Below are 55,163 nucleotides of genomic sequence, written 5' to 3' on the forward strand. Positions count from 1 at the left end.
GAGCTTCTCTCCCGGCGACACGATCCGCGTGAACGTGCGCGTGACGGAAGGCAACCGGACCCGTACCCAGGCCTATGAGGGCGTGTGCATCGCCCGTTCCGGCGGCGGCATCAACGAGAGCTTCACCGTCCGCAAGATCTCCTACGGCGAAGGCGTGGAGCGCGTGTTCCCGATCTTCTCGCCGATGCTCGAGGGCGTCGAGGTCGTGCGCCGCGGTAAAGTCCGTCGCGCCAAGCTCTATTACCTGCGCGGCCGTCGCGGCAAGTCCGCCCGTATCGTCGAGGCGACCAACGTTCGCGCTCGCCGCCTGAACGACGAGATCAAGGCCGACGTCGCCGCCGCCAAGGCCGCGAAGGAAGCCGAGCAGCAGGCTGCCGCTGCCAGCCAGAGCGCCGAATAAGACATCGAATCTGGACAAGGGTCCGGCGCGGCACCGCATGCCCGCCGTTCCCCCCAAAAGAAAAGCCCCGGCCATCTGGCCGGGGCTTTTTCGTGTCCGGATACGGCTCTTGGCGAGAGCCTGCCCTACTCGATCCGCCGCAGATGCGCGCGCACCGCAAGACGCGAGGTTGCCGCCGTCAGCACCGTGACCAGGAAGATGATGGCCAGCACGCCGAGATAGCCGCCGACGCCCACCGACACCCCGCCGAACATGTCCATGGAGCGTGCAAGGCCCTGCAGGCCGGTGCGCTCGTCGGCCAGGAAGCCGAGGACGAGGAAGACGAGAATGGCGGCGACCCCGCCCGCGAGCCCGCCCTGCAGGCCCAGCAGCAGGAAGTGGCGCTGGAATTCGCGGGCGACGAAACTGTCCTCGGCGCCGACGAAATGCAGCACCTCGACCACGTCGCGATTGCCGGCCATCGCCGCCCGCGTCGCGAAGACGACGGACAGGACCATCGACCCCAGCACCAGCAGCAGCACGGCGATGCCACCCAGCACCACCGCATTGGCCATGGCTGCCAGCCGGCTGGTCCACAGGCTGTGATCGTCGACGCTGGCCCGGCTCACCTCGGCGCTGATGACCGCGCGCAAGCCGGGAAGATCGAACGCGGACGGATCCGACACCTGCACCTGGATCAGGCGCGGCACCGGCAGGCTCTCCAGCTCCAGCCCCGCGCCCAGCCAGGGCTGCAGCAGCTCCCGCGTTTCCTGGTCGGAGAGAGCCCGGACCGTTCCGACACCGGCCTGCGCCCTGGCCGCCGCCGTTGCCTTCTCGATCTCGCGCAGCATGTCGACCCCTTCCGCCGGGCGGATCTGGATCGTCACCTCGCGCAGCAGGTCGTTGGACCAGGCGCTTGCCGCCTCGTGGATGATGGTCACCCCGCCCACCGTCAGGCAGGCAAGGAAGCTCATGATCGCCACCACCAGCGTCAGCGCACGCCCGGCAACCGCCTGCGGCGGGACGATCGGCGCGGAGGGACGCAGCTCGTCCGGCGTGCCGCGCTTGCGGGTCTTCGCGCCGGCCTTGGGGCGGCGGGAGGCGGCCGGACGGCTGCCGGCCGGGCGGGGACGGCGCCCGTCTCCGGCGCCCGCGCCCTGGCCTGCCGTTGGTGTCCTGTCGTCGTCAGTCATGGATCTGCAACCGCCCCTCGCCCAGTTCCATGCGCCGCGCATCGACCTGCTCCATCAGCGCAAGATCGTGGGTGGCGATCACCACGGAGGTGCCGAGCCGGTTCAGCTCGATGAAAAGGCGCAGCAGGCGCCGCGCCAGCGGCGGGTCGACATTGCCCGTCGGCTCGTCCGCCAGAAGCAGTTCGGGCCGGGTGATCAGCGCCCTTGCAATGGCCGCGCGCTGCTTTTCGCCGCCGGAAAGGACCGGCGGCAGCACATGCATGCGCTCGCCCAGCCCCACCCATTTCAGCAGTTCCACCACGTCGGAGCGGTACTGGCTCTCCTCCTGGCCGATGACGCGCAGCGGCAGGGCGACATTCTCGTAAGTGGTCAGATGCTCCAGCAGGCGAAAGTCCTGGAACACGATGCCGATGCGCCGGCGCAGCGCCGGGATCTGGCTCTTCTTCAGCGCCGATGTGTCCTTGCCGAAGGCACGGATCAGGCCGCGCGTCGGCGTCAAGGACAGGAACAGCAGGCGCATCAGGCTGGTCTTGCCCGCACCGGACGGCCCGGTGAGGAACTGGAACGACTGCGGCCTGATCTCGAAGGTCAGGTCGCGCAGGACTTCCGGCCCCATGCCGTAGCGCAGACCGACATTTTCGAATCGGATCACGGAAACCTCTCGTTAACACGTTGGCCGGACACTATCGCTTTGGCATTAACGCTTCATTAACGATATCCGGGCGTCATGGGGTCGAAAACTCCGGCAAGCGTCCGGCGGGGCAAAACATCGTCCCGCTGTTTGCGGCGTGTTTACGGTCTCGGGCCGACACTGTCCGTCTCGCGAACCGGCTTCACCGGATGTCGACCATGCCTTTCCGGCCGGTATTTGTGGGCAAGACGAGGCCGCTTCCACAATGAAGATAACCTGTCCGGATTGCGCAACCGCCTATCGGGTCAGCCCTGCGGCTCTCGGGCCGGAAGGCCGCGACGTGAAATGCGCGCGCTGCGGCACCCGCTGGCATGCCCTTCCCACCCCGGACACCGCCTCCATCGAGACGGAACTGCCCGACCGTGCCGAGGCGGCGGAGGGCGAGACCGTCCGCGCCAAGGCCGCGGCGATGGCCGAAGCCGGCGAGGCAGGCAGCATCGATCCTGCCGACGAATGGGAAGCCGCCCTGTCCGCCGCCGATGAAAACGGCGACGACAGCAGCGACGGCGACGAACAGGGCGACGGCGAGGCCGGCACAGCGGAAGAGGACGAGGGCGAGGACGTCTTCTCCTCCATGCTCGATGCGGACGAGACGTCGACGGATGACGCCGACGGCCTTGCCGACGAGGACGCAGCCGCGGGCAGCGCGCCCTCCTCGCTGCCGGTAGCGGCCGATGCCATGGCTGCCGGCGAGGCCGAGGCCGCCGCTGCCAAGACGGTCGATATCGAGAGCCTTGCCCGCAAGCCGAAGATCCATGTGAAGCCGCGCTCCAGCGAACCGATCCTGCGGCGGGTCCTGTCCGCGGCCGGCCAGCAGGCGCGCCGCGTGCGCCCGCGCCGGGTGGTCGGCATGATGATGTTCTTCGGCGCCGTCGCCCTGTGCGCACTGGCCGTGACCTTCCGCACGCCCATCGTGGCGCGCATGCCCGATCTTGCGGGCCTGTTCCAGCTGGCGGGTCTTCATGTCAACCTGCGCGGCCTTGAGTTTCGCGACCTGCGTACCTTCCGGGAGATCGAGGACGGCTCGATCGTGCTGGTGATCGAGGGCACGATCGCCAATGTCGAGAAGCAGCCGATGCCCGTGCCCGCCATCCGCCTGGCCCTGCGCAGCGAGGATGCGCAGGAAATCTACGCCTGGACCATGGAACCGCGCTTGCGCCGGCTCGATGTCGGTGGCACGACGCGGTTTCGCACCCGCCTGTCGGCTCCGCCCGACCTGGCGGCGGACATCCAGGTGCGCTTCGTGGAGCGCGAACAACGGCAGGCCAGGCTGAAATGAACGACAGCGTCGACATCCGCACCCTTTACGACGAGGCGGCCATCGCGGTCCGTGTCGAGGAGATCGCCCGCGAGATCGCGGCCTCCCGGCCGCAGCGACTGCTGGTCGTCGCCGTGCTGAAGGGCAGCTTCATGTTCGCCGCCGACCTCGTGCGCGCCATGCACCGGGCAGGTCTTGCCCCGGAGATGGAGTTTATCCATCTGTCCAGTTATGGCGCGGGCACGGAGTCAAGGGAAATCCGCGTCCTGCGCGATGTGGAGAGCGATGTGGCCGGCCGGGATGTGATTCTCGTGGATGACATACTGGAAAGCGGGCGCACGCTGGCTTTTGCGCGAGACCGACTCATCGAGCGTGGCGCAGGCTCAGTGCGCATCGCCGCCTTGCTCGACAAGCCGATGCGCCGCAAAACCGCCATTTCTGCGGATTATGTCGGGTTCGAGTGTCCCGACAAGTTCGTGGTCGGTTACGGGATGGACATGGGCCACAAGTGGCGCCAGCTCCCGTTCATCGGTCACGTCGTCCAGGACGCCCCGGCCTAGCGCCGCTGCTTGAAGAACGGAGAGGGACATGGCCCGCATTCTGATCGCCGAAGACGACGACGCCGTTCGCAGCTTCGTCAAGCGCGCGCTGGAGCTCGACGGCCATGCCGTCATCGCCCAGGAAGACGGCGCGGCGGCGGCCGAAACGCTGGCGAAGGAAAAGGGCGCGTTCGACCTCATCCTGTCGGACATCAAGATGCCGGTGATGGACGGCATCGCCTTCGCCCTGATCGCCGCGCGCGACCACCCCGAAATCCCGATCCTCTTGATGACCGGTTTCGCCGACCAGCGCGAGCGCGCCAACGGGCTCGACGCGCTGATCCACGACGTGGTGACCAAGCCGTTCTCGCTCGCCGAGATCCGCCGTGCGGTCAGCGATGCCCTGCTCGGCATCTGCCGCGAGGAAACCCGCCGCTACGCCTGACCGCGTGGCGGCCTCGCCTCCCTCCTCCCGAGATCGACAGCCTGACATGCAACGGGCCCGCGCCTGTTCCGCGCGAGCCCGAAATCGCATGTGCGCGCCCGGCAGGCGCGGCAAGCATCAATACCGGCGCAGCAGCCGCTCCAGATAATCCAGCTCCAGCATCGGCCGGCTCGGGTCCGAGAAGCGTCGGCGCAGCTCTTCCAGGATGCGGCGCGCACGCTGCACGTCGATCTCGTCCGGCACGCGCACCCGGTCGCCGAAGTCCGGCCCTTCCGTGCGGCGCGGCCTCCCCAGCGGGTCCTCGTCCATCGGGCTGCCCTGGCGGCCGGCCATCCCCGGCCCCTCGCCCTGCCCCTGTCCCTGGCCGAACATCTGCTCCGCCATGCCCTGCGCACCGCGGCGCAGCGCGTCGAGCGCATTGCCCTGCTGGCCGACGGCATCGCCCGGCTGGCCCTGGCCGAGGCTGTCGCGGGCATTGCCCATCTCCTCGCCGGCCCGGCCCAGCTCCTCGTTCGACGGCACGCCGTTGCGGGCCATCTGGTCGAGCAGCTGCTGCAGCCGCTCGCCGAGCTGGCCCTGCCCTTCCTGCAGCTGCCGCAGGGCCTCGGCCAGCTCTTCCGGCGTCATCTGCCCCTGCTGGCCCTGTTGTCCCTGTTGGCCTTGCTGACCCTGTTGCTGCTGGCCCTGGTCGAATCGGTTGGTCTGGTCCATCAGCTCCTGCTGCCGCTGGATCATCTGGCCGAGCTCGTTCAGCGCCTGCATCATCTCCTGGGTCATGCCGTCGGGCATCTGCTGCGGGCGGCCCGCCTGCAGGTTCTCCAGCATCCGCTGCATCTGGGCGAGCAGTTCCCGCGCCGCATCGCGCGAGCCGTTGCGCGCCAGTTCCTCGATCCGCGACAGCATCTCATCGAGGTCCTGCGGCCGCAGGTTCTGCGCGTTCGGGTCCATCGGCTGCATGGCCTGCGGGTTCTGCCGCATCTGCTCGGCCAGGGCCTGCATGTATTCGTTGAGCGCCTGGCGCAGCTCCTCGGTCAGCCGGGCGATCTCCTCGTCGGAGGCCCCATCCTCCAGCGCGCGGCGCAAGGCCTCCTGCGCATCGCGAAGCGCCCGCTCGGCCGCCGACAGGTCGCCGTCCTCGATGTTCAGCGCCAGCTCCCACAACAGGTCGACCACCTCGCGCAGCTCGTCGTCCGACTGCGCGGCGACAAGCTGTCCGCGGGCGAAGCGCATGCCGAGATAGGTCCGCACCTTCTCGCCGAACACCTCCGGCGCCAGCATCAGGCCGTCCATCGCATCCAGCACGCGCACCTGGGAATTGGCATCGAGCGCCAGCTCCCGGCGCTGCTCGACCACGGCCCGGGCCAGCGGCTTGGCGAAGCGGCGCTGCGGCAGGGTGAAGCGATGCGGCTGCGAATAGCCGGTCTGGCCGGCATGATCGGTGGCGCTCAGCACCAGCTCGACCTCGGATCCCGCCCAGGGGTGGCTCGTCAGGTCGCGGATCGTCTCGCCGGTCCCGGTGCGCCGCTCGCCGCTCGCCGGCGACAGGGGAAAGCTCGGTGCCTCGACCAGCGGGCGGATCTCAGCGCCGCTGTCCTGGTTGAGGCGCTGCGCCGGGCGGATGTCGGCGCGCGCGCCGACAATGCCGTAATCGTCCTGCATCAGATAGGTCAGCTTGAGCGCCCCGCTCAGCTGCTCTTCCGGGTCGTCGAGCAGGCGGATGGTCGGAGCCTCGTCCGGCTCCACCACCACCTGCCAGGCATGCAGCAGATTGTCTCCGCCGCGGATTTCCAGGGTCGCGGACGCCTCCAGCCGGCTGCGCAGTCCGTCGCCCGCGGTGTTTGCGGCCACGCGCGGCGCCGCAACTTCGCCCTCGCCGTCCGCCGCCGCAGGCGGGGCGGCCAGGTTCACGGCACCCTCGGGCGAGACCAGCAACACGGCAAGATCGTCGACGCCCTGTGCGCGGACGATCACCTCGCTGCCCTCCGGCACGCTGATCGCCTTGCCGGGCTCGCGCAGCTCCGCCGTCGCCCCGGTCAGGAACACCGGCGCGCGGCCCGTATAGACCGGCGGCGTGATCCAGGCATCGATGCGGGCGGGAATTGCGGCGACCTGCGGCCCCGCCCCCGCGACGGGCGACAGGCGCGACAAGTGGCTGCCCTCGGCGACGAAATAGCCGACCAGCAGCAGCATCACCGCCAGCACGCGCAAGGCGAAGGGATCGCGGCGGAAGGCCTGCGGGCTCGGCAGGTCCGTGCGCACGCTGGCAAGCGCCGCGCTGGCGCGCCGGCGATGCACGTCCCACATCGCCCGCGTCTCGGCGCTCTCGCTACCCTCGAACAGCCGGTCGTCCAGCGTCGCCAGCGGCCGGTGGCTGAGGCCGGACACCCGCTCGATGCGCGACAGCGCCTCCGCCCGGCCGGGCAGGCGCAGACGAAGGAGAGGCAGCGCCGCCCGCACGGCCAGGGCGAGGAAGCCGAGCGCTGCGATCACCGACAGCCATGTGGGCTGCAGCGACCACAGGCCGAGCCAGGACAGGCCGACATAAAGGGCAAGGATGATGAGGACGGATTGCAGGAGCGGCCAGGCCTGCTCCCAAAGAAGTGATAGGCGCGTCTGCAGGACCGCGCGCTCCAGGCGCGCCCGCGCGGCAGCCACGTCGCTGCCCGAGCGGGCAGCGTCTCCCCCGGCGCCTTGTCCGGAGCCGGCAGGTTTCCTCGCGTCTGTCACTGTCTGCCTCCGCGGCCCGACCCTTGGGTCACACGCCCCCCGCACTCAGGAAGGGTGGGGCGTTTTGCCCGCTTTGGCAAGGCCGGGCCGGGCAAAGGTGTCCGGCCGGCCGTTTCCTTCGCGCTGGCTATCGCCCCGGCTCAGTCCTCGTCGAGCCAGGACGGCAACCGGTCGAGCCCCAGCAGCTCCTCGTAGGTCGGACGCGGACGCACCACCGCGTGGCGCCCCTCCTTCACCAGCACCTCGGGAACCAGCAGGCGGCTGTTATAGGTGCAGGCCTGCACCGCGCCATAGGCGCCTGCCGAGTGCACGGCGAGCAGGTCGCCCGGCTCCACCGCCGGCATGTCGCGGTCCTGGCCGAGATAGTCGCCGGTTTCGCAGACCGGGCCGACCACATCCGCCTTGATCCGCGGATGGTCGGGCGCCGGGCGCACCACCGGCCGGATCTCGTGATACGCCTCGTAGAGCGTCGGGCGGATCAGGTCATTCATCGCCGCATCGACGACGACGAAGGTCTTCGCCGCGCCCTGCTTCACATAGATGACCCGGGTGACGAGGATGCCGGCATTGCCGGCGATCATCCGCCCCGGCTCGAAGATCACCTTGCAGTCGAGATGCTCGACATGCCGGCGCACGACCTGGGCATAGGCCTCCGGATGCGGCGGCGGCTCGTTGTTGTCATGATAGGGAATGCCGAGACCGCCGCCGAGATCGACATGATCGATGCTGTGGCCGTCGGAGCGCAGGTCCGCGATCAGCCCGCCGAGCCGCGAGAAGGCCGCGTCGAACGGCTCCAGCTCGGTGATCTGCGAGCCGATATGCATGTCGATGCCCGAGACCTGGATGCCCGGCAGGGCCGCCGCATGGGCATAGACCTCGCGCGCCCGGCCCCAGGGAATGCCGAACTTGTTTTCGGCCTTGCCCGTGGCAATCTTGGCGTGGGTGCGCGCGTCGACGTCCGGATTGATGCGGATCGAGACGCGGGCGGTCTTGCCCTTCTGCACGGCGATCTGCGACAGCTGCACCAGCTCCGGCTCGCTCTCCACGTTGAAGCACAAGATGTCCTCGTCGAGCGCGTAGGCCTGCTCCTGCGCGGTCTTGCCGACGCCGGAGAACATGATGCGCTCGCCGGGCACGCCCGCCGCCCGCGCGCGCCGCAGCTCGCCTTCCGAGACCACGTCCATGCCCGCGCCGAGCCGCGCCAGCGTCGACAGCACGGCCTGGTTGGAATTCGCCTTCATCGCGTAGCAGACGAGCGTCGGGATGCCGGCGAAGGCGTCCTTGAACACCTTGTAGTGCCGCTCCAGCGTCGCGGTGGAATAGCAGTAGAACGGGGTCCCGACCTCGGCGGCGATCGTCTCCAGCGAGACGTCCTCGGCGAAGAGCCGGTCATCGACATAGTGGAAGTGGTGCAAGGCCGTATCCTGACCGTGGGTGCGGGCGGGGGAACCGCCCCTTCAGCCGGCGGAAACCCGCAACGGCTCAGATGATGCTGTCGAGAAGGAAGGGCCGGTCCGGTTTGGCCGGCGCCGGTGCGGCGGCCGGAGCCGGCTCGCCCGGTGCTGCAAGCGCGGGATCGACGTCACCCGGGCGGTCGAGCGCGCCCCGACGGCCGCAGCCGGCGAGCGTCAGCGCCAGCACGGCCACGATCAGCACGCCGCCATTCAGGACCCGAGACATGCCAGCTTTCGCCATTTCTGAGCGCCGCTCCCGTAAAAAGCCCGTCCGAAGCGGGCCGGCATGGCCGGCCCCTGCCGTTTCCTCGCATGCGGCGGCGTCCGCCGCAAGCCCCTCGCCGGCCCTGCCGGCGGCAAGTCACCTGCCCCGCCCTGCCGGCGAGGACAACAAGCGTCAGCGCCGCGCCGCCTCGCGCTCCAGCACCTTCAGCCAGCGCTTGGCCTGCTTGCGGACATTGGCCGGTGCCGTGCCGCCATAGCTGGTGCGCGAGCGCACCGACTTGTCGACCGACAGCACGGTGAAGATGTCCTCGGTGATGCGCGGCTCGATCGCCTGCAGGTCTTCCAGCGGCAGCCGGTGCAGCTGCACCCCGCGCTCCACGGCAAGGCCCACGGCGCGCCCGGTGACGTGATGCGCCTCGCGGAACGGCATGCCGATCACCCGCACCAGCCAGTCGGCGAGATCCGTCGCGGTGGAATAGCCCGAGCCGGCGGCGGCCTTCATCGTCTTGGTGTTGGCGGTCAGGTCGCGCACCATGCCGGTCATCGCGGCCAGCGCCAGCGACAGGCTCGGCAACCCGTCGAAGGCCTGTTCCTTGTCTTCCTGCATGTCCTTCGAATAGGCCAGCGGCAGGCCCTTCATCATCACCAGCAGCGCCGTCAGCGAGCCGTAGATGCGGCCCGTCTTGGCGCGCACCAGCTCGGCCGCGTCGGGGTTCTTCTTCTGCGGCATGATCGAGGAGCCGGTCGAGAAGCGGTCGGACAGGGTGACGAAGGCGAACTGCGCCGAGCACCAGATCACGATCTCCTCGGCGAGCCGCGACAGGTGCATGGCGCAGATCGAGGCCGCACCCAGCGCCTCGATGATGAAGTCGCGGTCGGACACCGCGTCGAGCGAATTGGCCGTCGGCCGGTCGAAGCCGAGCGCTGCCGCCGTCATCTCCCGGTCGATGGGGAAGGACGTGCCGGCCAGCGCGGCCGAGCCGAGCGGGCACTCGTTCATCCGCTTGCGGGCATCGCGCATGCGCGAGCGGTCGCGGGCGAACATCTCCACATAGGCCATCAGGTGGTGGCCGAAGGTCACCGGCTGGGCCGACTGCAGGTGGGTGAAGCCCGGCATGACGTCGCCGGCATGGGCGAGCGCGCGCTCGCTGAGCGCCTGCAGCAGCTCGGTCAGCTGCTCATCGAGCGTATCCAGCGTGTCGCGCACCCAGATGCGGAAGTCGGTGGCGACCTGGTCGTTGCGCGAGCGCGCCGTGTGCAGGCGGCCGGCGGCCGGGCCGATCAGCTCGGCCAGCCGTGCCTCGATGTTCATGTGGATGTCTTCGAGCGCACGCGAGAAGGTGAAATCCCCCGCCTCGATCTCTGACTGGATCGTGTCTAGACCGTGAGCGATCTTGTCGGCATCGTCGGCGGCGACAATTTCGCGCGCCGCAAGCATGCGGACATGAGCCTTCGAACCCTCTATATCCTGCCGGTAGAGCTTGCGATCGTAGTCGATGGAGGCGTTGATCTCCTCCATGATGGCGTCCGGCCCATCCGAGAACCGGCCTCCCCACATGCGATTGCTCATGAACGTGCCTTTCTGGCGCTCCTAAGGAACGGGTAATGGATCGATGACCAACGGAACCAGGCCTCCCCGGCGCACGCTCCTCGTCGGGATCGCCGCCGTGGCCCTGATGGCAGGACTGGCGGGGATATACGTGATCGGCGGGGCCGATGGCAACCGGCAGCAGGCCGGCTCCTGCAGCGCCGCAGCCAGCCTTGCCGCTGAGATCGCCCCGCTCGCCCGCGGCGAGGTGGCGGCCTTCCTTCCGGCGAAGGCGCCCTCGCAGCTCTCCGACCTTGCCTTCAGCAACGATGCCGGCGCACCGCTCACCCTCGCCGACTTCCGCGACAGGGTCGTGCTGGTCAATCTCTGGGCCACCTGGTGCGCGCCCTGCCGCAAGGAAATGCCGGCGCTCGACCAGCTGCAGGCGGAGCTCGGCAGCGACGATTTCGAGGTGGTCGCCGTCAGCGTCGACCAGACCGGCGAGGAAAAGCCGCGCGCCTTCCTGAAGGAAATCGGCGTTTCCAATCTCACCTTCTATGCCGATCCCACCATGAAGATCTTTCAGGACGTGCGCGCGCGGGGCCGGGCGCCGGGCCTGCCGACCACCCTGCTGGTCGACGGCAAGGGCTGCGAGATCGGCGCGCTGATGGGGCCGGCGGAATGGGCCTCGGAAGACGCCAAGGCCCTGGTGCGCGCGGCGATCGAGGCCCAACGCAAGACCGCGTCAAGCGGTTCGGGCAGCTGAAGAGCCGGGCCGAGCGAAACAGAACGACAAAAGCGCCGGGCGGATGCGTCCGGCGCTTTGCGTTTCTCGGCAGGCTTTGAGCGAAAGATCAGGAGCGAAAGATCAGGCGGTGACGTCGAGCTTGCCGCCCACGCCCGCCGGCGTCGGGGCCTTGGCCGCGGAGGCGGCAAGGTCGGCATTCTGCTCGAGCATGGCCGCGAGAGCGGCCGTGGCATCGGCATTCTGCTTCATGAAGGTCGCGGCAAGCTGGTTCTGCGTTTGCGCCTGCGACATGCCCACCATGGTGGCGGCAACACTGGACATGGGAGCCTCCTGGTTCGAGCCTTCCCCATCCCTCGCACGATCAGCGTTAACGACAGGTTAACCCGCCCGTTTCAGGCGCCTGGCGCCGGGTGCCCGCCCGCCTTCAGCGGGTGGGAACCGGCACGTCGCCGCGATAGTCGTAGAAGCCGCGCTGGGTCTTGCGGCCGAGCCAGCCGGCCTCGACATACTTCACCAGCAGCGGGCACGGGCGATACTTGGTGTCGGCAAGGCCCTCGTAAAGCACCTGCATGATCGACAGGCAGGTGTCGAGACCGATGAAGTCGGCCAGCTGCAGCGGGCCCATCGGATGGTTGGCGCCGAGCTTCATCGCCGTGTCGATGGCTTCCACCGAGCCGACGCCCTCGTAGAGCGTGTAGATCGCCTCGTTGATCATCGGCAGCAGGATGCGGTTGACCATGAAGGCCGGGAAATCCTCGGCGACGGCGATGGTCTTGCCCAGCTTGCGGGTGAACACCCGCGCCGCCTCGAAGGTCTCGTCCTCCGTGGCGATGCCGCGCACCAGCTCCACCAGCTCCATCAGGGGAACCGGGTTCATGAAGTGGATGCCGATGAAGCGCTCCGGCCGGTCGGTGGTCGCCGCCAGGCGGGTGATCGAGATCGACGAGGTGTTGGTGGCGAGGATCGCCTCCGGCTTCACCAGCGGACACAGCTGGCTGAAGATCTTGCGCTTGATCTGCTCGTTCTCGACGGCGGACTCGATGATGAGGTCGACCTCGCCGAGCTCGTCCATGCTCTCGGCCGCAACGATGCGGGACAGGGCGGCGGTGCGCTCCTCCTCGCTCAGCTGGCCCTTGGAGACCTGACGGGCCATGTTGCCGTTGATCGAGGCCAGGCCCGACTGGATCCGGTCCCGGGAAATGTCGTTGAGCTGCACGTCAAAGCCGGCCACGGCGCAGACATGGGCAATGCCGCTGCCCATCTGGCCCGAGCCGATCACGCCGACTTTCTTGATCTCGACCACCATCGTCCGTTCCGATTTCGTTTCGGTGCTGCCGGTGTCGGCGCACGCCGGGAAAGTGAGGGGCTATTCATGGCAACTTCGCGAGCCCGCCGCAAGGACCCGCCTGCGCTTTTTCGCAAGGGCGCTGCGGCCTGCATCGGACCACCGCCCGCAACAGCCCTGCAACGGGCCAGAAACAGGCCAAAACGGGCCAAAACGGGGAAGGGCCCGCGCATGGCGGGCCCTTCGAAGCGTCCGGCGCGCGCCGCAGCGCGCGCGCAGTCTCAGCCCTTGGCGGCCTCGACGGCAGCCTTGAACTGCGGCAGCACCTCGAACAGGTCCGCGACGAGGCCGTAGTCGGCGACCTGGAAGATCGGCGCTTCCTCGTCCTTGTTGATCGCCACGATCACCTTGCTGTCCTTCATGCCGGCAAGATGCTGGATGGCGCCCGAGATGCCGCAGGCGATGTAGAGGTCCGGCGCCACGACCTTGCCGGTCTGGCCGACCTGCCAGTCGTTCGGCGCGTAGCCCGCATCGACCGCCGCGCGCGAGGCGCCGACAGCGGCACCCAGGGCATCGGCAACCGGCAGCATCACCTCCTCGAACTTCTCCTTGGAGCCGAGCGCGCGGCCGCCGGAGATGATCACCTTGGCCGAGGTCAGCTCCGGGCGGTCGGACTTCGACAACTCCTGGCCGACGAAGCTGGAGAGGTCGGACTGGGTCGCCGAGATTTCCTCGATCGAGGCCGAGCCGGTCTCTTCGGCGGCAGTGAAGCTCGCCGTCCGCACGGTCACGACCTTCTTGGGATCGGTCGACTTCACCGTCTGGATGGCGTTGCCGGCATAGATCGGGCGTTCGAAGGTCGCCCCGTCGATCACGGCGGTCACGTCGGACAGCTGCATCACGTCGAGCAGCGCGGCGACGCGCGGCAGGATGTTCTTGCCGTTGGCGGTGGCCGGCGCGACGATGGCGTCATAGCCGCCGGCCAGCGACACGATCAGCTCCGACATCGGCTCGGCCAGCTGCTGGGCAAGGCCGTCGCCGTCGGCGAGCAGCACCTTGGCGGCACCGGCGATCTTGGCGGCCTGCTCGGCGGCAGCGCGCGCGCCCTTGCCGGCGACCAGCACATGCACGTCGCCGCCCATGGCGGCAGCGGCGGTCATCGCCTTGTGGGTGGCATCGTTCACGGCATCGTTGCTGTGTTCGGCAACAAGAAGGATGGTCATCTTCAGTGTCTCCCTGTCGGTCCGATCAAAGCACGCCGGCTTCGTTCTTGAGCTTGGCGACAAGCTCGGCCACATCGGCCACCTTGACGCCGGCCTGGCGTGCCGGCGGCTCGACGGTCTTCAGCACTTCGAGGCGCGGAGCCACGTCGACGCCGTAGTCCTCGGGAGACTTCTCGTCGATCGGCTTCTTCTTCGCCTTCATGATGTTCGGCAGCGAGGCGTAGCGCGGCTCGTTGAGGCGCAGGTCCGTCGTGACGATGGCCGGCAGCTTCAGCTTTACCGTCTGCAGGCCGCCGTCGACCTCGCGGGTCACGTCGACCGTGCCTTCACCCAGGTCCACCTTCGAGGCGAAGGTGCCCTGGCTCCAGCCGAGCAGCGCGGCGAGCATCTGTCCGGTCTGGTTGCAGTCGTCATCGATGGCCTGCTTGCCGAGGATGACGAGGCCGGGCTGCTCCTCCTCGACCACCTTCTTCAGTATCTTGGCGACGGCGAGCGGTTCGGTGGTGGCGTCGGTCTTGACCAGGATGCCGCGGTCGGCGCCCATGGCCAGGCCCGTGCGCAGCGTCTCCTGCGCCTGCTGCGGACCGACCGAGACCACGATGATCTCCTCGGCCTTGCCGGCCTCGCGCAGACGGATCGCCTCCTCGACGGCGATCTCGTCAAACGGGTTCATCGACATCTTCACGTTGGCCAGGTCGACACCCGTGCCATCGGCCTTCACACGCACCTTGACGTTGTAGTCGATCACCCGCTTCACGGGCACAAGGATTTTCATGGGTTTTTCAACCTCCCGCTCACGCGACCGCTAGTTTCCGCCGCCGGTCGCCTTTCGTATCCGCAACGTCTCAGGACACCCGGGAACCGCAGCTTTCCGCAGGTTCCTTGTCGTCGGGCCGGGACCGTACTGACGCGCTCGGTGGCTGTCAACGCCACGTAAGGGAAGCAGACTGCCGCAGGACCGGCATGCTCCCTTGCGCTCGCCCCCGGCTACAGGCCCCGGCTATATCCCCCTGTCGAACAGCGGCACGCCGCGCCGGCGCATCGGCACAACCAGCAGCGCCCCGGCGAGCGCGCCGGCGACATGCGCCCACCAGGCCACCTGGTGGTCGCCGAAGCCGAAGGCCATCACCACCTGGAAGCCGATCCACGCGCCCAGCACCCAGGAGGCCGGCAGGCGCAGCGGCAGCCGGCCGAAGGCCAGCACCCAGACCCGCACCTTGGGATGCAGCACCAGATAGGCGCCGATGACCCCGGCCACCGCGCCCGAGGCGCCGATCAAGGGCACCACCGATCCCGGCTCCGTCAGCGCATGGCCGTAGCCGGCGGCCGCTGCGCACAGCAGGTAGAAGACGAGGAAGCGGAAGTGGCCCATCGCATCCTCGACATTGTCGCCGAAGACCCAGAGGAACAGCATGTTGCCGCCCAGATGCATCCAGCTGCCATGCAGGAAGGCATAGGTCACCAGCGCTGCCGGCTCCGGAAACACCGCCAGATGCGGGGCGAGGTCGCGCACGTCGAACAGCACCGCCGGGATCAGCCCGTAGGAGAGGCTCGAGGCCTGCATCGCCGGCTCGGACAGCCCGCCCTGCTGGATCAGGAGGAAGATCGCCACATTGGCGAGGATCAGCCCCCATGTGACAAATTGCCGCCGCACATGCACGAGCGGCTTGTGGTCGTAGAGCGGGATGAACATGGGGCCAGGCGTCCTGTTGTCTGGGGGCAGCTTTCCGGCGGGCCAGGCCCCGCGTCAAGTGCGGCTAAGCACCGTGCCTAGCGGTTCTGCCCCGGCACCCACAGCACGTCGGCCGCGCCCTTGTCGTTCGCCCAGCGCGCGGCGACGAAGAAGAAGTCGGACAGCCGATTCATGTAGACCAGCGCCGGCCGGCTGACGGTCTCGCGCGCGGCCAGCTCCGTCATCAGCCGCTCGGCGCGGCGCGACACGGTGCGGGCAAGATGCAGATGCGCCGCCGCCGGCGAACCGCCCGGCAGCACGAAGGAACGCAGCGGCGACAGGTCCGCGTTGAACCGGTCGATGGCCGCCTCGATGGCTAAGACCTGCGCATCGGTGACGCGCAGCGGCGGATAGGCCGGCGGCTCGTCGCTCTCGGGCGTCGCAAGGTCGGCCCCCAGGTCGAAGAGGTCGTTCTGGATCCGTGCCAGCACGGCATCCAGCTCGGGATGCGCACCCGCCGTTGCCTGGCGCGCCAGCCCGACCACAGAATTCGTCTCGTCGACCGTGCCGTAGGCCTCGACCCGGAGATCGTGCTTCGGCCGCCGCTCGCCGGAGGCCAGCGCCGTGGTGCCGGCATCGCCCGTCTTCGTGTAGATCTTGTTCAGCACCACCATGGGGCGTCCTTTCTGGAAACGGTCTGTCGGTAAAGCGCCTTACGGCCGCGTGCCCGTCAGATAGAGCACCACCATCACGATGACCACGGCAAGGAACTGCAACCCGACGCGCCAGCGCATCAAGGTCTGCGAACGCGACGAAGGCCCGCCGCGCATCATGTTCCACAAGCCCAGCAGCAGCACGACCGCCACCGCCCCGACGGCGAAGGGAATGGTCATGCGCAGGAAGTCGGCCATGGGTAGTCCTTTCTCAGCGATGGCTGCGGCTCGTGCCGGCAGCCTCTATTCCTCGGATCGCGCGGCGCGCGACAGAACCCAGTCGAACCCGCGGGTCGGCAGCAGGCGTTTCAGCCCGGCCATCACGGTGGTCGGCACGGTCACCCGGTAGCGCGCCCGCGGCCGGGGCGCCTCCACCGCATGCACCAGGCGCTTGACCACCGCCCGCGCCGGCAGCTTGAACAGCGACGGTTCACCGCCCCGCATACGGGCAAGGCGCCGCTCGTAGATCTCCCGGTGGGGCGAGACGGCCGCCCCCTCCTCGCCGATCACCCTTTCGAAATTCGCCATCGCGTTCTGCGTGAAGCGGGTGGAGATCGGTCCCGGCTCGATCAGCGAGACTTGGATGCCGGCGCCGGCGAGTTCCAGCCGCAGCGTGTCGCTATAGCCTTCCAGCGCGAACTTGGAGGCATTGTAGGCCCCGCGATAGGGCATGCCCATGAAGCCGAGGATCGACGAGCACTGCACGATGCGCCCGTGCCCCTGCCGGCGCATATGCGGCACCACGGCCCGCGTCAGCGTATGCCAGCCGAAGAAATTCGCCTCGAACAGCCCGCGCAGCGCATCGGAGGGGATGTCCTCCAATGCGCCCGGAATGGCATAGGCCCCGTTGTTGAACAGCGCGTCGAGCCGGCCCGAGGTCCGCTCGAACAGCTCCGCGGCGGCCTCGCCGATGCTCGCCTCGTCCTGGTAGTCGAGGCGGAAGCTCTCGAAGCCCTCGTCCTTCAGCCGGTCCACGTCCTCCTGCCGGCGCGCGGTGGCGAAGACGCGCCAGTCGCGGCCGCGCAGCGTATGGGCGGCTGCGGCTCCGATCCCTGAGGAACAGCCGGTGATCAGGATGATGCGTTGCGGCCGGACATGTTCGGCTGCCTGTGACCCGGCCATGCGTCCGGCCTTCTCCCCGTCCAGTCCCCTGCCCGATACCGTCAGATCGCCTCGCCGACCAGAAGCCGCGGCGAGGGGCCTTCCAGACCCGCCGCCTGGCGGATGAAGAACCGCTTCAGCGAAGGCATGCGGTCGACAAGGCCGAGGCCGACGTCGCGGACCGCGCGCACGACATCCATATCGTTCGAAAAGAGCCGGTTCAAGACGTCGGTCACCACCCCCATGCGGAACGTGTCGAAGCGCCGCCAGCGCTCGTAGCGCTCCAGCACGTCGAGCGCGCCGATGTCCTCGCCGAGCCGGCGTGCCTCCACCAGCACCTCGGCCAGCGCCGCAACGTCCTTGAAACCGAGATTGAGGCCCTGCCCGGCGATCGGGTGGATGCCGTGGGCGGCATCGCCCGCCAGCGCCAGGCGCGGCTGCACGAAGGCGCGCGCCAGCGTCAGGCCGAGCGGGAACGCGTATCGCGGCCCGTCGAGCGAAAGCTTGCCGAGATGGTGTCCGAAGCGCCGCTCCAGCTCCAGCTCGAAGGTGAAGTCGTCGCCCTTGACCAGCCGCTCGGCATCGTCGCGCCGCTCGGTCCACACCAGCGACGAGCGGTTGCCGGTCAGCGGCAGGATGGCGAAGGGGCCGGAAGGCAGGAAGTGCTCCTCGGCGCGGCCCTCATGCGGCCGCTCGTGGGCAACGGTGGTGACGATACCCGACTGGTCGTATTCCCAGCGCACCGTGCCGATACCGGCAAGGTCCCGCAGCTTCGAGCGCACGCCGTCGGCGGCGACCAGCAGCTTCGCCTTGCGCACGGCGCCTGAGGCGAGGCGGATCTCCACCTCCGAGGGCCCGCTGGTGAAGCCGGAGACCGCATCCGGCGCGATCAGCTCCACGCCGAGCTCCTCGGCCCGGTCGGCGAGCACCGCCACCATGTGCCCGTTCGGCACCATATGGGCGAAGGGCTCGCCCGGCTCCACCTCGCCGTCGAAGGTCAGGAACACCGGTCGCACCGCATCGCGCAGGCGCGAATCGGTGACGACCATCTCCATCATCGGCTGGGCGTGCGGCGCGATCTTCGACCATACGCCGAGCCGGTCGAGCATGCGGCTTGCCGCGGCCGCAACCGCCGAGGCGCGCGGATCCTTCGACAGCGCCTCGCGCGGGCGCATGTCCACGACGGCAACGCGGAGGCCGGGATCGGCCTGCTTCAGCGCCACCGCCAGCGAAAGGCCGACATACCCGCCGCCGCCGACCAGAACGTCGAGCTCGTCCATCTGGATGCCCATCCTGTCGCTCCCGTGTTCCTTGCGACCCGCAGGGCATGTGCCCCTGGGTCAGTCTTGACATTGCCGCCCCGCGCCCCGAAGGCTCTCGCACCCTTTCCGTTCATGCGAACAGGTGCCGGATGCGCTCAGCCGTCGACGACCTCCTCTCGATACTCGATCTCGAGCCGCTGGAACACAATCTCTTCCGCGGCATGAGCCCGCAGGTCGGCTGGCAGCGCGTCTTCGGCGGCCAGGTGATCGGCCAGGCGCTGGTCGCCGCCTCGCGCACCGTGCCGCAGGAGCGCAGCGTCCACTCGCTGCACGGCTATTTCCTGCGCCCCGGCGATCCGGCCGTGCCGATCATCTACGAGGTCGACCGTATTCGCGACGGCGGCAGCTTCACCACCCGCCGGGTCGTCGCCATCCAGCACGGCAAGCCGATCTTCTCCGTCGCCGCCTCGTTCCAGACCTTCGAGGACGGGCTCGACCACCAGGCGGTCATGCCCGACGTGCCGATGCCCGAGGACCTGCCCGGCGAGGCGGAGCTGAAGGAAAAGTTCCTCGCCCACGCGCCGGAGGCGGTGCGCCGCTACTGGGAGCGCGACCGGCCCATCGAGCTGCGCCCGGTCGACATGACCCACTATTTCAGCCGCAGCAAGCTGACGCCCTCGCAGAACGTCTGGGTCCGGGCCAGCGCCGCCCTGCCGGACGACCCGCGCATCCATTCCTGCGTGCTCGCCTATGCCTCGGACATGACGCTGCTCGACACCTCGCTCTTCGCCCACGGCACCAGCGTGTTCGATCCCAAGCTCCAGGTCGCAAGCCTCGACCACGCCATGTGGTTCCATCGCCCCTTCCGCGCCGACGAATGGCTGCTCTATGCGGAAGACAGCCCGTCGGCCTCGGGCGGACGCGGTTTCACCCGCGGCTCGCTCTTTTCCCGCGACGGCCAGCTGGTCGCCTCCGTCGCGCAGGAAGGCTTGATCCGCGTGCGCCGCGAACGGCCGAAGGATTCGTCGGCAAGCTCACCGGCGGACTGATCGGCGCAGTGGTCAGCGGAAGCTGCCGCTGAAGCCGCGGATCGCCAGCGGATTGTCGGACAGCGCCGCCGCATCGGGGGTGTCGGTTGCAGGCTGCCCGGTGAAGGCGTCGAACAGCTTGCGCACGAAGGTCTCCGGAAGGTCCCGGGTGATGAACACCAGCCGGCTGCGATGGTCGTCGTCCGGCCAGGCCGGCAGCGTCGCCGGCGGGTGAAACACGTGCTGCACCCCGTGCAGCACCACCGGCCGGTCCGGGTCCTCGGCGATCTGCACCACCCCCTTCATCCGCAGCAGCTTCGGCCCATGCGCCGAGCGCAGGAGGTCGAGAAACATCTCCAGCGCCGCCGCCGGGATCGGCCGGTCGGTCGACAGCGAGAAGGCGCGGATCGAATCGCCGTGGCGGTTCACGTCGTGGGAATGGTCATGTCCGTGACCATGGCTGTGGCTGTGGTCATGATGCCCGTGGCTGTGCCCATGGTCATGCGCGTGATGCCCATGCCCATGCGAATGCCCGCCATGGCCGTCGCGATAGGCTTCCTCGTTCAGCCAGCGCGCCACATCCGCCGTCTTGGTCGCCGGATCGTAGAGCCCGGTGCCGATCAGCCGTGCCGCGCTCGCCTCGCCGCTGGCCGCGACGATCACCGGCGCCGCCGGGTTGAGCCGGGCGATGCGCCGGCGCAGCGGGCTCTCCGGGTCGAGCGCTGCCGCGCCCTCCGCCAGGTCGGTCTTGGTCAGCACGATGCGGTCGGCGACCGCCACCTGCTTCACCGCCTCCTCCTGCGCGTCGAGCGTCGCAAGGCCGTTGACCGCATCGACCAGGGTCACCACCCCGTCGAGCTGGTAGCGCATCACCAGATAGGGGTGCTGCATCACCGTGTGCAGCACGGGGGCCGGATCGGCGAGCCCCGTCGTCTCGATCACCACCCGCGACAGCCGCTCGGTACGGCCATTGTCGACGCGCCGCAGCAGATCTTCGAGCGTCGTCACCAGGTCGCCGCGAATGGTGCAACACAGGCACCCGGAGGCCAGCTCGACGATGCCCTCCTCGCCGCCTTCGACGAACAGGTGGTCGAGGCCGACCTCGCCGAACTCGTTGATGATCACCGCCGCGTCGGCAAGCGCCGGATCCTTCAGCAGCGTGTTGAGCAGCGTCGTCTTGCCCGCGCCCAGGAAGCCGGTGATGACGGTCAGCGGGATGGGCGGCTTCGGCCCGCGCGCGCGCTTGCCGGTCTGGTCGGTCTCGGTCACGTCACTGTCCTCTGGCGGGCGCCGTCTTGGCGACGGCGCGCCTGGCTACGGGCGGGGATTGGGGGTGGGCCGCGGCAGGATCACGAGCGGCTGGCCGCGAAAGATCGCGCCCGGCTTGGCTTCGCCTGCCGGCGCCTGGGCGCTGGCGGCAGGCAGCAGCGCCGACGAGCCCGCCCCCATCACCGAAACCGGCTTTTCCTTCGGCATCGGCACAGTTGCGAGCGTCGCGATCTTCGCCTCCGAGGCAGGCGCCCGGCCCTTCGGCACGCCGAGCCCGACTTGCACCGCCTGGTCGACGCGGGACCGCGGGCCGATGATCTCGTCCATCACCTTGCCCCAGTCGGTCTTGCCGTCGTCGCGGGTCGGCACGTCGTCGTCGTCGGCCGAGACCACCTGCTGCGGCGCCTGGCCGACGATCGGCCGGCGCACGCCGTTGGTCGCCGGATCGAGCTGGGCATAGGACAGCGCCGTGGTGCCGCGCAGGCCGCCGGTGCCGTAGGTGGCCAGCAGCTCCTCCGCCGTCGGCTTGGTGTTGCGCTTGCAGTAGCCGTCGGCCGGCGGCCCGCCGGCAACGCCGGTCATCGAGGAAAGGTTGCGCCCGGAGCGCTGGCGAAAGCCGGCATCGACCAGCACGCGGGCCTTGGCGGCGCGTTCAACGCCCGAGGCCGCGCCCAGCACCACCGCCAGCACGGTGCGCCCGCCGCGCGTCGCCGAGACGACCACGTTCAGTCCGGAATTGCAGATATAGCCGGTCTTCATGCCGCTCGCGCCGGGCACCCGGGCCAGGAACTCGCGGTTGGCCGAGCGCAGCGTCTTCTTGCCGACCTTGATCGCCGGCAGGCCGTAATAGGCGTGGTACTGCGGGAATTCCTGCCACAGCGCCCGCGCCAGCACGGCAAGGTCGCGCGCGGAGGACACCTGGCGGTTGTCCGGCAGCCCGTGCGGGTTGACGAAACGGGTCGCGGTCATGCCGAGCCGGCGCGCCTCGGCGTTCATCATCTCGATGAAGGCGGGCTCGGAGCCGGCCAGCGATTCCCCGACCGCCACGGCGATGTCGTTCGCCGACTTGACGATCAGCATCTTCAGCGCGCTGTCGAGCGTCAGCTGGGTGCCGGGCTTGAAGCCCATCTTGCTCGGCGGCTGCGCATGGGCATTGGCGCTGATCGCCACCGCGCTCTCCAGCGTCGCGCGTCCCTCGCGCACCGCCTTGAAGGCGAGATAGGCGGTCATCAGCTTGGTGATCGAGGCGGGATACCACTGGCGCAGCGCGTCCTTGTGGTCGAGCACCGCTCCCGTCTCCGCATCGACGACGATCCAGGCGGCAACCTCGGCCCGCGCGGTCTCGCCGGATTGCAGCAGGCCGGCAACGGCAAGGCTGGCCGCGACCGCAAGGCCGCACAGGCGCCTGCCCAGATGGCATCCGGTAATCTTCAGCACGTCAGAAAGCCTCCGCATGTCCGGCCGCCGCGGCAATCCTGCGGCGTTGGCGGACCCTCCCGTCCGGGAGTTTCGGTCCGTCGATGCTCCCCCTATGTAACCGATCCTGAGGGCAGAATGCAAAGCGCGCTCGCAGCCCCCTCGCCCGCAGACTGCCCATGAAGACGGCAATTGCCGAAGTTTGCGGCAATTCGGCGTCCAGCGGCGTAGTCCGACCTCGCGCCTTTCGGGAGCGAACCGACTGGCCCCTCTCTTGCTATGCTGGAGGCAGCAAGGGGCGGCGACCGTCGTTCCGCCCTCAGCCGATCCGGCACAAGCCCCGGATTCCCATCAGTATTCGAGCGAGGCCGGACACCGGAATGACCGTCGAACCCGCCGCCCCGGCCACACCGATCCCCGCGATGCAGCGGGTGCGCGGGCATGCGCATGTCTCCTTTGCCAGGCAGGGCGAGACCACCCGGCTGAAGGAGCTCGGCCAGAGCGGCTCGGCCAAGATCCGCCTGCCGAAAACCCACGGCACCCCGCCGGTCGCCGTCTTCCTCAACACCGCCGGCGGCCTGACCGGCGGCGACCGGATCGAATTCGACGCCACCGCCGGCCCCGGCGCCCATGCCGTTCTGACCACCCAGGCGGCCGAGCGCGTCTATCGCAGCATCGACGGCGCGGCCGAGGTGGCGAGCGCCCTGCGCGCCGAGGAGGACGCCGTTCTGGAATGGCTGCCGCAGGAGACCATCCTGTTCGACCGCGCCGCCCTGCAGCGCTCGCTCACCGTCGACCTTGCCCCCGGCGCCCGGCTGCTGGCGATCGAGAGCCTGGTGCTCGGGCGCGAGGCGATGGGCGAGGACGTGCACACGCTCGGCTTCCGCGACCGCTGGCGCATCCGCCGCGGCGGCCGGCTGGTCTTTGCCGACGAGGCCCGCATCCAGGGCGATGCCACCGACATTCTCTCCGGCTCGGCGACGGCCGCAGGCAGCCGCGCCTTCGCCACGCTGGTCGATTGCCGCGAGGGCGCGCCCGGCCTGCTGGAGCGGGCCCGCGAGGCCCTCTCGCCCCTGCTCGGCGAGCGGCTGCGCGGCGGCGTCAGCGCCCTTCCCGATCTTCTTGTCTTCCGCTTTCTCGCCGACAGCGGCCAGGACCTGCGCGCCGGCCTCGTCTCCTTCCTGGAGACCTGGCGCGGCTCGGCCCTGCCCCGGACATGGTATTGCTGAGCGGACGGATGGCTCCAGATGAGGACTGACGCATGAAACTGACCCCGCGGGAAAAGGACAAGCTGCTGATCGCCATGGCGGCGGAGGTTGCCCGCAAGCGGCTCGCCCGCGGCGTCCTGCTCAACTATCCCGAGGCCGTGGCCCTGATCAGCGACTTCGTCGTCGAGGGGGCCCGCGACGGGCGCAGCGTCGCCGAGCTGATGAGCGCCGGCGGCCAGGTGCTGACCCGCGACCAGGTGATGCCCGGCATCGCCGAGATGATCCACGACGTGCAGGTCGAGGCGACCTTTCCCGACGGCACCAAGCTCGTCACCGTCCACCAGCCGATTCGCTGACAAGAGGAGCGCCGGATGATCCCGGGTGAACTGATGCCCGCCGAGGGCGATATCGAGCTGAATGCCGGCCGCCGCGTGCTGGAGATCGAGGTCGCCAACACCGGCGACCGTCCGGTCCAGGTCGGCTCCCACTATCATTTCGCCGAGACCAACCCGGCGCTCGCCTTCGACCGGGCGGCGGCGCGCGGCCACCGGCTGGACATTCCCGCCGGTACGGCGATCCGCTTCGAGCCGGGACAAAGGCGCAAGGTCGCCCTCGTGCCTTATGTTGGGGATCGCGCTGTCTACGGTTTCAATGGCAAGGTGATGGGCACGCTTTGACCAACAGAAGGAACCGTCTCGTGACCCGTCTTGCCGTTCTCACCGCCTCCGCCGGCCTGCTTGCCCTGCTGCTGCCGGCCGCCCCCGCCAGTGCCCAGCAGGATCCGGACATCGACTGCGACAACGCCACCGTCCAGATGGAGCTCACTTACTGCGCCGAAAAGGACTGGCAGGCCGCCGACGCCAAGCTCAACACCGCCTATTCGGCGGCGATGAAGTCCATGCGCGAGATGGATGCGGACCTGCCCGCCGACCTCAAGGGCGCCGCCGAGGCGCTGAAGGAAGCTCAGCGCGCCTGGATCCCCTATCGCGACAAGGCCTGCGCCGCCGCCGGCTTCCTCGCCCGCGGCGGCTCGATGGAGCCGATGCTCATCTATTCGTGCCTTGCGCAACTGACCGCAGATCGCACCCAGGAACTGGAACAACTGGCCGAGGGCCTGGGGAACTGATCCCAGCCCCGGCCGCCGCCGCGCCACGGAGACGCCGATGCCCTTCAAGATCAGCCGCGCCGCCTATGCGGACATGTTCGGACCGACCACCGGCGACCGGCTCCGTCTTGCCGACACCGATCTCGTCATCGAGATCGAGAAGGACTTCACCATCTATGGCGAGGAGGTGAAGTTCGGCGGCGGCAAGGTCATCCGCGACGGCATGGGCCAGTCCCAGCGCACGCGGGCGCAAGGCGCCGTCGACACGGTCATCACCAACGCGGTGATCGTCGACCATACCGGCATCTACAAGGCCGATATCGGCCTGACCGGCGGGCGCATCTCCGGCATCGGCAAGGCCGGCAACCCGGACATCCAGCCCGGCGTCGACATCGTCATCGGCCCGGGCACCGAGGCCATCGCCGGCGAGGGCAAGATCGTCACCGCCGGCGCCCTCGACATGCATATCCACTTCATCTGCCCGCAGCAGATCGACGAGGCGCTGATGTCGGGCGTCACCACCATGCTGGGCGGCGGCACGGGTCCTGCGACCGGCACCAACGCCACCACCTGCACCCCCGGCCCCTGGCACATGGAGCGCATGCTGCAGGCAGCCGAGGCCTTCCCGATGAACCTCGCCTTCGCCGGCAAGGGCAATGCCGCGCTGCCGGCGGCGCTGGAGGAACAGATCCTGGCCGGCGCCTGCGCGCTGAAGCTGCACGAGGACTGGGGCACCACGCCCGCAGCCATCGACTGCTGCCTTGCCGTGGCGGACGCCTACGACATCCAGGTGATGATCCACACCGACACGCTGAACGAGAGCGGCTTCGTGGAAAACACCACCGCCGCCTTCAAGGGCCGCACCATCCACGCCTTCCACACGGAAGGCGCCGGCGGCGGCCACGCACCGGACATCATCAAGCTGTGCGGCGAGGCGAACGTCATTCCCTCGTCGACCAATCCGACGCGGCCCTACACGGTCAACACCATCGACGAGCATCTCGACATGCTGATGGTGTGCCACCACCTCGACAGCTCGATCCCCGAGGACGTCGCCTTCGCCGAAAGCCGCATCCGCAAGGAGACCATCGCGGCGGAGGACATCCTGCACGACATGGGAGCCTTCTCGATCATCGCCTCCGACAGCCAGGCCATGGGCCGGGTCGGCGAGGTGATCATCCGCACCTTCCAGACCGCCCACAAGATGAAGGTCCAGCGCGGGCGTCTTGCCGGCGAAAGCGGCGACAACGACAACCTGCGCGTCCGCCGCTACATCGCCAAGGTGACGATCAACCCGGCCATCGCCCACGGCATTTCCCAGCATGTCGGCTCGGTCGAGGTCGGCAAGCTGGCCGACCTGGTGCTGTGGGATCCCGCCTTCTTCGGCGTCAAGCCGGAGCTGGTGCTGAAGCTCGGCACCATCGCCGCCGCGCCGATGGGCGATCCCAACGCCTCGATCCCGACGCCGCAGCCCGTCCACTACCGGCCGATGTTCGGTGCCTATGGCCGCTCGATGACCGCCTCCAGCGTCACCTTCGTCTCGCAGGCCGCCTACGACGACGGCATTGGCGAGCGGCTCGGCCTCGACCGGCTGGTGCTGCCGGTCTCCAACACCCGCTCAGGCATCTCCAAGGCCTCGATGGTGCTGAACGATGCCACCCCGGTGATCGAGGTCGACCCGGAAACCTACGAAGTGCGCGCCGACGGCGAGCTGCTGACCTGCGAACCGGCGGAAGTCCTGCCGATGGCCCAGCGCTATTTCCTGTTCTAGAGCCCTTTCGGCCAATTCGGAGCCATTCTGGCGGAGCGATTTTGTGGCAAGGTCAAGCAAAGACACGCAGGCCGTATCTGGATACGGACAAGGGGCTTTGCGCCGGAATTGGCGCAAAATCGCTCGCCCCGCAGGGCTTCCGATTGGCGGGCGCCCGGCGCCGAACCGGTCTTGCCCGATGCGAAGGCATCGCGCGGCGACTGTTTCGACGCCGGATCGCCGCCCCTATCGAGAAGCAGAATTGACTTCGAATTGGCCGAAAGGGCTCTAGGGTTCGGTTCGGAGGAACCGTCACCGACCGGAGGATCATTGCATGTACACGCTGATCGGCTATCCGCGCACCCGCGCCATGCGCGTCCTGTGGATGCTGGAGGAACTGGGCGAGTCCTACGAGTACCTTCCGGCGGCTCCGCATGCCCCGGAGGTCACCGCGCTCAACCCGACCGGCAAGGTGCCGGTGTTCAAGGACGGCGACACGGCGCTCACCGATTCCGTCGCCATTTGCCAGTATCTCGCCGACAAGCACGGCAAGCTGACCTATCCCGCCGGCACGCTCGAGCGGGCACGCCAGGACGGGGTCACCCAGTTCACCGTCGATGTTCTGGAAGGCGCGCTGTGGACGGCCGCCAAGAACAGTTTCATCCATCCGGAAGAGCTGCGGGTGCCGGAGGTCAAGCGCGTCTGCGCCGCCGAATTCGCCGATGGCCTGCGCCATCTGGAGCAGCTTCTGGGCGAGGGCCCCTTCGTCATGGGGGCGGAGTTCACCTTGCCCGACATCCTGATCGCCCACTGCGCCAACTGGGCAAGGCTGGCGAAATTCGACCTGCCGGAGACCGGCCCCGTCGCCGATTATCTCGAGCGGGTCCGGTCGCGTCCGGCGCTTGCCGCCGCCATGAAACGAGGAGCCGAGGCCATCGCATGATCCGCGTGCAGGAGATCCTCGCCGCCGGCAGCTGGGAGGGCGCGCCGGCCGACAGCGTCGTGCTCGACCGGGAAGACCGGCACCGCCGCCGCGCGGTGCTGCACTGCGCCGGCGGCACCCGCGTGCTGCTCGACCTGCCGCGCGCGGTACAGCTGCATCACGGCGACGCGCTGCGGCTGGAGGACGGCCGCACCGTCGCCATCCTCGCCGCCGGCGAGGATCTCGTCGACATCGAGGCGGAGACGGCCGACGACCTGCTGCGCATCGCCTGGCATCTCGGCAACCGCCATCTGCCGACCCAGCTCCTGCCCGGCGCCCTGCGCATCCGCCGCGACCACGTGATCGAGGACATGGTGGCCCGGCTCGGCGGCAAGATCACGCCGCTTATCGCCCCCTTCGATCCCGAAGGCGGCGCCTATGGCCACGGCACGGTCGAGGGGCACGATCACGCCCATCACGGCCATGCCCATTCCCACACCTCTTCGCATTCCCATGAGGCCGGCCACCACCATCCTCACGGCCACTCGCACTCGCACTCCCATTCCCACTCGCACGCGCACTCCCATGACGGCACAGCTGCGGATGGTTCCTGAGACGAGCACCGGGGCCGGCGCCGTCTCCGGGGCGGGGCTGCACGCCCTGCTCGCCTGGATGTCGCCGTCCTTCCCCGTCGGCGCCTATACCTACAGCCACGGCCTGGAATGGACCGTCGAGGACGGCACTGTGCGCGACGCCGCGACGCTGCAGGCCTGGGCGACCGGCGTCCTGCGCCATGGCGCCGGCTGGAGCGACACGCTGCTGCTCGTCCATGGCATGCGGGCGGCCGCCCTCGGCGACGAGGCGGCGTTCCGCGAGCTGCTCGATCTCTCGCTTGCCCTGCAGCCGAGCTCGGAGCGCCGGCTGGAGGCGACCGCGCAGGGCGATGCCTTCATCGCCACCATCATTGGCGCCTGGCCGCCGCCCGGCGACACGGCGGCAACGCGCCTCTTCGCCCGCCTGACGAAAGGCGAGGCAGCCCTTGCGCGCGGCCAGTGGACCTATGCGCTTGCCGCCGCCGCCGCTGCCGCCGCCTGGGGCCTGCCGGCCGGCCCGGTCGCCACCGCCTTCCTGCATGCCTTCGCCGCCAACCTCGTTTCGGCGGCGGTGCGCGCCGTGCCGCTCGGCCAGACCGACGGCCAGCGGGTCGTCAACGGCCTGGGGGAAGAGATCGTCGCCCTTGCCGCAGCCGCGCTTCAAGCCCCACTCGACGAGATCGGCGGCTGTGCCTTTGCCGCCGACATCGCCTCCATGAAGCACGAGACCCAGTACACCCGGCTGTTCCGCTCTTGAGCGGCTTTTCGAAGGAGATCCCCATGCCCTCCCCCAACGGCCCCCTGCGCATCGGCATCGGCGGCCCCGTCGGTTCCGGCAAGACCGCCCTGATGGACGCCCTGTGCAAGCGGCTGCGCGACACCTACGACATCGCCGCCATCACCAACGACATCTACACCCGCGAGGATGCCGAGTTCCTGACCCGCTCCGGCGCATTGGCGCCCGAGCGCATCCGCGGCGTGGAGACCGGCGGCTGCCCGCACACGGCGATCCGCGAGGACGCCTCGATCAACCTTGCCGCCGTCGCCGAGCTCGAAGCCGCCTTTCCCGCCCTCGACCTGATCCTGATCGAGTCGGGCGGCGACAACCTCGCCGCCACCTTCTCGCCGGAGCTTGCCGACCTGACGATCTACGTCATCGACGTCTCCGCCGGCGACAAGATCCCGCGCAAGGGCGGGCCCGGCATCACCCGCTCGGACCTTCTCGTCATCAACAAGACGGATCTCGCGCCGCTGGTCGGCGCCTCGCTGGAGGTGATGGACCGGGACTCCCGCCTGATGCGCAAGGAGCGGCCCTTCGTCTTCACCAATGTCAAGGACGGCAAGGGCGTTTCCGACGTGCTCGATTTCATCATTGCGCGCGGCGGCCTGGCCCCTTCGGCGGTCGCCTGACGCAGGCTCTCAGCCGGCGGAAAGCTGTGGGGCCATCGACTGGCGCAGGTGCTTGCCCAGCGCTTCCAGCCCATGGTCGCGGATGCCGATCTGCGACAGGTGGTCGACGGTGTTGAGCACATAGTCGGGATTGGCGCCGGACTGGCCGACGGCGCCGCTCACCAGCTCCAGCTGGCGCTCCAGCGACAGCACGCCGGCATATTGCGGGTGGGTCCGGTCGACCACATAGGTCAGCGCCGTGACCTGCCGGTCGGCGAGCCCCTCGAGCCGCACCCGGCGATGCGCCTCGCGGTAGACCATGGTCGCCTGCTCGCGCTCGCGCAGGTAGGCGATCACCTCGTCCCGCCGGCGGGCGGCAACGCGAAAGGCCATGCCCCGGCAGGCGCCGCCCCTGTCGAGGCCGAGCACCAGCCCGGGCCGCGTCTCGGTGCCGCGATGGACCCAGGAATAGATGCAGAGCGAACGGTGGGCGCCGTGCAGCACGCCCTGCACCGCGTCCTCGTACTCGAAGCCCGGCCGCCACATCAGCGACCCGTATCCGAACACCCAAAGATCCTGCCTGTCCTGCATGCACCCCTTCCCGTCCCGTCCGGGTCAAACGACCTAGCAACAGCGGCCGTCGCTGGCAACCGTGGCGAACGGCCTTGAATCCGCCGCCGGCCCGTGCTTTCAGGCATCACGGCGCCCGCTCGGGCGCAAAACCGCAGGACAGCTGACATGACCGACGACACGCCCCGCTCCCCGCTTACCCCAGACGCGCGCCCGCGCAAGACGGGGTCGAAGCGCGGCTACATCCTGCTGGCGACGCTGGTGGTTCTGGTGATCGCCCTGTGGAGCGGCTACTGGACGGTCGCGCGCGGCATGGTCTCGGACCTCTTCACCACCATGCGCCTTGCGGCAAAGGCGGAAGGCGGCGAGATCGCCTGCACCGACCAGGACCTCGGCGGCTACCCCTTCCGTTTCGAGCTGTCCTGCCAGCCGTTGAGCGTCGCGGGCCTGCGCGGCGAACGCGCCAGCTTCGAGGGCTTCCGCGCCGTCGCCCTTGCCTACAATCCCTGGCATGTGATCGTCGAGGCCGACAGCCCGGCCAATGTGGAAGCGCAGGGCCTTGCCCCCGGCCTCAAGGCCGCCTGGACCACCGCCCGCGCCAGCCTGCGCCTCGGCAACAGCGATCTCGACCGCGGCGACATCGAGATCGTCGCCCCCGTGCTCAGCCTTGCCGACGACAGCCTCTCGGCCACCGCCGGCCTTGCCAACCTGCACCTGCGCAAGTCGCCGGATATGGAGGGCGCCGCCGACGCCGCCCTGCGGCTCGACGCGCTCGCCCTGCCGGGAACGGCAGCGCCTGTCGATGTTCTGGCCGATGTGCGGCTGGCCGGCGGCGCGGCGCTGCTTGCCCCCCGCGGGGCCGACCTGATCGCACTGCTGAAGGATGAGGGCGCGCTCAGCATCCGCGAGCTGCGCCTTGCCTCCGGCGGGGTCACCCTGTCGGCCAGCGGCAGCCTCTGGCTGGACGAGGCCGGACGGCTCAACGGCACGCTGCCGCTCACCGTTTCCGGCGCCGCCGGCCTGCCGCCGCTGCTCGCCCCGTTCTTTCCGCAAGGCTCGAACGTGCCGACGACCCTCGCCGCGGCGTTGGCCGCCCTCGGCCAGCCGGCCACTCTCGACGGAGAGCCCGCCGTTGCCGTGCCGCTCGCCTTTGCCGGCGGCACCGCACGGGTCGGCTTCATCCCGATCGGCACGCTCCCGCCGCTGCGCTAGGTCGTGGACTCATAATTGTGCCGGAAACGGCGTCCGGTCGGGCAAAGATATGCCAGGAGGATCGCGAGGGCCGGGGCAAGTCCCCCGGCCGAGCGGTCCGACGCCGCAGATCGCAGCCGGGTCGACGCCCTTCGGGTATGCCGGAACCCGCCGGCAACAGCGTCGCAAACCCTTGAAAACCTGATGGTTTCCTGCGGTCTTGCTTCTTGTATCCGATCGGGTTCGGGCATACCGTTTCTCGTCAGAATTATGAGTTCACGACCTAAGGCCTGTGGGGATTCATCGTGAGTTGATGACGGCGGCGGTGAGGTAGATCATGGCCTCGAAGCTCTGATCGGTTTTGCAGGCGCGCATGGCGATGCGTTTGAACTCCTTGAGTTTGCAGAAGAAGTTTTCGATCAGATGGCGCCATTTGTACATCTCGACGTCGAGCGGGATGGGCTTGGCGCGGCGTGGGTGCTGCGAGATGACGATCTTCGCGCCGCGTTCATTGAGGTTGGCGACAATGTCGTTGCTATCGAAAGCCTTGTCAGCGAGCAGAGCTCCGAACTCGACGCCGTCGATGAGCGGGGCAACGCCAACGGTGTCGAAGCGGTGGCCGGGCATCAGGCGGAAGCGGACAAGGTTCCCGAGCCCATCAGTCAGGGCCAGAACCTTGGTCGTCATGCCGCCTTTGGAGCGGCCTATGGCCTGGCTCTGAGTCCCCCTTTTGCGCCCTGACCGTGCCGGTGAACCTTGACGATGGTGGCATCAATCATGGCGTATTCCATGTCCGGCTCATCCGACAGAGCATCGAAAATCCGCTTGAAAACGTCGGCTTTGCGCCAGTCGCTGAACCGCCGGAACGCCGTACTCCAGTTGCCGAACATGGCAGGCAGATCACGCCACGGACTACCCGTGCGAGCAATCCACAGCACCGCCTCCATGAACAGTCGGTTGTTACCCCCGCTGCGTCCAGGGTCCGTCGGCTTGCCCAAACAGTGCGGTTCCATCTTCGCCCATTGGGCGTCGGTCAGTACGAAGCGTTCCATCCGGAGTGTGAATCACATCTCCGGCAAAATGGGAATCCTGAATCCCCACAGGCCTTAGGCAGCAGCGGGCGCGATCTCGAACCTTCGGCGGCGGCCTCAGTTGCCGCCGCGGTCGATCGCCAGGATATAGCCCTTCCAGTCGGCCGGCTCGGCGATCTGGTCGTAGAGCGCGACGGCCGGCGCATTCTTGCCCGGCACGATCCAGCGCAGCTCGTACCAGCCGCGCCGCCCGCCCTCGGCGACCAGCCACTCGATCATCCGCCGCGCCAGCCCGTTGTTGCGGGCGTCCGGATGCACGTAGATTTCATCGAGCTGGCCGGTGCGCAGGCCGGAGATGATCTCCGGCAGGTCGAAATAGATGGCAAAGCCCACCAGCCGCCCCTCGAACTCGGCGCCGATCACTTCCGCCGTGCGGTCGCCGAGGATGCGCTCGGCGTAAAACTGGTCGGGCCGGCGCGGCGCGCCGCGCTTCAGCGCCTGCGCGTATTCGGCGATCAGCGGGGCAAGCGCCGGCGCGTCGTCCGGGCCGAGCTTCTTGATGGCGATGGTGCTCATGAACACTCCGAGACAATTCAGGACTTGCCGGACGATGCCGGACCGGGTCGCCACCTTGCCCCGAATGACGCGGCGATTTCAACTGCCTGATACGCCGCATGGCAACAACCCGTACGCGCGCGATTGACGCCGCCGCACCCGGCTGCGAATAGTCGTCGACCTGCCGTCTTCCATCCGGAACCCACCCGATGTCCGAGCCCAGCCTCGCCGCCTCCGGTCGCCTGCGCGCCACCCTGATCGGCCTCACCGCCGTCCTGATGTGGTCGACCCTCGGCCTGTTCGGCGCCGCCTCGGGCAAGGTGCCGCCATTCCTGCTCAATGCGCTGTGCTTCGGCCTGTCCGGCCTTGCCGCGACGCTCTGGCTCGGCCTGACCGGCCGCCTCGCGCGGATGCGCCAGCCCCTCGGGGTCATGGCCTTCGGCACGCTCGGCCTCTTCGGCTTCCATTTCTTCTACTTCACCGCCATCCGCAACGCCCCGCCGGTCGATGCCAACCTCATCAACTACACCTGGCCGCTGCTGATCGTCGTCTTCTCGGCGCTGCTGCCGGGCGAGAAGCTGAAGGCCCATCACGTCCTCGGCACGCTGCTGGGGCTCGCCGGCGCCGCGCTGCTGGTCACCGGCGGCAAGGGGCTGACGCTCGACCCCGCCCACGCGCCGGGCTATCTCGCGGCCTGCGCCTCGGCCCTGTTCTGGTCCAGCTACTCGGTGCTCTCGCGCCGCCTCGGCAAGGTCCCGACGGAAGCCGTCGCCGGCTTCTGCCTCGGCACCTCGGCCCTGTCGCTTGCCGCCCATCTCGCCTTCGAGACCACCGTCTGGCCGGCCGGCCCCGGCGAATGGGGCGCGGTGCTGGCGCTTGCCGCCTTTCCGGTCGGCCTTGCCTTCTTCGTCTGGGACATCGGCGTCAAGCATGGCGACATCCAGGTGCTGGGCGCCGGCGCCTATGCCGCGCCGGTGCTCTCCACGCTGCTGCTGATCGCCTTCGGCTTCGGCGCCTTCACCCTGGTGGTGGCGCTCGCCTGCGCCCTCGTCACGATCGGCGCGGTGGTCGCCGCAAAGGACATGATCTTCCGCTCTCCGACGAAAAGACGGCTGGCGAAGAACGAGCCGAGCGCCTAGAGGAAAAGCTCGCCCCCGGACACCTTCAGGAGACGAGGCCCCGATGACCGCACCCGTCACGATCCGCCCCCGCCGCAGCGTCCTCTACATGCCCGGCTCCAACGCCCGCGCGCTGGACAAGGCGCGCAGCCTCGACGTCGACGCGCTGATCCTGGACCTGGAGGACGCGGTCGCGCCGCACGCCAAGGAGACCGGGCGCGCGCAGATCCGCGCGGCGCTGGCAGAGGGCGGCTACGGCCACCGCGAGGTGGTGATCCGCATCAACGGCCTTTCGACGCCCTGGGGCGCCGCCGATCTCGACATGGCGATCGCCGCCCGGCCGGATGCGATCCTGCTGCCCAAGGTCTCCTCCCCGGCAGATCTGGAGCGCGTCGCGCACAAGCTCAACGCGGCGCGCGTGCCCGCCAGCGTCCGCCTCTGGGCGATGATGGAAACGCCGCTCGCCATGCTGAACGCCGCCGCCATTGCCGCCGCGGCCGCAAATCCCGAGACGCGCCTTGCCTGCTTCGTCATGGGCACCAACGACCTTGCCAAGGAAACCCGGGCGGCCCTGGTGCCGGGCCGCGCGCCGATGCGCCCCTGGCTGATGACCTGCGTCGCCGCCGCCAGAGCCTATGGCATCGACATCGTCGACGGCGTCTACAACACGCTCGACGACGAGGACGGGTTCGCCGCCGAATGCCGCGAGGGCGCGGAAATGGGCATGGACGGCAAGACGCTGATCCACCCGAAGCAGGCCGCCCCGTGCAACGCCGCCTTCAGCCCCACCGACGCCGACATCGCCTGGGCGCGCCGCATCATCGCCGAGTTCGAGCGGCCGGAAAACGCCGCCAAGGGCGCGATCCAGGTCGAGGGCCGCATGGTCGAGCGGCTCCACGCCGAAATGGGCGCCCGCCTCGTCGCCATTGCCGACGCCATCGCCGCGCGCAACGCCTGATCCAGCAGCAAGGGACATCCCCCATGAAACTCTACCGCTTCATCACCGGCCCCGACGACAGCGCCTTCTGCCACCGGGTCACCGCCGCCCTCAACAAGGGCTGGCAGCTCCAGGGCTCGCCGCAGCTCTCCTTCGACGCGGTGCGCGGCCTGACGATCTGCGGCCAGGCCGTGGTCAAGGAGGTCGAGGGCGTCGACTACCAGCCGGACATGAAGCTCGGCGACTACTGAGTCCTGCCGTCCCCGCAAGGATATCTTTGCAAATCCCGTGTACCGATGAGGCGCCCACAAGAGGCCTCATCGGGGACCGGATATCATGCAGCTTGCCCGTCTGTTGCCCTGCCGCGCGCTCGCCGTCCTGGCGCTCCTGCTCGGCAGTGCCCTTGCCGCACCCAGCGTCGGCGCCCAGCAGTCGCCGGCCGCGCCGGCCGCGCCGCTCGAACCTGCCGTCGCGGTCAGCTCCACCGTCAGCTACCAGCTGGTCGGCCGGCTGGACACGGACGCGCTCAATACGATCCTGACGGTCGATACCCCGAAATTCTTCGGCGTCGAAGTCGCCTACACGCCGGCGACCAACGCCGTGCGCCTCTACCGGGTCACCTATGGCTCGGTCATTCCCGAGCAGGGCAACCGGCCGACGCTCGCCAGCGGCCTGCTGGCGGTGCCGGAGGTGGAGGCGACCCGCCTGCCGCTGGTCTCCTACCAGCACGGCACGGTCTACGGAAAGGAGCAGGTGCCCTCCTTCGCCGACCAGTCGCCCGAGACCCAGCTGATGATCGCCCAGTTTGCCGGCCAGGGCTATCTGCTGATCGGCGCGGATTATTTCGGCCTCGGCACCTCGGCCGAGCCAGAAGGCTACATGGTCAAGGCGAGCCACCAGCAGGCGACGCAGGACATGCTGACCGCCGCCCGCGCGGTGATCGCGCATCTCGGCCTTGCCGATGACGGGCTCTATCTCGGCGGCTGGTCGCAGGGCGGCTTCGTCACCCTCGCCATGCTGGAGCGGCTGGAGCTGTCCGGAACGCCGGTGAAGGCCACCGCCACCGCCAGCGCGCCGATCGACGTGTTCGCCGCGCTGAACGGCTTCCTCAGCTATCCGCGCGCCAACGATGCCGACTGGGTCAACAGCCTGTTCATCCTCTCCGCCTTCTCCTTCGAGAACTATTACGGCGTGCCGGGCCTTGCCCGTTCGCTGATCAAGGACGAACACTACGAGATGGCGCGCAAGGCCTATGCCCGCGAGCCGGTCGATCCGACGAAGATCCCGACCGACCTGCACGAGCTGCTGAATGCGGATTATTTCGACGCCCGCTTCTTCGCCGCCTCGGCCTATGGCCGGCTGGTCGCGGAAACGCAGGTCTATCGCTGGCTGTACGAGACGCCGGTGCGCACCTATTACGGCGAGGCGGACGAGGCCATCGCGACCGGTCTCGGCCGGCTGGCGATGACCTATCAGCAGGCCATGGGCGCCGGCAATGCCAACGTGGAGGCGGTCACCACCGGCCCCACCTCGCATCGCGGCACCTTCGCCAGCGCCGTGCCGGAATGGAAGATCTGGTTCGACAGCCTGAACTGACGGCAGGACGAGGCCGCCGCCGGCATTGTCAGCCGGCGCGGTCCTTGTCGTCCTCCAGCGTGTGACGCTGGATCAGCGGCAGCTGGAACAGGGTGAAGGCGATGGTGATCGGCATCACGCCGAACACCTTGAACGACACCCAGAAGTCGGTGGAAAAGCTCCGCCAGACCACTTCGTTGACGGCAGCCAGGAAGAAGAAGAACACGCCCCAGCGGAAGGTCAGCTTGCGCCAGCCCTCGTCGTCGAGGTGGAACACGCTGTCGAACACGTAGCCGAGCAGCGACTTTCCGAACAGGAGCCCGCCGAGCAGCACCGAGCCGAACAGCGCGTTGACGATGGTCGGCTTGAGCTTGATGAACAGCTCGTCGTGCAGCCACAGGGTCAGCGCGCCGAACACCAGCACGACGACGCCGGACACCACCGGCATCACCGGCAGGCGCCGCGTCAGCGCATAGGAGACGACGAGCGAGACGGTGATCGCCACCATGAACACGGCGGTGGCGAGAAAGATCGGATCGCCCAGCGCCGCCAGCCCGGGAAAAAAGTCGTAGAGCACGTCCCCGCGCGCATTGGCGAAGAAGAACAGGCCCAGCGGACCCAGTTCGAGCACCAGCTTGAGGAGCGGCGACAGCTCCTTGCGATCCGGCGCGTTGGGTCCCTGCTCGAATTCCATCAGTGCTCCCTGTGCCTTCCGGCAATGGCGGAGGCGAAGTCCTCCGCGGTGAACGGCTCGAGGTCGTCGATGCCCTCGCCGACGCCGATGAAATGCACCGGCAGGGCATGCTTGGCGGCGATGGCGACGAGAATGCCGCCGCGCGCGGTTCCGTCGAGCTTGGTCATGACGAGGCCGGTGACGCCGGCCGTCCGGCCGAAGATCTCGACCTGGCTCATGGCGTTCTGGCCGGTGGTCGCATCCAGCGTCAGCAGCACGCTGTGCGGTGCGGACGGATCGTGCTTGCGGATCACCCGCACCACCTTCTCCAACTCGGCCATCAGCTCGGCGCGGTTCTGCAGCCGCCCGGCCGTATCGATCAACAGCACGTCGCAGCCCGCATCGCGTGCCGCCTGCATGGCATCGAACACGAGCCCGGCCGCATCCGCGCCGATATCGCGGGCAACGACCGGCGCACCGGTGCGCTCGCCCCAGATCTTCAGCTGCTCCACCGCCGCGGCGCGGAACGTGTCGCCGGCCGCCAGCATCACCTTGCGCCCCTCGGCCGAAAGTTTCGCCGCCAGCTTGCCGATGGTGGTGGTCTTGCCGGTGCCGTTGACGCCAACCACCAGCACCACATGCGGCTTGTGCCCGGTGTCGAGCACGAGCGGCTGCGCCACCGGCGCCAGCACCTTGGTCACTTCCTCGGCCAGGATCCGGCGCACCTCGTCCGGCGAGATCTGCTTGTTGAACCGCCCTTCGGCAATGCGCTCGGTGATCGCCATCGCCGTCTCGACGCCGAGATCGGCCTGGATCAACAGGTCCTCCAGCTCCTCCAGCGTCGCCGCGTCGAGCTTGCGCTTGGTGAAGAGCGAAGAAATGCCGCCGGTCAGCGAGGCGGAGGAGCGCGACAGGCCTTCCGTCAGCCGCGACAGCCAGGAGCGGCGCGGCGCCTCGTCGGACGCCGGCTCGCCGGCGGGTTCCGCGACCTGCTCTTCGACGGGTTCTTGGTAAGGCTCTTCGAAAGGCTGCTCGGCAGGCACGTCGGCAGGCACATCGATAGGCGCCTCTGCCACACCCTCTTGCGCCGGCACCGGATCGGGCTCGGCAACAGGGGCCTCGGCCGGCTTTGCTTCCAAGGTCTCGGGCGCCGTCGGCTCGACGGACAGGCTCGAGACCTTTTCCGGCACCGAGACGTCGGCCGTCTCATCAGACGGCTCTGCCTGGGCAGGCTCGCGCGCGGTCGGTTCGCCCTGCGGCGCGCCGCTGTCGGGAGCCTGCGCTTCCAGTGCGTCCGGCTCGTGCGTTGTCTCGTGAGTTTCTGGCGTCTCGGGCGTCTCGGGACGCGCCGGGGCCTGCCGGCCCCCGAACAGGCGTCCGAGGAATCCGCGTTTTTGCTCGCTCATGCCGTCATGCCGCCTGTCGACCGGTGGTTACGCCCAGAAGATGCCGCCCGGTATGCCCGGCAATGCGCAGCGTGACAAGGTCGCCCGCCCCCTTGCCGGCCGCGGCCTCGGGCGAGAACTCCACCTGGGTGAACTGCTCGCTGCGTCCCAGCCCCTCGCGCTCGATCAGGACCTGCCGCTCGCGTCCCTGCTCGGCTTCCAGATGCACCAGCAGCGCCGCCTCGCCCTTTTCGCGCAGCCGCGCGGCGCGCTCCTTCACCACCTGGCGGGGCAGCTGCGGCATGCGTGCCGCCGGCGTGCCCTTGCGCGGCGAGAAGGGAAAGACATGCAGATGCGTCAGCCCGCAATCGTCGACGATGGCGAGCGAATTGGCGAACATCGCCTCGGTCTCGGTCGGGAAACCGGCGATGATGTCGGCGCCGAACACCACGTCCGGGCGCAGCCGGCGCACCTCCTCGCAAAAGCCGATCGTGTCGGCGCGCAGGTGCCGCCGCTTCATCCGCTTGAGGATCATGTCGTCGCCGGCCTGCAGCGACAGGTGCAGATGCGGCATCAACCGCTCTTCCTCGGCGATGGCGCGCATCAAGGCCGGGTCCGCCTCGATGGAATCGATGGAAGACAGCCGCAGCCGGTCGAGCCCCGGCACCAGCTTGAGGATCTTGGCGACGAGATCGCCGAGCTTCGGCGCCCCCGGCAGGTCGGCGCCGTAGCTGGTGATGTCGACGCCGGTCAGCACCACTTCGCGGTAACCGTTGTCCGCCAGCCTTGCAATCTGGTCGACGACGACGCCCATCGGCACCGAGCGGGAATTGCCGCGCCCGAACGGGATGATGCAGAAGGTGCAGCGATGGTCGCAGCCGTTCTGCACCTGCACGAAGGCGCGGGCGCGGCCCTCCAGCCCGTCGATCAGGTGCTCGGCCGTCTCGCGCACGCTCATGATGTCGTTGACGCGGATCTTCTCGCTGTCGTCGAGGCCGAACTGCGCGACGCGGCCGTAGGAGGCGCGCTCCAGCTTCTCCGAGTTGCCGAGGACGAGGTCGACCTCCTCCATGCCGGCGAAGGTTTCCGCCTCGGTCTGGGCGGCGCAGCCGGTGACGATGATGCGCGCGCCCGGATTGTCGCGCCGCGCCTTGCGGATCGACTGGCGCGCCTGGCGCACCGCCTCCGCCGTCACCGCGCAGGTGTTGATCAGGATCGCGTCCTTGAGGCCGGCGGCCTCCGCCTCGCGCTTCATCACCTCGGATTCGTAGGCGTTGAGGCGGCAGCCGAATGTGACGACGTCGATGCTCACCGGACCACCTCGAGGATCGGCCGGTCGCCGGGCGCGGTCTTCTCGAAGGTCAGCGTCTGCGGGTCCAGCAGTCCCTCGAACTCCACCTCGGTGTCGCCGGTCATCAGGATGTGGTCGTCGCTCTCGCGCCACTCGATGTCGAGCGGCCCGCCCGGCAGCAGCACCCGCACCTTGCGCCCCGTGCGCCGGTCGCGCGCAGCGGCAACGCCGACGGCGCAGGCCGCCGTGCCGCAGGCCTTCGTCAGCCCGACGCCGCGCTCCCATACCCGGATCTCGACTTCCCCGTCCGACAGGACATGGGCGAGCGAGATGTTCGCCCGCTCCGGGAACATCGGATGGTTCTCCAGCATCGGCCCGATCCGCGCCAGATCGTAGGCGTCCAGATCGCGCACCCAGAAGATCGCGTGCGGATTGCCGACATTGACCACCGAGGGCGTATGCAGGATCGGCGCATCGATCGGCCCGATCTGCAGCTCGATCGCCCGCGTGTCGTGGAATTCCTCGGCCAGCGGGATCTCGTTCCAGGCAAAGCGCGGGCGGCCCATGTCGACCGTCACCCGGCGCGCATCGTCCGTTGCCGAGGCCTTCAGCAGCCCCGCATTGGTCTCGATGGTCGCGGCCGCATTGCCGCTTTCCTCCATCAGGAGCCGGCCGATGCAGCGCGTGGCGTTGCCGCAGGCATCCACCTCGCCGCCGTCCCGGTTGTGGATGCGCATGAAGGCATCCGCCCCGCCGTGGCTGCGTTCCACCGTGATCATCTGGTCGAAGCCGATGCCGCCGTCCCGCTCGCCGATCCGGCGGATGGCATCCGGATCGAGGCGCACGGGCGCCTCACGGGCGTCCCAGACAACGAAATCGTTGCCCAGCCCGTTCATCTTCAGAAAGGGAATCCTGCGCTCGCTCATCGCGAAAGTCGTCCATCTCGCCGCCCGCCGCCTGTCGGGCGGGGCAGGCCATCTGCGGCGCGCGCCTCGATATCGAGGAAGGCGCGACCGGCCGTTTCCCGTCTATATGGCGGAAAAGGCCGCGCGGTTCCAGTGCTCGCGTGTTTCGCCGCGCTGACAGGCCGCAGACAGCCGGGACGGGACGGCGGCGCGTCCGGGCGAACCTGCCGCCCGGACGCGCTCCTTCAGCGCTTGGCACCCTCGCGGATGAAGGTGCCCTTCTGCAGCTCGGTCACCGCCTGGATCAGCTCCTGGCGGGTGTTCATGACGATGGGCCCGTGCCAGGCCACCGGCTCGCGGATCGGCGCGCCGGAGACCAGCAGGAAGCGGATGCCGTTCGGCCCGGCGGTCACGGTCACCTCGTCGCCGGTGCCGAAGCGCACCAGCGTGCGGTCGCCGCTCTGATCGCGCACATGCACCTCCTCGCCGTCGACCTCCTTCTCCAGCAGCACGCCGAAGGGCTGCGACGCGTCGCGGAACGTGCCCGACCCCTCGAAGATATAGGCGAAGGCCTTGCGGTAGGTGTCGACCTTGAAGCGCTTGGTGCGCCCGGCCGGCACGAAGATGTCGGCATAGCTGGGGTCCGCGGCGATGCCGTCGACCGGCCCGCGCCGGCCCCAGAACTCGCCGCAGATGACGCGCACATGGGTGCCGTCGTCGTCGGTGATTTCCGGGATCTCGGTCGAGGGCACGTCCTGGTAGCGCGGGCTCGTCATCTTCAGCGAGGACGGCAGGTTGGCCCACAGCTGGAAACCGTGCATCCGCCCCTTCGCGTCGCCCTTCGGCATCTCCTGGTGCATGATGCCGCTGCCGGCGGTCATCCACTGGATGTCGCCCGCACCGAGCGTGCCCTGGTTGCCGAGGCTGTCGCCATGGTCGACGGTGCCGGCCAGCACATAGGTGATGGTCTCGATGCCGCGATGCGGGTGCCAGGGAAAGCCGGCCTTGTAGTCCTGCGGCCGCTCGTTGCGGAAATCGTCGAACAGCAGGAACGGATCGAGCGCGGTCGGATCGCCGAAGCCGAAGGCGCGGTGCAGCTTCACGCCGGCGCCTTCCAGCGTCGGCTTCGCCGTCTCCAGATGGGTCACGGGTCTGACGGACATGGGACTTCGCCTTTCTCCCGCCCCTTGCAAGGCAGGCTGTTGCACGTCGTTTCGCCAAAGATAGGCGCCCTGCCCCGCCGCACCAGAGTGCAGCCGCTGGACGCAGTGTTCAACCTAACGACGACAATCGCAACGCACCGTTCAGCCGACCTCGATGGCGGCACCCGGCCCGCAGGCGGAAAGCAGGATCTCCATGTCCGCCCGCGCCACCGCCACGCAGCCTTCCGTCGGCGTGTAGCCGGGCCGCGCCAGGTGAAAGAAGATGGCGCTGCCGAGCCCCGGCACCGCCGGATGGAGGTTGCAGTCGAGCACCACAACGATGTCGTAGAGCGGATCGTCCCGCCACAGCACCTCGTGCGAGGCGGCAAAGGGCAGCGGCACCAGCTTGTTGTAGCGCGGATGGCCCGGCGCATCGCACCAGCCGGCGCGCGGCAACGGCGCAACCGGCAGGGCCGAGCGCGGCCGCGCCCCCCGGTCGGGGCGATAGTAGACCTGCAGCAGCTCGAAGCGTCCGGCCGGCGTTGCCCCGTCCCCCTCGCGCTTGAAGCGGGAAATCCCCCCGCGCCCGATCGCACACGGCGCCGTGAAGGTGCCGAGCTGCAGCACGCCGCGCTTTGCGCCCGCCGAAAGCGCCCGGACCCTCAAGGTTTCGCTCCCCTCTTCGCCGGAAGGCAGGGCCGGCCGGCGGCGCGGTGCGACAAGATCCAGCGTCATGGCGGCGGCGTCCTCACCCGGGGCTCAAGGTTGCGTGAGCAAGATTTGTTGGCGCAAGGCGGGCTTTGCGTCAATGCGCCCTCGCGCAATCGTGTCCGCTTGCTTATGTCAGGAAAACAGGTGCAGATTCCATAGCATGCCCTTCGGTCAGGAAAGGACACGACCATGCCCGCACGCAAAATCCTCATCGTCGACGACGACGACGATCTTCGCGAGGCGCTGGTCGAGCAGCTGTCGCTCTACGACGAGTTCGAGACCCAGGAGGCGGCGAACGCCGCCACCGGCATCAAGCTCGCCGAGGAAGGCCACACCGACCTTCTCCTGATGGATGTCGGCCTGCCGGACATCGACGGCCGCGAGGCGGTGAAGCTGCTGCGCAAGAAGGGCTTCAAGGCGCCGATCATCATGCTGACCGGCCACGACACCGACAGCGACACGATCCTGGGGCTCGAGGCCGGCGCCAACGACTATGTCGCCAAGCCGTTCAAGTTCGCCGTATTGCTCGCCCGCCTCCGGGCGCATCTGCGCAGCCACGAGCAGAGCGAGGACGCGGTCTTCACCATCGGCCGCTACTCCTTCCGCCCGGCGCAGAAGCTGATGACCGACGAGGCAGGCGCCAAGATCCGCCTGACGGAGAAGGAAACCTCGATCCTGAAGTTCCTCTACCGGGCGGGCGAGAAGCCGGTGACCCGCGACGTGCTGCTGACCAAGGTCTGGGGCTACAATTCGGGCGTCACCACCCACACGCTCGAGACCCATATCTACCGCCTGCGGCAGAAGGTCGAGCGCGACCCGTCCAATGCCGAACTGCTGGTGACCGAGGCCGGCGGCTACAAGCTCGTTCCCTGATCCCGCCCCGTTTTTCGCCTCGCCGCCGCACCGGCCGGCAAACTGTCCGGCATCCTGTCCGGCGGGGCGAACTGTCCACCGGCAGTCCGGCCTCGGGCCTTCTCACGCGGTTTCCGGGCTTGTGCAAATCGCCGGCTTCGGCGTAATGCTCAAGGCATGAGTCTCGTCCGGGATATGGAATTGTTGCGCCAGGTGCCCTTGCTCGCCGAGTTCCCGGAGGAGCAGATGCGCCTGCTCGCCTTTTCGGCCGAGAATGTCACCTATCGCGACGGCGAGGTGCTGTTCATCGCCGGCGAGCGCGCCGATGCCGGTCTGGTCGTGGCCAGCGGCGAGGTGCTGCTGGAAGGCGCCGACGAGGAGCGCAAGGAACTCGGCACCTTCGGCCCCGGCAGCCTGATCGGCGAGACCGCGCTCCTGGTCGAGACGCGCCGCCCGGCCCGGGCCGTCGCCGTCGGTCCGACCGAGGTGATCCGCATCCGCCGGGCGCTGTTCAAGCGCATGCTGCAGGAATTTCCCGATATCGCCAGCCGCCTGTTCGAATCGCGGGCGGCCCGCTTCCGCGCCACAGCCGGGGCGCTTGCCCGTGTCGGCACCGTGCTGGAGCAGCTGGAGCGCGAGCACGTCGCGTTTCGCGAGTCCCGCCGCCGCGCCGGCCCACAGGACGGCGACGGCGACGAGAGCTGAGGACCGCAGGCCGGGCAACCCGCCCAGGCTCCGGTCAGGCCAGGTTCAGTTCCCGATTACTTGACGTTCAGCGTCACCGGGATGTTGCCCCGCGTTGCGTGGGAATAGGGGCACACCACATGCGCCTTTTCCACCAGCGCCTGCGCATCCGCCGTGTCGAGGCCCGGCACGGTGATGTTCAGCGTCACGGCGATGCCGAAGCCGGTGCCGTCGTCGCGCGGGCCGATGCCCACATCCGCGGCGACCTGCGTCTCTTCCGACAGCTTCAGCTTCTGCTGGCCGGCGACGAACTTCATCGCGCCGAGGAAGCAGGCCGAATAACCGGCCGCAAACAGCTGCTCCGGATTGGTGCCGGCGCCGCCGTCGCCGCCGAGCTCCTTCGGCGTCGAAAGGGTCACCTCGAGGCGGTTGTCGTCGGACTTGGCATTGCCGGTGCGCCCGCCGGTGGCGGAGGCGTGAGCGGTGTAGAGAATGGCCATGTCGATCTCCTTTGCATGTGCGTTGGTGCGTTGCCGAGTGTGGCTCGGTGCCGACCCCTATATAGGCGCAAATTAGATCGTGCACAATATAATTGTGTGCGATTTATTTTTGCCGCCCGTTCCGTCGCACAGCCTTTTCGGGGAAAATGGCGGAAATCTGCCGCTGGAGCGGATCAGCCGCGTCCCGGGGCGCCCTGCGCGACCGCCTGCCGTGCCCGGGATCCGAGCCTCAGGACCAGCGGCAGGGCGGCCACGACGAGCATCACGCCAAAGACCCACCAGGCCGGGCGGATCGAGTAGCGGAAGTCGAGATTGGCCGCGAGCACCCGCTCCGCCGGCACGCCGGTCGCCAGCGCGTACCACAGGTATTCGATGCCGGCGGTGGCAAGGCCGGCGAAGACAGCGATCCCCGCCAGCACCAGCGGCGATGTCAGCCTCAGGCCCAGCTTGTGGGCGATGCGGCAGGCGAAGAGCGCCACCAGGAAGCCGGCCATCAGCACCGCCTCGGTCACGTCCGCCTTCGATTGCAGGAAGAAGTGGACCGTTGCCAGCACCGCGATGGCATAGGTCAGCCGGTGCAGCCGGTGCCAGGTCGGCCCCATCCGCCGGATCGCCCCGTCGGTCGAGGTCGCGGCAAGCGCCAGCAGCCCGAGAAGCGCGACGAAACCAATGGTGAGATAGACGCGCAGCACGATCTCGCTCGCGACCTTGGCAAGGTCGAAGGATTGGTCGACCACATAGAGGCTGAGATGCGCCAGCGCGTACCCTGCCGCCGCCAGGCCCAGCATGCGGCGGATGCCGATGAGCTTGCCCCATCCGGATACCCGCCGCAGCGGGCTCACCAGCAGCGACAGCAGCAGGAAGCGGATCGCCCAGTCGCCGGTGCCGTGCAGCACCTCCGTCACCGGCTTGGCGCCGAGCGTGCCGGCGAGCAACCCGTAGGCGAGATGCGCGCCGGGCGCCAGGATCGCCAGCAACACCGCAAGCCCGAGCGGCGAGAAGCGCCCGTTGCGCTCGCGCCACGGGATATAGGCCCGATAGGCCGGGGTCCTGGTTGCGGATGCCTGCATCTGTCCACTCACTCGGTCTGCCCTCCAGCGCCGCCGTCACCGGACACATAGTCCTTCGCAAGGTGCAGGTCGCCGCACGCCTGTTCAAGCCTTGGTGAGGCCGCCGTGCACCGGCGTGAGGGAAAGCCCCGTTTGCGCCCGCCGAGCGACCGGCGCGCGCCTTCTCCGTCCTCCTGCGTCCTCCCCGCTCCGCCCTTTCGTTCGTCATTCCGGGCAAGGCGAAGCCGCACGCCGGGGCCCATTCGTTCCCAGAGCGGTGGCGACGGCACGCCTGCGCTCCCCTCACCCTCCCAGACGCACACCTATCCCCGCGTCTTCCCGGGCAAGCGAAGCGCGACCCGGGACCGGCGAGCCGAGGGCCTCTCGACAGCGCTCCCGGACACAACCACACCCACCGTGCCTCCCCGATCCCGGATCTTCGGCCTTCGGCCTCGTCCGGGAAGACGCGGGGATAGGGTTGAGCGCAGGAGCGACGGAAACGATCCTCCGACGAGAATCCCATCCGCAGGATGTCATCCCGGTTTCGGCAAAGCCGAAGACCGGGAACCAGTAACCCCGAACGATTGAGCCCGAGCCGCAGCGGTGCCGCGGATGACCCTCGCCAAGGCTGGAGTTTCTGCCTTCGCGCCGTCCCCCGGTCCGGCGGATACTGGATACCTGCCTTCGCAGGTATGACAGCGGAGGGTGGAACGAGCACCGCCCGCCTCATACCTGCCGAAGGTGCCAATGGGTCCGGCTCTCCCGGGCGACGTTCGCCCCGCACGCCCCTTTCCCCCCTTGAGGGGGAGATGTCGGCGCAGCCGACAGAGGGGGGTGAGCAGCGCCAGCGACGACACGCCGCGACCAGAAACACAAATGGCAGCCGAACCGCCCGCTCCGCCGTTCACCGCCCAAAAAACAAAAGGGCCGACGCAAGCGCCGGCCCTTTGCAATGAAAAACGGTCCGCCCTCAGATCCAGGGGCGCTCGCCGTCGACCTTGGTCTCGAAAGCACCGATGGACGGGGCCTTTTCCATCGTCAGGCCGATGTCGTCGAGACCGTTGAGCAGGCAGTGCTTGCGGAACGGGTCGATGTCGAAGCCGATCGAGCCGCCGTCGGGGCCGCGGATCTCCTGGGCTTCCAGGTCGACCGTCAGCGTCGCGTTGGCGCCGCGCCTGGCGTCGTCCATCAGCTTGTCGAGGTCTTCCTGGCTCACCACGATCGGCAGGATGCCGTTCTTGAAGCAGTTATTGTAGAAAATGTCGGCGAAGCTGGTGGAGATCACGCAGCGGATGCCGTAGTCGAGCAGCGCCCACGGCGCGTGCTCGCGGCTCGAGCCGCAGCCGAAATTGTCGCCGGCGACCAGGATCCGCGCCTTGCGATAGGCCGGCTGGTTCAGCACGAAATCCGGGTTCTCGGCGCCGTCGTCAAGCGTCCGCATCTCGTGGAACAGCGCGGAGCCGAGGCCGGTGCGCTTGATCGTCTTGAGGAACTGCTTCGGGATGATCATGTCCGTGTCGATGTTGATGATCGGCAGCGGCGCGGCGACCCCGGTCAGCGTGGTGAATTTTTCCATGGGCGTTTCTCCTGCGAAAACGGACGATCAGGCGGCAAGGCTCGTGGCGGCGTCGACACCGAGCATCAGGTTGAGATTCTGCACGGCGGCGCCCGAGGCGCCCTTGCCGAGATTGTCGTAGACGGCCATCAGCACCACCTGCGCCCGCGCATCGTTGGCGAAGACATGCAGGCGCATGCGGTTGGTGCCGTTGAAGGTCTCCGGATCGAGGTCCGGCGCCTTGTCGGAGCCGCTGAGCGGCGCGACATCGACGAAGGAGCCCTGCAGCGCGCCGTAATGCGCCTCCAGCGCGCCGTGGATCTCGGCCGCGCTCGGCGCCTTGGCAAGGCTCTCGAGGCGCAGCGGCACCGCCGTCACCATGCCTTGCGCGAAATTGCCGACCGCCGGCACGAAGATCGGCGTTGCGGCAAGACCGGCAAAGCGCGTCATCTCCGGCAGGTGCTTGTGGTTGAGGCTGAGCGCGTAAGGCAGGAAGGCCGGCTTGGCGGCGCCGTCCGCCTCGTAGGCCTCGATCATCTGCCGCCCGCCGCCGGAATAGCCGGAGATGGCGTTGACCGTCACCGGATGATCGGCCGGCAGCAGCCCGGCATCGATCAGCGGCCGCAGGCAGGCGATCACCCCTTGCGGGTAGCAGCCCGGATTGGCGACGCGCTTGGAGGCGGCGATCGCCGCGCCCTGCCCGGCGGCCATCTCGGCAAAGCCGTAGTCCCAGCCCTCAGTCACCCGGTGCGCCGTCGAGGCGTCGATCACCCGCGTGGTGTCGTTCTCGATCAGGGCGACGCTCTCGCGCGCCGCATCGTCCGGCAGGCAGAGGATCGTCACGTCGCAGGCGTTGAGCAGCTCGGCGCGTGCGCCGAGGTCCTTGCGCCGCTCCGGCGCGATGGACAGGAGCTCCAGGTCGCGGCGACGGGCAAGGCGCTCGCGGATCTGCAGACCCGTCGTGCCGGCTTCGCCGTCGATGAACACTTTCGCGACCATGGCTTGTCTCCGTGAAAAGAACGACCCTGCCGGCGGGCGAAACGGCTCCGCCTGTCGGCACGGGCTTGCGTTCTACACCAGGGCGGTGCCCCTTGTCATGTGGCAGGGCGCATGTCGGCGCGATCCGCGCGCGCCGCTCGCCTCACACCTTGGCCGGCTGGCGCGCCATCGCATGATAGTCCGGGTTGGGCCGCATGTCGGTCGCCGCCGCCACCCGGTTCGACATGTTGAAGAAAGCCGCGACCGCCGCAATGTCCCAGATGTCCCGGTCGGAAAAGCCGGCATCGCGCAGGGCCTGCCGGTCGCCCTCCAGCATCTCCGCCGGCCGCTCGGTCAGCTTCACCGAGAAGTCGAGCATCGCCCGGTGGCGCGGCGACAGCTCGGCGACGCGGTAGTTCATCACCATCAGCTCGCCCAGCTCCGGATCGCCGGACAACTGCCGCACCGCCGCCCCGTGCGCAGTCAGGCAGTAGAAGCAGCGGTTCACCGCCGACACCGCCACGGCGATCATCTCGCGCTCCAGCTTGCTGAGGCCGCTGTCGGCCAGCATCAGGTCGTTGTACATCTGGGTGAAGGCGGAGAGCTTCGCCTCACTGAACGCATAGGCCGCGAGCACGTTCGGCACCATGCCGAGCTTCTCGCGGCACTTGTCGAAATAGGCGCGCGTCGCCTCGCTGAGCTCGCCCTCGTCCTCGATCGCCAGCGCGATCGGCCGCTCCGTTGCGTTCATGTCATGCTCCTCCCTTACATATGGCCGCGTCGTCGGTCCGCCCCTCCCCGAATTCGGACACCTTTGACCGATAGCGGTGAATCCGGCTCGGGAAAGGATTCCCTCGCGCTCCTACTCGCTCTAGCATGCCGTGCTACCGGCGGCGACCGCGGGATGCACCCCGCGCCAGCCATGTCCGGTGCAAACATGAGAACCGGGCGCGATCGGACGAGACCCGTTCAGTAAGACCCGGATGGTGGGGGACCAATGCCCGAAGCACGTGAGCAAGCAAAAGCCCGATTGATCGACACGGTGGTCGCGGCGCTCGAGCCCGAGATCGGGGAGTTCGCGCGCGCCCTGTTCGCCCGCGGCGCGGCCGAGGATGTCGTCAGCTATCCGGCGGCGGACCTCGTCGCCCTCGCCCGCACAGCCTGGGCCGAGATGGCGAGCCATCCGCTCGGCACCCATCGCATCCACATCTACAACCCCGCCCCCGCCGGCGAGGGCAGCCGCGCCGACGAGATCACCGTCGTCGAGATCTTCAACGACAACATGCCGTTCCTGGTCGATTCGGTGATGGGCGAGCTGCAGGCGAGCGGCTTCGAGGCCCGCCTCGTGCTGCACCCGATCCTCGCGGTCGAGCGCGATGCCGACGGCCGCCTCCTCGCCTGCCACGGCACGGCGAAGGCCAAGACCGAAGGCGCCCGCCGCGAGAGCGTCATCCACATCCATGTCGGGCGGATCGACGCCAGCATCGAGCGCGAGCAGCTCGCCGAGCGCCTCGACGCCGTGATGAAGGACGTGCGCGCCGCCGTCACCGACTGGAAGCCGATGCGCGAGCGCCTCGCCGACGCCATCGCCACCTACAAGAACACCCCGCCGCCGGTGCCGGTCGACGAGCTCGCCGAGGCGATCCAGTTCCTGGAATGGCTCGCCGCCGACAACTTCACCCTGCTCGGCATGCGCGAATACTATTTCGAGGGCGGCGTGGCGGAAGGCGAGCTGTCGCACCGCCGCGGCTCGGGCCTCGGCCTGCTCGCAGATCCGGACGTGCGCGTCCTGCGCCGCGGCTCGGAATTCGTCGTCATCACGCCGGAGATCCGCGAGTTCCTGATGAAGCCGGAGCCGCTGATCGTCTCCAAGGCCAATGTCAGGAGCCGGGTCCATCGCCGCGTCCACATGGACTATGTCGGCGTCAAGCTGTTCGACGACACCGGCGAGCTCGCCGGCGAGCTGCGCATCGTCGGCCTGCTCACCGCCACCGCCTATACGCTGTCCACCGGCAGCATCCCCTTCCTGCGGCGCAAGGTCGACAGCGTGCTGGCGCGGGCCGGCTACGACCCGGAGAGCCATTCGGGCCGGGCGCTGACCAACGTGCTGGAGAGCTATCCGCGCGACGAGCTGTTCCAGATCGACCCGGACCTGCTTTACGACTTCACCCTGGCCATCCTGCAGCTCGACGAGCGCCCGCGCATCCGCGTGCTCGCCCGCCGCGACCGGTTCGACCGGTTCGTGTCGATCCTGTGCTACGTGCCGCGCGACCGCTACACGACCGAGGTGCGCCTGAAGATCGGCGCCTATCTCGCCAAGGTCTATGACGGCCGCCTGTCGGCCTGGTACGTCACCTATCCCGAAGGCCCGCTCGCCCGCGTCCACTTCATCGTCGGCCGCGACAGCGGCGAGACGCCCGATCCGTCCCAGGAGGATCTGGAGCAGGCGGTCGCCGGCATCGTCCGCACCTGGGCCGACGGCTTCCGCGAGGCCCTGCGCGCCGCCTATGGCGGCAACAAGGCGCTGGAAAAGGCCGCCCGCTATGCCGATGCCTTCCAGGCCGGCTACCGCGAGGTCTATGGCGGCGAGACGGCGCTGGAGGACATCCGCATCGTCGAGAAGCTGAGCGAGGCGTCCGACACCGCCCTCACCTTCTCCCGCCGGTCGCAGGACGCGCCCAACCGCGTCGTGCTCAAGGTCTATCACCACCTGGTGCCGATCCCGCTGTCGGCCCGCGTGCCGATCCTGGAGAACATCGGCTTCAAGGTGATCAACGAGCGCACCTACCGCATCACCCCGGCCGACCGGCCGCTCGCCTATCTGCACGAGCTGTCGCTGGAGCCGGCGGGCGGCGGCGACATCGACCTCACCGACGACCTGCGCAGCCGCCTGGAGGCGATCTTCCTGGCGATCTGGCGCGGCCAGGCGGAATCCGACGGCTACAACGCGTTGGTGCTCAGTGCCGGGCTCGCCTGGCGCGACATCGCCATGCTGCGCGCCCTGTCGCGCTACCTGCGCCAGGCCGGCATCCGCTATTCCGAGGACTACATGTGGCGGACGCTGAACCGCTACAGCGACGTCGCGGCCCGGCTGGTCGGGCTGTTCCACCTGCGCTTCGATCCCGATCTGGACGGCTCCGACCGCTCGCTCGGCGCGGCCCGCGTCGAGCAGGAGATCACCGACGCGCTCGACAAGGTCGACAGCCTCGACGACGACCGCATCCTGCGCCGCTTCGGCAATGTCATCGCCGCCATGCTGCGCACCAACTTCTTCCAGCTCGACGCGCACGGTCAGCCGAAGCCGACCTTCGCCTTCAAGCTGGACCCGCAGCGCATCGAGGAGCTGCCGCTGCCGCGGCCCTTCCGCGAGATCTTCGTCTACAGCCCGCGGGTCGAGGGCGTGCACCTGCGCTTCGGCAAGGTGGCGCGCGGCGGCCTGCGCTGGTCCGACCGGGCGCAGGACTTCCGCACCGAGGTGCTGGGCCTCGTCAAGGCGCAGCAGGTCAAGAACGCGGTGATCGTGCCGGTCGGTGCCAAGGGCGGCTTCGTGCCCAAGCTTCTGCCGGAGGGCGGCAGCCGCGACGAGGTCTTCGCCGAAGGCACCAAGGCCTACAAGATCTTCATCTCCTCGCTGCTCGACGTCACCGACAACCTGTCGGGCGACAAGGTCTGGGCGCCCGAGCGTGTCGTGCGCCACGACGAGGACGACCCCTATCTGGTCGTCGCCGCCGACAAGGGCACCGCGACCTTCTCCGACACGGCCAACGGCATCTCGGAAAGCCGCAACTTCTGGCTCGGCGACGCCTTCGCCTCCGGCGGCTCGGCCGGCTACGACCACAAGAAGATGGCGATCACCGCGCGCGGCGCCTGGGAGGCGGTCAAGCGGCACTTCCGCGAGATGAACCGCGACATCCAGAGCGAGCCCTTCACCGTCGCCGGCGTCGGCGACATGTCGGGCGACGTGTTCGGCAACGGCATGCTGCTGTCGAAGCAGATCCGCCTGGTCGCCGCCTTCGACCATCGCGACATCTTCCTCGATCCCGATCCGGACGCGGCCGTGAGCTGGGAGGAGCGCAAGCGCGTCTTCGACCTCGGCCGCTCCTCGTGGAACGACTACAACACCGCCCTGATCTCGGAGGGCGGCGGCATCTTCTCGCGCCAGGCCAAGTCGATCCCGCTGTCGCCGCAGGTGCAGGAGATGCTCGGCCTTTCCAAGGCCAAGGCAACGCCCCAGGAGGTGATGAACGCCATCCTGAAGATGAAGGTCGACCTGCTGTGGTTCGGCGGCATCGGCACCTATATCCGCTCCGCGAAGGAGAGCGATGCGGATGTCGGCGACCGTGCCAACGACGCGATCCGCGTCACCGCCGACCAGGTCGGCGCCAGGGTCATCGGCGAGGGCGCCAATCTCGGCATGACCCAGCTCGCCCGCATCGCCTTCAACCGGCGCGGCGGCCGCAGCAACTCCGACGCCATCGACAACTCCGCCGGCGTCAACTCCTCCGACATGGAGGTCAACATCAAGATCGCGCTCGGCGCGGCCGTTCGGGCCAACCGCCTGTCCGTCGCCGACCGAAACGTGCTGCTGGCGGCGATGACCGACGAGGTCGCCGACCTGGTGCTGCGCAACAACTACCTGCAGACGCTGGCGATCAGCCTGACGGAAGCGCGCGGCATGGAGGATTTCGGCTACCAGCGGCGGATGATGCGCCAGCTGGAGCAGGCGGGCCTGCTCGACCGCACGGTCGAGCAGCTGCCCGACGAGGCGGCCCTCGACGAGCTTGCAGCCAGCGAGGCCGGCCTCACCCGCGCCGAGATCGGCGTGCTGCTCGCCTATGCCAAGATCACCCTGTTCGACCGGCTGCTCGACAGTTCGGTGCCGGACGACAGCTATCTCGCCCGCGAGCTCTTCCGCTACTTCCCGCCCGAAATGCAGGAAGCCTATGCGGCGGAGATCGAGGGACACCGGCTGCGGCGCGAGATCATCTCGACGATGCTCGCCAACTCGATGATCAACCGCGGCGGGCCGACCTTCCTCACCCGCATCGCCGACCAGACCGGCGCCGATCCGGCGCAGATCGCCCAGGCCTTCGCCGCCGTGCGCGACGCCTACGGCCTGACGATCCTCAACGGCGAGATCGACGCACTCGACACCCTGATCGACGGCCAGATCCAGCTCGGCCTCTACCGCGCGGTGCAGGACCTGGTGCTGGAACAGACGGTCTGGTTCCTGCGCAATGTCACCTTCGAGGGCGGGCTGCAGTCCATCGTCACCCGCTTCGGCAGCGGCATCGACACGCTGGCGCCGGTGCTGGCCGGCGTGGTGCAGCCGGCGCTGAGGGCCGAGATCGAGGCGGAGACCCAGCGCCTCGCCGATGCCGGCGTTCCCGATCCGCTGGCCGCCCGCATCGCCCGCCTGCCGGTCGAGGCCGAGCTGCCGGACATCGTGCTGATCGCCGAGCAGACCGGGCGCGAGCTCACCGATGTCGCCGAGGTCTTCTTCCGCGTCGCCGGCCACTTCCGCCTCGGCGCCATGGAGGCCAAGGCACGCAGCCTGAAGATCTCCGACTACTATGACGGTCTGGCGCTCGACCGGGCGCGGGCGACCCTTGCCGGCGCCCATCGCGACGTCACCGCCGAGGCGCTGGCCGCCGGCGGCTTCGATGCCTGGCTTGCCGCCAACGAGGCGCGCGTCGCGCGCACCGCACGGGCGGCGGGCGAGATCATCGAGGGCGATCTCTCCGTGTCGAAGTTCTCCGTCGCCGCCGGCCTGCTCGCAGAGCTCGCCGGATGACGACACCCGGTGCCGGACACGCCCCGGGTGACATGACCAGGACCGCAACCGACAAGGGAGCGCCCGCAGCTGCGGGCGTTTCCCCGCCGGACGGAAACGCCCCCGGGAACGCCCTCGAAAACGCCCTCGGGGGCGCCCTGTTGCCGCCGCGCCGGGGCGCGGTCGCCAGCTGGCTGTTCTTCGACTGGGCTGCCCAGCCCTTCTTCACGCTGGTCACCACCTTCGTCTTCGCCCCCTATTTCGCCTCCGCGCTGGCGGCAACGCCCGCTGAGGGCCAGGCGCTGTGGGGCTATGCCACCGCCGCCGCCGGGCTCACCATCGCCCTGCTCGCACCCGTCCTCGGCGCCATCGCCGACCGCACCGGCGCGCGCAAGCCGTGGATCGCCGCCTTCTCCCTGCCACTGCTCGCCGGCTCCGCCGCCCTGTGGTTCGCCGTGCCCGGCGAGCCATGGGCCATCGCCATCGCGCTTGTCGGCTTTGCCGTTGCAACGCTCGGCGCCGAGTTCGCCACCGTCTTCACCAATGCGATGATGCCGGACCTCGTGCCCCGCGCCCGGCTCGGCCGCCTGTCGGGCAACGGCTGGGCGCTCGGCTATGCCGGCGGCCTCGTCTCGCTGGTCCTCGCCCTCGGCCTGATGGCCTCGAACCCGCAGACCGGCCTGACGATGCTGGGGCTGGAGCCGATCTTCGGCCTCGATCCGGCAACCCATGCCGGCGACCGCGCCTCCGGCCCGTTCTCGGCGATCTGGTATCTCGTCTTCGTGCTGCCGCTGTTCCTCCTGGTGCCGGACGTGCCGCGCCGTCCCGTTGCGCTCGGCACCGCCGTGCGCCAGGGACTTGCCGATCTGGCCGCCACCTTCCGCGAGGCGCGCGCCGACCGCCGCATGCTGCTCTTTCTCGCCGCCAACATGATCTACAAGGACGGGTTGGTCGCGCTCTTCGCCTTCGGCGGCATCTATGCCGCCGGCGTGCTCGGCTGGTCCTCCATCGAGATCGGCACCTTCGGCATCCTGCTGACCATCACCGGCACGCTCGGCGCGGTGATCGGCGGGCGGGTCGACGACCGGCTCGGGCCGAAGCCGGTGATCGCCGGCGCCCTGTTCGTGCTGATCCTGTGCGGCCTCGGCCTCGTCTCGGTCGACCGCGACACGGTGTTCTTCATCATTGAGGCAAGCCCGGCCGAGCCCGGCGCGGGCCTGTTCTCCAGCCTGCCGGAACAGGTCTTCCTGGTGCTCGGCGGTGTGCTGGGTGCGGCCGCCGGCCCCTTGCAGGCCGCCTCGCGCACGCTGCTCGTGCATGTCTCGCCGCCCGGCGCCATGACCCGCTATTTCGGCCTCTTCGCGCTCTCGGGCAAGGTCACGAGCTTCCTCGCGCCGCTGCTCGTCGGCCTCGTCACCGCCGCCACCGCCAACCAGGCGGCCGGCATGGCGGTGATCCTGGTGTTCTTCGCCGCCGGCCTCGCCCTGCTGTCGCGGGTTACCGACCGGCCGCACTGACCAATCCGCAAAAGAAAACGGGCGGGGAAAACCCCGCCCGTTCGAAAG

General features: G+C 68.9%; 55 protein-coding genes (1 of these 55 only partly in view). 24 read left to right on the plus strand and 31 right to left on the minus strand.

What is annotated here, in order from left to right; genetic code table 11:
- Positions 1-400, plus strand: partial view of a 50S ribosomal protein L19 gene (gene rplS, locus GH266_RS11690; protein ID WP_158194059.1) — the 3' portion only. It extends 65 nt beyond the left edge of the window; the window shows 400 of its 465 coding nt (coding positions 66-465); the start codon falls outside the window, past its left edge; the stop codon is at positions 398-400.
- A 125-nt stretch (positions 401-525) separates the two neighbouring features.
- On the opposite strand, the gene GH266_RS11695 is transcribed toward rplS, so the two are convergent.
- Positions 526-1,572 carry a cell division protein FtsX gene (locus GH266_RS11695; RefSeq protein WP_158194060.1) on the minus strand — a complete coding sequence of 349 codons (1,047 nt, stop codon included), beginning with the start codon at positions 1,570-1,572 and terminating at the stop codon, positions 526-528.
- Entirely contained in the window at positions 1,565-2,224 is a 660-nt protein-coding gene (gene ftsE / locus GH266_RS11700; protein WP_067224277.1) for a cell division ATP-binding protein FtsE, read from the minus strand. The genes GH266_RS11695 and ftsE overlap by 8 nt, the downstream gene beginning before the upstream one ends.
- Before the next feature lie 244 nt (positions 2,225-2,468).
- On the opposite strand from ftsE, the gene GH266_RS11705 reads away from it, so the two are divergent.
- From GH266_RS11705 to GH266_RS11715, 3 genes are read left to right on the plus strand one after another with little or no spacing between them, the layout of a single operon-like run.
- On the plus strand, positions 2,469-3,542 hold the full coding sequence (locus GH266_RS11705; protein ID WP_158194061.1) for an MJ0042-type zinc finger domain-containing protein: 1,074 nt from the start codon (positions 2,469-2,471) through the stop codon (positions 3,540-3,542).
- Positions 3,539-4,081 (plus strand): hypoxanthine phosphoribosyltransferase, encoded by a 543-nt coding sequence (gene hpt / locus GH266_RS11710; protein WP_158194062.1) that lies wholly within the window; start codon positions 3,539-3,541, stop codon positions 4,079-4,081. The genes GH266_RS11705 and hpt overlap by 4 nt, the downstream gene beginning before the upstream one ends.
- A gap of 28 nt (positions 4,082-4,109) precedes the next feature.
- A complete protein-coding gene (locus GH266_RS11715) occupies positions 4,110-4,505 on the plus strand; it encodes a response regulator (RefSeq protein WP_158194063.1) in 396 nt (131 codons plus the stop codon).
- A 117-nt stretch (positions 4,506-4,622) separates the two neighbouring features.
- Here GH266_RS11715 and GH266_RS11720 read toward each other — a convergent pair whose 3' ends face one another.
- From GH266_RS11720 to argH, 4 genes are all read right to left on the minus strand, one after another.
- The gene (locus tag GH266_RS11720) at positions 4,623-7,232 is read right to left on the minus strand and encodes a TIGR02302 family protein (protein WP_209001590.1); all 2,610 of its coding nucleotides are present in this window, start codon (positions 7,230-7,232) and stop codon (positions 4,623-4,625) included.
- 140 nt (positions 7,233-7,372) lie between these two features.
- Positions 7,373-8,647, minus strand: coding sequence for a diaminopimelate decarboxylase (gene lysA, locus GH266_RS11725; protein WP_158194064.1), 1,275 nt, complete (start codon positions 8,645-8,647; stop codon positions 7,373-7,375).
- 67 nt (positions 8,648-8,714) lie between these two features.
- Entirely contained in the window at positions 8,715-8,912 is a 198-nt protein-coding gene (lptM, locus tag GH266_RS11730) for an LPS translocon maturation chaperone LptM (RefSeq protein ID WP_158194065.1), read from the minus strand.
- Positions 8,913-9,083: 171 nt separating this feature from the next.
- Positions 9,084-10,481 (minus strand): argininosuccinate lyase, encoded by a 1,398-nt coding sequence (gene argH / locus GH266_RS11735; protein WP_158194066.1) that lies wholly within the window; start codon positions 10,479-10,481, stop codon positions 9,084-9,086.
- Between the two features lie 43 nt (positions 10,482-10,524).
- Here argH and tlpA point away from each other — a divergent pair, with 43 nt between their 5' ends.
- Complete coding sequence (gene tlpA / locus GH266_RS11740) at positions 10,525-11,205, plus strand: thiol:disulfide interchange protein TlpA (RefSeq protein ID WP_158194067.1); 681 nt, start codon at positions 10,525-10,527, stop codon at positions 11,203-11,205.
- Positions 11,206-11,307: 102 nt separating this feature from the next.
- Here tlpA and GH266_RS11745 read toward each other — a convergent pair whose 3' ends face one another.
- The 9 genes from GH266_RS11745 to GH266_RS11785 all read right to left on the minus strand — a co-directional run bounded on the left by GH266_RS11745 (position 11,308) and on the right by GH266_RS11785 (position 18,473).
- Positions 11,308-11,508 carry a hypothetical protein gene (locus GH266_RS11745; RefSeq protein WP_158194068.1) on the minus strand — a complete coding sequence of 67 codons (201 nt, stop codon included), beginning with the start codon at positions 11,506-11,508 and terminating at the stop codon, positions 11,308-11,310.
- Between the two features lie 103 nt (positions 11,509-11,611).
- Entirely contained in the window at positions 11,612-12,493 is an 882-nt protein-coding gene (locus GH266_RS11750) for a 3-hydroxybutyryl-CoA dehydrogenase (protein WP_158194069.1), read from the minus strand.
- A gap of 260 nt (positions 12,494-12,753) precedes the next feature.
- On the minus strand, positions 12,754-13,695 hold the full coding sequence (locus tag GH266_RS11755; RefSeq protein ID WP_158194070.1) for an electron transfer flavoprotein subunit alpha/FixB family protein: 942 nt from the start codon (positions 13,693-13,695) through the stop codon (positions 12,754-12,756).
- 25 nt (positions 13,696-13,720) lie between these two features.
- Entirely contained in the window at positions 13,721-14,470 is a 750-nt protein-coding gene (locus GH266_RS11760) for an electron transfer flavoprotein subunit beta/FixA family protein (RefSeq protein WP_158194071.1), read from the minus strand.
- 225 nt (positions 14,471-14,695) lie between these two features.
- Positions 14,696-15,388 (minus strand): rhomboid family intramembrane serine protease, encoded by a 693-nt coding sequence (locus GH266_RS11765; RefSeq protein WP_158194072.1) that lies wholly within the window; start codon positions 15,386-15,388, stop codon positions 14,696-14,698.
- A 77-nt stretch (positions 15,389-15,465) separates the two neighbouring features.
- Complete coding sequence (locus tag GH266_RS11770; RefSeq protein WP_158194073.1) at positions 15,466-16,041, minus strand: cob(I)yrinic acid a,c-diamide adenosyltransferase; 576 nt, start codon at positions 16,039-16,041, stop codon at positions 15,466-15,468.
- 39 nt (positions 16,042-16,080) lie between these two features.
- A complete protein-coding gene (locus GH266_RS11775) occupies positions 16,081-16,278 on the minus strand; it encodes a twin transmembrane helix small protein (RefSeq protein ID WP_158194074.1) in 198 nt (65 codons plus the stop codon).
- A gap of 45 nt (positions 16,279-16,323) precedes the next feature.
- On the minus strand, positions 16,324-17,202 hold the full coding sequence (locus GH266_RS11780; RefSeq protein WP_158194075.1) for an SDR family oxidoreductase: 879 nt from the start codon (positions 17,200-17,202) through the stop codon (positions 16,324-16,326).
- A gap of 41 nt (positions 17,203-17,243) precedes the next feature.
- Positions 17,244-18,473 carry a ubiquinone biosynthesis hydroxylase gene (locus GH266_RS11785; protein WP_158194076.1) on the minus strand — a complete coding sequence of 410 codons (1,230 nt, stop codon included), beginning with the start codon at positions 18,471-18,473 and terminating at the stop codon, positions 17,244-17,246.
- A 119-nt stretch (positions 18,474-18,592) separates the two neighbouring features.
- Here GH266_RS11785 and tesB point away from each other — a divergent pair, with 119 nt between their 5' ends.
- On the plus strand, positions 18,593-19,492 hold the full coding sequence (tesB, locus tag GH266_RS11790; RefSeq protein WP_158194077.1) for an acyl-CoA thioesterase II: 900 nt from the start codon (positions 18,593-18,595) through the stop codon (positions 19,490-19,492).
- Between the two features lie 12 nt (positions 19,493-19,504).
- Here the strand turns inward: tesB and GH266_RS11795 are convergent, their stop codons facing one another.
- Both GH266_RS11795 and GH266_RS11800 read right to left on the minus strand, forming a co-directional pair.
- On the minus strand, positions 19,505-20,740 hold the full coding sequence (locus tag GH266_RS11795) for a CobW family GTP-binding protein (protein WP_209001591.1): 1,236 nt from the start codon (positions 20,738-20,740) through the stop codon (positions 19,505-19,507).
- A gap of 45 nt (positions 20,741-20,785) precedes the next feature.
- Entirely contained in the window at positions 20,786-22,195 is a 1,410-nt protein-coding gene (locus GH266_RS11800) for a D-alanyl-D-alanine carboxypeptidase family protein (protein WP_158194078.1), read from the minus strand.
- A 341-nt stretch (positions 22,196-22,536) separates the two neighbouring features.
- On the opposite strand from GH266_RS11800, the gene GH266_RS11805 reads away from it, so the two are divergent.
- The 9 genes from GH266_RS11805 to ureG all read left to right on the plus strand — a co-directional run bounded on the left by GH266_RS11805 (position 22,537) and on the right by ureG (position 29,144).
- The gene (locus GH266_RS11805) at positions 22,537-23,385 is read left to right on the plus strand and encodes an urease accessory protein UreD (RefSeq protein ID WP_158194079.1); all 849 of its coding nucleotides are present in this window, start codon (positions 22,537-22,539) and stop codon (positions 23,383-23,385) included.
- A 32-nt stretch (positions 23,386-23,417) separates the two neighbouring features.
- Positions 23,418-23,720: an urease subunit gamma gene (locus GH266_RS11810; protein WP_158194080.1), complete on the plus strand. Its 303-nt coding sequence runs from the start codon at positions 23,418-23,420 to the stop codon at positions 23,718-23,720.
- 15 nt (positions 23,721-23,735) lie between these two features.
- Positions 23,736-24,041 (plus strand): urease subunit beta, encoded by a 306-nt coding sequence (locus GH266_RS11815; protein WP_158194081.1) that lies wholly within the window; start codon positions 23,736-23,738, stop codon positions 24,039-24,041.
- Positions 24,042-24,061: 20 nt separating this feature from the next.
- Positions 24,062-24,490: a lysozyme inhibitor LprI family protein gene (locus GH266_RS11820; protein ID WP_158194082.1), complete on the plus strand. Its 429-nt coding sequence runs from the start codon at positions 24,062-24,064 to the stop codon at positions 24,488-24,490.
- Positions 24,491-24,527: 37 nt separating this feature from the next.
- A complete protein-coding gene (ureC, locus tag GH266_RS11825; protein WP_158194083.1) occupies positions 24,528-26,240 on the plus strand; it encodes an urease subunit alpha in 1,713 nt (570 codons plus the stop codon).
- A gap of 313 nt (positions 26,241-26,553) precedes the next feature.
- Positions 26,554-27,162 (plus strand): glutathione S-transferase family protein, encoded by a 609-nt coding sequence (locus GH266_RS11830; RefSeq protein ID WP_158194084.1) that lies wholly within the window; start codon positions 26,554-26,556, stop codon positions 27,160-27,162.
- A complete protein-coding gene (locus tag GH266_RS11835; RefSeq protein ID WP_158194085.1) occupies positions 27,159-27,755 on the plus strand; it encodes an urease accessory protein UreE in 597 nt (198 codons plus the stop codon). Before GH266_RS11830 ends, GH266_RS11835 begins: the two co-directional genes overlap by 4 nt.
- Positions 27,727-28,491, plus strand: a complete 765-nt coding sequence (locus GH266_RS11840; RefSeq protein WP_244953814.1) for an urease accessory protein UreF — start codon at positions 27,727-27,729, stop codon at positions 28,489-28,491. Before GH266_RS11835 ends, GH266_RS11840 begins: the two co-directional genes overlap by 29 nt.
- A 23-nt stretch (positions 28,492-28,514) precedes the next feature.
- On the plus strand, positions 28,515-29,144 hold the full coding sequence (gene ureG / locus GH266_RS11845) for an urease accessory protein UreG (protein ID WP_158194086.1): 630 nt from the start codon (positions 28,515-28,517) through the stop codon (positions 29,142-29,144).
- Positions 29,145-29,153: 9 nt separating this feature from the next.
- On the opposite strand, the gene GH266_RS11850 is transcribed toward ureG, so the two are convergent.
- Entirely contained in the window at positions 29,154-29,714 is a 561-nt protein-coding gene (locus GH266_RS11850) for a gamma-glutamylcyclotransferase (RefSeq protein WP_158194087.1), read from the minus strand.
- A 147-nt stretch (positions 29,715-29,861) separates the two neighbouring features.
- Here GH266_RS11850 and GH266_RS11855 point away from each other — a divergent pair, with 147 nt between their 5' ends.
- Complete coding sequence (locus GH266_RS11855) at positions 29,862-30,905, plus strand: DUF2125 domain-containing protein (protein ID WP_158194088.1); 1,044 nt, start codon at positions 29,862-29,864, stop codon at positions 30,903-30,905.
- 279 nt (positions 30,906-31,184) lie between these two features.
- Here GH266_RS11855 and GH266_RS11860 read toward each other — a convergent pair.
- A protein-coding gene (locus GH266_RS11860) for an IS5 family transposase (RefSeq protein ID WP_158192679.1) occupies positions 31,185-31,936 on the minus strand; the annotation gives its coding sequence in 2 pieces (ribosomal slippage) (positions 31,185-31,606 and positions 31,606-31,936; 753 coding nt in all).
- A gap of 96 nt (positions 31,937-32,032) precedes the next feature.
- Positions 32,033-32,491, minus strand: coding sequence for a GNAT family N-acetyltransferase (locus GH266_RS11865; RefSeq protein ID WP_158194089.1), 459 nt, complete (start codon positions 32,489-32,491; stop codon positions 32,033-32,035).
- A gap of 188 nt (positions 32,492-32,679) precedes the next feature.
- On the opposite strand from GH266_RS11865, the gene yddG reads away from it, so the two are divergent.
- From yddG to GH266_RS11885, 4 genes are all read left to right on the plus strand, one after another.
- Positions 32,680-33,609, plus strand: coding sequence for an aromatic amino acid exporter YddG (gene yddG / locus GH266_RS11870; RefSeq protein ID WP_158194090.1), 930 nt, complete (start codon positions 32,680-32,682; stop codon positions 33,607-33,609).
- Between the two features lie 43 nt (positions 33,610-33,652).
- Positions 33,653-34,546, plus strand: a complete 894-nt coding sequence (locus GH266_RS11875) for an HpcH/HpaI aldolase/citrate lyase family protein (RefSeq protein ID WP_158194091.1) — start codon at positions 33,653-33,655, stop codon at positions 34,544-34,546.
- 23 nt (positions 34,547-34,569) lie between these two features.
- Positions 34,570-34,776 (plus strand): DUF1737 domain-containing protein, encoded by a 207-nt coding sequence (locus GH266_RS11880; RefSeq protein ID WP_158194092.1) that lies wholly within the window; start codon positions 34,570-34,572, stop codon positions 34,774-34,776.
- 85 nt (positions 34,777-34,861) lie between these two features.
- Positions 34,862-36,121: an alpha/beta hydrolase family protein gene (locus GH266_RS11885; RefSeq protein WP_158194093.1), complete on the plus strand. Its 1,260-nt coding sequence runs from the start codon at positions 34,862-34,864 to the stop codon at positions 36,119-36,121.
- 28 nt (positions 36,122-36,149) lie between these two features.
- Here GH266_RS11885 and GH266_RS11890 read toward each other — a convergent pair whose 3' ends face one another.
- From GH266_RS11890 to GH266_RS11915, 6 genes are all read right to left on the minus strand, one after another.
- The gene (locus GH266_RS11890; RefSeq protein WP_158194094.1) at positions 36,150-36,794 is read right to left on the minus strand and encodes a septation protein A; all 645 of its coding nucleotides are present in this window, start codon (positions 36,792-36,794) and stop codon (positions 36,150-36,152) included.
- A complete protein-coding gene (gene ftsY, locus GH266_RS11895) occupies positions 36,794-38,179 on the minus strand; it encodes a signal recognition particle-docking protein FtsY (protein ID WP_158194095.1) in 1,386 nt (461 codons plus the stop codon). The genes GH266_RS11890 and ftsY overlap by 1 nt, the downstream gene beginning before the upstream one ends.
- A gap of 4 nt (positions 38,180-38,183) precedes the next feature.
- Positions 38,184-39,470 (minus strand): tRNA (N(6)-L-threonylcarbamoyladenosine(37)-C(2))-methylthiotransferase MtaB, encoded by a 1,287-nt coding sequence (gene mtaB / locus GH266_RS11900; RefSeq protein ID WP_158194096.1) that lies wholly within the window; start codon positions 39,468-39,470, stop codon positions 38,184-38,186.
- The gene (dapF, locus tag GH266_RS23485) at positions 39,467-40,375 is read right to left on the minus strand and encodes a diaminopimelate epimerase (RefSeq protein ID WP_158194097.1); all 909 of its coding nucleotides are present in this window, start codon (positions 40,373-40,375) and stop codon (positions 39,467-39,469) included. The genes mtaB and dapF overlap by 4 nt, the downstream gene beginning before the upstream one ends.
- A gap of 224 nt (positions 40,376-40,599) precedes the next feature.
- Positions 40,600-41,517, minus strand: coding sequence for a pirin family protein (locus tag GH266_RS11910; protein ID WP_158194098.1), 918 nt, complete (start codon positions 41,515-41,517; stop codon positions 40,600-40,602).
- 141 nt (positions 41,518-41,658) lie between these two features.
- Positions 41,659-42,231: a L,D-transpeptidase family protein gene (locus GH266_RS11915; protein WP_158194099.1), complete on the minus strand. Its 573-nt coding sequence runs from the start codon at positions 42,229-42,231 to the stop codon at positions 41,659-41,661.
- 165 nt (positions 42,232-42,396) lie between these two features.
- Between GH266_RS11915 and GH266_RS11920 the strand changes: the two genes are divergently transcribed.
- Positions 42,397-43,080: a response regulator transcription factor gene (locus GH266_RS11920; RefSeq protein WP_158194100.1), complete on the plus strand. Its 684-nt coding sequence runs from the start codon at positions 42,397-42,399 to the stop codon at positions 43,078-43,080.
- A 174-nt stretch (positions 43,081-43,254) separates the two neighbouring features.
- Positions 43,255-43,764 carry a cyclic nucleotide-binding domain-containing protein gene (locus GH266_RS11925; protein ID WP_244953826.1) on the plus strand — a complete coding sequence of 170 codons (510 nt, stop codon included), beginning with the start codon at positions 43,255-43,257 and terminating at the stop codon, positions 43,762-43,764.
- A 56-nt stretch (positions 43,765-43,820) separates the two neighbouring features.
- Here GH266_RS11925 and GH266_RS11930 read toward each other — a convergent pair whose 3' ends face one another.
- From GH266_RS11930 to GH266_RS11950, 5 genes are all read right to left on the minus strand, one after another.
- On the minus strand, positions 43,821-44,243 hold the full coding sequence (locus tag GH266_RS11930; RefSeq protein WP_158194102.1) for an organic hydroperoxide resistance protein: 423 nt from the start codon (positions 44,241-44,243) through the stop codon (positions 43,821-43,823).
- Between the two features lie 173 nt (positions 44,244-44,416).
- Positions 44,417-45,313, minus strand: coding sequence for a protein-methionine-sulfoxide reductase heme-binding subunit MsrQ (locus tag GH266_RS11935; RefSeq protein ID WP_158194103.1), 897 nt, complete (start codon positions 45,311-45,313; stop codon positions 44,417-44,419).
- A gap of 949 nt (positions 45,314-46,262) precedes the next feature.
- The gene (leuD, locus tag GH266_RS11940; protein ID WP_158194104.1) at positions 46,263-46,868 is read right to left on the minus strand and encodes a 3-isopropylmalate dehydratase small subunit; all 606 of its coding nucleotides are present in this window, start codon (positions 46,866-46,868) and stop codon (positions 46,263-46,265) included.
- Between the two features lie 27 nt (positions 46,869-46,895).
- The gene (gene argC, locus GH266_RS11945) at positions 46,896-47,846 is read right to left on the minus strand and encodes an N-acetyl-gamma-glutamyl-phosphate reductase (protein WP_158194105.1); all 951 of its coding nucleotides are present in this window, start codon (positions 47,844-47,846) and stop codon (positions 46,896-46,898) included.
- A gap of 142 nt (positions 47,847-47,988) precedes the next feature.
- Positions 47,989-48,576 carry a peroxidase-related enzyme gene (locus tag GH266_RS11950; protein WP_158194106.1) on the minus strand — a complete coding sequence of 196 codons (588 nt, stop codon included), beginning with the start codon at positions 48,574-48,576 and terminating at the stop codon, positions 47,989-47,991.
- A gap of 246 nt (positions 48,577-48,822) precedes the next feature.
- Between GH266_RS11950 and GH266_RS11955 the strand changes: the two genes are divergently transcribed.
- Entirely contained in the window at positions 48,823-53,619 is a 4,797-nt protein-coding gene (locus GH266_RS11955; protein ID WP_158194107.1) for an NAD-glutamate dehydrogenase, read from the plus strand.
- Between the two features lie 32 nt (positions 53,620-53,651).
- Positions 53,652-55,115 (plus strand): MFS transporter, encoded by a 1,464-nt coding sequence (locus tag GH266_RS11960; RefSeq protein ID WP_158194108.1) that lies wholly within the window; start codon positions 53,652-53,654, stop codon positions 55,113-55,115.
- The last annotated feature ends 48 nt before the right edge of the window (positions 55,116-55,163 follow it).

This window comes from Stappia indica, assembly GCF_009789575.1.
Classification (GTDB): domain Bacteria; phylum Pseudomonadota; class Alphaproteobacteria; order Rhizobiales; family Stappiaceae; genus Stappia; species Stappia indica_A.

What these genes read in the sequence shown, in the direction of transcription:
- GH266_RS11695 (WP_158194060.1), bottom strand. Translation starts at nt 1,572, where the DNA reads ATGACTGACGACGACAGGACACCAACGGCAGGCCAGGGCGCGGGCGCC.
- GH266_RS11705 (WP_158194061.1), top strand. Translation starts at nt 2,469, where the DNA reads ATGAAGATAACCTGTCCGGATTGCGCAACCGCCTATCGGGTCAGCCCT.
- hpt (WP_158194062.1), top strand. Translation starts at nt 3,539, where the DNA reads ATGAACGACAGCGTCGACATCCGCACCCTTTACGACGAGGCGGCCATC.
- GH266_RS11715 (WP_158194063.1), top strand. Translation starts at nt 4,110, where the DNA reads ATGGCCCGCATTCTGATCGCCGAAGACGACGACGCCGTTCGCAGCTTC.
- lptM (WP_158194065.1), bottom strand. Translation starts at nt 8,912, where the DNA reads ATGTCTCGGGTCCTGAATGGCGGCGTGCTGATCGTGGCCGTGCTGGCG.
- argH (WP_158194066.1), bottom strand. Translation starts at nt 10,481, where the DNA reads ATGAGCAATCGCATGTGGGGAGGCCGGTTCTCGGATGGGCCGGACGCC.
- tlpA (WP_158194067.1), top strand. Translation starts at nt 10,525, where the DNA reads ATGACCAACGGAACCAGGCCTCCCCGGCGCACGCTCCTCGTCGGGATC.
- GH266_RS11745 (WP_158194068.1), bottom strand. Translation starts at nt 11,508, where the DNA reads ATGTCCAGTGTTGCCGCCACCATGGTGGGCATGTCGCAGGCGCAAACG.
- GH266_RS11750 (WP_158194069.1), bottom strand. Translation starts at nt 12,493, where the DNA reads ATGGTGGTCGAGATCAAGAAAGTCGGCGTGATCGGCTCGGGCCAGATG.
- GH266_RS11755 (WP_158194070.1), bottom strand. Translation starts at nt 13,695, where the DNA reads ATGACCATCCTTCTTGTTGCCGAACACAGCAACGATGCCGTGAACGAT.
- GH266_RS11760 (WP_158194071.1), bottom strand. Translation starts at nt 14,470, where the DNA reads ATGAAAATCCTTGTGCCCGTGAAGCGGGTGATCGACTACAACGTCAAG.
- GH266_RS11765 (WP_158194072.1), bottom strand. Translation starts at nt 15,388, where the DNA reads ATGTTCATCCCGCTCTACGACCACAAGCCGCTCGTGCATGTGCGGCGG.
- GH266_RS11770 (WP_158194073.1), bottom strand. Translation starts at nt 16,041, where the DNA reads ATGGTGGTGCTGAACAAGATCTACACGAAGACGGGCGATGCCGGCACC.
- GH266_RS11775 (WP_158194074.1), bottom strand. Translation starts at nt 16,278, where the DNA reads ATGGCCGACTTCCTGCGCATGACCATTCCCTTCGCCGTCGGGGCGGTG.
- GH266_RS11780 (WP_158194075.1), bottom strand. Translation starts at nt 17,202, where the DNA reads ATGGCCGGGTCACAGGCAGCCGAACATGTCCGGCCGCAACGCATCATC.
- GH266_RS11785 (WP_158194076.1), bottom strand. Translation starts at nt 18,473, where the DNA reads ATGGGCATCCAGATGGACGAGCTCGACGTTCTGGTCGGCGGCGGCGGG.
- tesB (WP_158194077.1), top strand. Translation starts at nt 18,593, where the DNA reads ATGCGCTCAGCCGTCGACGACCTCCTCTCGATACTCGATCTCGAGCCG.
- GH266_RS11800 (WP_158194078.1), bottom strand. Translation starts at nt 22,195, where the DNA reads ATGCGGAGGCTTTCTGACGTGCTGAAGATTACCGGATGCCATCTGGGC.
- GH266_RS11805 (WP_158194079.1), top strand. Translation starts at nt 22,537, where the DNA reads ATGACCGTCGAACCCGCCGCCCCGGCCACACCGATCCCCGCGATGCAG.
- GH266_RS11810 (WP_158194080.1), top strand. Translation starts at nt 23,418, where the DNA reads ATGAAACTGACCCCGCGGGAAAAGGACAAGCTGCTGATCGCCATGGCG.
- GH266_RS11815 (WP_158194081.1), top strand. Translation starts at nt 23,736, where the DNA reads ATGATCCCGGGTGAACTGATGCCCGCCGAGGGCGATATCGAGCTGAAT.
- ureC (WP_158194083.1), top strand. Translation starts at nt 24,528, where the DNA reads ATGCCCTTCAAGATCAGCCGCGCCGCCTATGCGGACATGTTCGGACCG.
- GH266_RS11830 (WP_158194084.1), top strand. Translation starts at nt 26,554, where the DNA reads ATGTACACGCTGATCGGCTATCCGCGCACCCGCGCCATGCGCGTCCTG.
- GH266_RS11835 (WP_158194085.1), top strand. Translation starts at nt 27,159, where the DNA reads ATGATCCGCGTGCAGGAGATCCTCGCCGCCGGCAGCTGGGAGGGCGCG.
- GH266_RS11840 (WP_244953814.1), top strand. Translation starts at nt 27,727, where the DNA reads ATGACGGCACAGCTGCGGATGGTTCCTGAGACGAGCACCGGGGCCGGC.
- ureG (WP_158194086.1), top strand. Translation starts at nt 28,515, where the DNA reads ATGCCCTCCCCCAACGGCCCCCTGCGCATCGGCATCGGCGGCCCCGTC.
- GH266_RS11850 (WP_158194087.1), bottom strand. Translation starts at nt 29,714, where the DNA reads ATGCAGGACAGGCAGGATCTTTGGGTGTTCGGATACGGGTCGCTGATG.
- GH266_RS11855 (WP_158194088.1), top strand. Translation starts at nt 29,862, where the DNA reads ATGACCGACGACACGCCCCGCTCCCCGCTTACCCCAGACGCGCGCCCG.
- GH266_RS11865 (WP_158194089.1), bottom strand. Translation starts at nt 32,491, where the DNA reads ATGAGCACCATCGCCATCAAGAAGCTCGGCCCGGACGACGCGCCGGCG.
- yddG (WP_158194090.1), top strand. Translation starts at nt 32,680, where the DNA reads ATGTCCGAGCCCAGCCTCGCCGCCTCCGGTCGCCTGCGCGCCACCCTG.
- GH266_RS11875 (WP_158194091.1), top strand. Translation starts at nt 33,653, where the DNA reads ATGACCGCACCCGTCACGATCCGCCCCCGCCGCAGCGTCCTCTACATG.
- GH266_RS11880 (WP_158194092.1), top strand. Translation starts at nt 34,570, where the DNA reads ATGAAACTCTACCGCTTCATCACCGGCCCCGACGACAGCGCCTTCTGC.
- GH266_RS11885 (WP_158194093.1), top strand. Translation starts at nt 34,862, where the DNA reads ATGCAGCTTGCCCGTCTGTTGCCCTGCCGCGCGCTCGCCGTCCTGGCG.
- GH266_RS11890 (WP_158194094.1), bottom strand. Translation starts at nt 36,794, where the DNA reads ATGGAATTCGAGCAGGGACCCAACGCGCCGGATCGCAAGGAGCTGTCG.
- ftsY (WP_158194095.1), bottom strand. Translation starts at nt 38,179, where the DNA reads ATGAGCGAGCAAAAACGCGGATTCCTCGGACGCCTGTTCGGGGGCCGG.
- dapF (WP_158194097.1), bottom strand. Translation starts at nt 40,375, where the DNA reads ATGAGCGAGCGCAGGATTCCCTTTCTGAAGATGAACGGGCTGGGCAAC.
- GH266_RS11910 (WP_158194098.1), bottom strand. Translation starts at nt 41,517, where the DNA reads ATGTCCGTCAGACCCGTGACCCATCTGGAGACGGCGAAGCCGACGCTG.
- GH266_RS11915 (WP_158194099.1), bottom strand. Translation starts at nt 42,231, where the DNA reads ATGACGCTGGATCTTGTCGCACCGCGCCGCCGGCCGGCCCTGCCTTCC.
- GH266_RS11920 (WP_158194100.1), top strand. Translation starts at nt 42,397, where the DNA reads ATGCCCGCACGCAAAATCCTCATCGTCGACGACGACGACGATCTTCGC.
- GH266_RS11925 (WP_244953826.1), top strand. Translation starts at nt 43,255, where the DNA reads ATGGAATTGTTGCGCCAGGTGCCCTTGCTCGCCGAGTTCCCGGAGGAG.
- GH266_RS11930 (WP_158194102.1), bottom strand. Translation starts at nt 44,243, where the DNA reads ATGGCCATTCTCTACACCGCTCACGCCTCCGCCACCGGCGGGCGCACC.
- GH266_RS11935 (WP_158194103.1), bottom strand. Translation starts at nt 45,313, where the DNA reads ATGCAGGCATCCGCAACCAGGACCCCGGCCTATCGGGCCTATATCCCG.
- leuD (WP_158194104.1), bottom strand. Translation starts at nt 46,868, where the DNA reads ATGGAAAAATTCACCACGCTGACCGGGGTCGCCGCGCCGCTGCCGATC.
- argC (WP_158194105.1), bottom strand. Translation starts at nt 47,846, where the DNA reads ATGGTCGCGAAAGTGTTCATCGACGGCGAAGCCGGCACGACGGGTCTG.
- GH266_RS11950 (WP_158194106.1), bottom strand. Translation starts at nt 48,576, where the DNA reads ATGAACGCAACGGAGCGGCCGATCGCGCTGGCGATCGAGGACGAGGGC.
- GH266_RS11955 (WP_158194107.1), top strand. Translation starts at nt 48,823, where the DNA reads ATGCCCGAAGCACGTGAGCAAGCAAAAGCCCGATTGATCGACACGGTG.
- GH266_RS11960 (WP_158194108.1), top strand. Translation starts at nt 53,652, where the DNA reads ATGACCAGGACCGCAACCGACAAGGGAGCGCCCGCAGCTGCGGGCGTT.